This window comes from Cupriavidus sp. YAF13 (genome assembly GCF_052113425.1).
Lineage (GTDB): Bacteria > Pseudomonadota > Gammaproteobacteria > Burkholderiales > Burkholderiaceae > Cupriavidus.
Genome location: NZ_JBFRDD010000010.1, coordinates 111,493 through 167,418, shown reverse-complemented (window position 1 = coordinate 167,418; position 55,926 = coordinate 111,493). Strand labels below are relative to the sequence as shown.

Below are 55,926 nucleotides of genomic sequence, written 5' to 3'. Positions count from 1 at the left end.
CTCGATGAGGTCTAGGGGAATCTTGCGGCGGAAGTAGTAGACGCTGCCGCGCTTCTGGATGTTGGTAGCCATCGGGTTCTCTACAGGTACGGGTGTAACACCTGCGCGGCATAGTGTACCGCTGGAACCACCCCACAAAAAACAAAACCCCGGAAGACCGCAATCTTCCGGGGTTCCGCCGCCAATACGATGTAGTGGCGGAGACGGAGGGATTCGAACCCTCGATCCAGGTTTTGGCCCGGATGCTCCCTTAGCAGGGGAGTGCCTTCGACCTCTCGGCCACGTCTCCCAAATCTGCCGTTGTGTGAGGGAGGCCACACAACGAAGCGCGTATTCTATCGGGCCAATTTCAATTGGTCAACGGTGATTCGATGACTAATTTAAAAAACTTGCACAGCCCGTTAGAAGCGCAGGCCGCAAGCGGCCTGCCTTGCATGGATCACGCCTGATCCAGCTCGAACACCTTATGCAGCGCGCGCACGGCGAGCTCCATGTACTTCTCGTCGATCAGCACCGAGATCTTGATTTCCGAGGTGGAGATCATCTGGATGTTGATGCCTTCTTCGGACAGCGTGCGGAACATCTTGCTGGCGATGCCGACGTGCGAGCGCATGCCCACGCCGACTACCGAGACCTTCGATACCTTCGGGTCGCCCGACACGCTGGCGGCGCCGATATGTGCCTTCACGCCATCGTTGAGGATGGCAAGCGCGCGCTGGTATTCGCCGCGCGGCACGGTGAAGGTGAAGTCGGTCTTGCCGTCGACGGACTGGTTCTGGATGATCATGTCGACGTCGATGTTGGCGTCGGCTACCGGGCCCAGGATCTGGTATGCGATGCCGGGCTTGTCGGGCACGCCCAGGACGGTGATCTTCGCCTCGTCACGGGCAAAGGCGATGCCGGAGATGACGGCTGCTTCCATTTCAGAATTTTCCTCAAAAGTGATCAGCGTGCCCGAGTGCATTTCTTGCTCGAGGGGCATCAGGGGGTCGGTGAGCGACGACAGCACGCGGGTCTTCACGCGGTACTTGCCGGCGAATTCCACCGAACGGATCTGCAGCACCTTGGAGCCCAGGCTGGCCATTTCCAGCATTTCCTCGAAGGTGATCTGGTCCAGGCGGCGAGCGTCTTCGACCACGCGCGGATCGGTGGTGTAGACCCCGTCCACGTCGGTGTAGATCAGGCATTCCTCAGCCTCGATGGCGGCGGCGATCGCCACGGCCGAGGTGTCGGAACCACCGCGGCCTAGCGTGGTGATGTTGCCGTTGTCGTCGATGCCCTGGAAGCCCGTGACCACCACCACGCGCCCGGCGTCGAGATCAGCCAGGATGCGCTCGTCATCGATGGACTCGATGCGGGCCTTGGTGTGGGACGAGTCGGTCTTCACCGGCACTTGCCAGCCGGTGTAGCTGATCGCGTCGACGCCCTCGCTTTGCAGCGCAATCGCGAGCAACGCGGAACTGGCTTGCTCGCCGGTGGCGGCCAGCATATCCAGCTCGCGCGGGCTCGGCTGCGCCGAGATTTCCTTGGCAAGGCCAAGCAAGCGATTGGTTTCGCCTGACATGGCCGAAGGCACCACGACTACGCGGTGACCTGCACGATGCCATTTGGCAACGCGCTTGGCGACATTCTTGATGCGTTCCGGAGAACCCATCGAAGTGCCACCGTATTTGTGAACGATGAGAGCCATCTGTTTGTCGACACCAGCAATTGTGCAAACCCTTGAAAATACACGAAGGGGAGCACCAAGGCAAGGTGTGGGCAGCTCGGACGACGGCCACGGCAAGTGGCGCGCGAGGAATATTGCGGGCGGAAAGCTGCCTGCCGAGGCTTACTCGATGGCCGCGCCCTGCCGGGGCGAACCAACCGGCTCGACCCACTCGACCCATTCGACACGCCAGCGCGGCGCGGCCGGCGCATCCGGCCAGCGCCGGTGCATGCCCAGGCCCGCCGCGAACACAAGCTGATCGCCCGACCACAGCAGCGGCAGGCGCGCACGCCGCGCCATCGGCACGCCAGCCTCCTGGTAGCCCTGCTTGAGCGCGCGCGCGGGCCCGCCCGGGCGCAGCACGATGCGCTCGCCGCCTTGGCGCGCGGCGAGGCGCAGGGGCCGGCGCAGCGCTGCCTCCGGCAGGCCGAAAGTATCGTCGCGCGTAAAGCGCAGTTCGCCGTGCCACGCAGGCACGGCCAGGCGTGCCTCGCCCTGCCAGTGCAGCGCCAGGTCTTCAGAGTCAATGGCAGGCCCCGCGCGGCGGGCCAGCACGCGCCCCCTGAATCGATGCAGCATCAGGGTCTCGTGCTGGATGGCAGGTTCACCGCCTTCATGCTCGATCAGTTGCGCGCGCATGGCGGACAGCCGCGCGGTGGACGGGGCCTGCGTGCCAAGCTCGCGCAGCCACAGGCGCAGCACGGCGTCGGCCTCGGCCGGCGGCAGCGCGCGCAGCCCGGCAAGATCGAGTTCAGCCAGCGTGCTGGTATCGCGCGGCGTGCGCACCAGCCCCGCCATCCATTGCGTAGCCAGCGCATCGAGCAATTCGCTGGCCTGCGCCAGGTGCGCGGCGGCTTGCGCCACGTTGGCGCGCAACGCGGGAAACGCCGCGGCCAGCGCGGGCATATGCTGCCTCAGCGCGTTGCGGGCAAATCGGGAATCGTCATTGGAAGGATCGTCGATCCAGGGGAGCGCATTCACAGCGCAGTACGCATCGATCTCGTCGCGCCCGACCTCGAGCCACGGACGCAGCAAGACAATCTGCTGCCTTGCCCCGAGCCTGCGCAGGCGCGGCATGCCGCCAAGCCCGGCCAGCCCGGCGCCACGAAACAAGCGCAACAGCACGGTCTCGACCTGGTCGTCCAGGTGATGGGCAAACAGCAGCAACGCCGCCCCGGCCTCGTCGCACATGGATTCGAGCGCAGCGTAGCGCGCGCGGCGCGCCGCCGCCTCCAGCCCTTCGCCCTGCCCCTGGCTGACCGAGACACGCTGGCTGTAAAACGGCAGTTGCCAGTCGGCGCACAGCGTCGCGCAGAACACGTCCCACTGGTCCGCCTCGGCCTGCAGGCCATGATGCACATGCAGCGCCACCACGCGCAGTGGCAGCGACGACGCCACCACCGCCGCACGCAGCGCGTGCAGCAGCGCGACCGAATCGCGTCCGCCGGAGAGTGCCACCGCCACCGTGCCTGCCCGTGCGCCGTCGCCAGAAACAACAAAGGCCGCACCGGCCTGAAGCGCCTGTGCGACCTTGTCGGTCAAGCCGGCGGACGGGTCAGCCCGGTGCGCCGGTTTCCTTGAACTTGCCATAGGCCAGCAGACGCTCATGACGGCGCGCCTGCAGCTCCTTCACGCTCATGCCCTGGAACTGGCGCAGCGAATCCGCCAGCGAACGCTTGAGCATGGCAGCCATGCCCTTGATGTCGCGGTGCGCGCCACCCAGCGGTTCGCTGACGATCTTGTCGATCAGGCTGAGCGCCTTGAGGCGGTGCGCGGTCAGGCCGAGGGCTTCGGCAGCTTCCGGCGCTTTCTCGGCAGTCTTCCACAGGATCGACGCGCAGCCTTCCGGCGAGATCACGGCGTAGGTGGCGAACTGCAGCATCTGCACCACGTCGCCCACGGCAATCGCCAGTGCGCCGCCCGAGCCGCCCTCACCGATGATGGTGGCGATCAGGGGCACCTTGAGGCCGGCCATGACGTAAAGATTGTGGCCGATGGCTTCGGACTGGCCGCGCTCTTCGGCGTCGATGCCGGGGAATGCACCCGGGGTATCGACGAAGGTGAAGATCGGCAGGCCGAACTTGTCGGCAAGTTCCATCAGGCGCTTGGCCTTGCGATAGCCCTCGGGCTTGGACATGCCGAAGTTGCGCAGCGCGCGCTCCTTGGTGTCGCGGCCCTTCTGGTGGCCCATCACCATGCACGCCTGCCCGTTGAAGCGGGCCAGGCCGCCCACGATCGACAGATCGTCGGCAAAGGCGCGGTCGCCGTGCAGTTCGTGGAAATCGGTGAAGATCTCCCGCACATAGTCCAGCGTGTAAGGACGCTGCGGGTGCCGGGCGATCTGTGCCACCTGCCATGGGGTCAGGTTGGCGTAGATGTCCTTGGTAAGCTGCTGGCTCTTGCCGGCCAGCCGCGAAATCTCTTCGGAGATATCGACAGCCGAATCGTCCTGCACAAATCGCAGTTCTTCGATCTTTGCCTCGAGTTCGGCAATCGGCTGCTCAAAATCTAGGAAGGTGGTTTTCATGAGACTCGCGTACCTGTCTGTGAAGGAGCGCATTCTACCGGAATTCGCCCACTAAACCGCAAGTCTGCGGATGCAGTCTCGCGCACTTCCATGCAAATTTTGCTACCTTCCAGCCTAATACGTCACAGGCAGGGGATCAAGACTGCGCCACATATACCAGGTGGCGACGGTGCGCCAGGGCTCCCAGTTGGCCGCCACCTCGCGCGCCTCGCTGCGCGTGACGGGCTCGCCACTGAAGTAATTTGCCGAGATGGCATTGATCAGGCCGACGTCATCGAGCGGCAGCACATTGGGCCGCATCAGGTTGAACATCAGGAACATTTCGGCGGTCCAGCGGCCAATGCCGCGGATCTGCGTCAGTTCCGCGATGACGGCTTCGTCATCCATCTCGGTCCAGCTATTCACATGGACGCGCCCTGCCTTGAAATGCTCGGCAAGGTCGACGATGTATTCCGCCTTGCGGCGCGACAGGCCGCAGGCGGCCAGGTTGTCGTGCCCCGCCTTGAGCATCTGCGCCGGCGTGAGCTTGGGACAGACCGCCACCAGCCGCTCCCACACCGTCTGTGCGGCCTTGACCGAGATCTGTTGCCCGACCACGGAGCGGGCCAGCGTGATGAACGGGTCGCCGCGCGAGATCAGGTGCGCGGGGCCGTAGGTGGGGATCATCTTGCGCAGGATGCGGTCGCGCTTCATCAGGTCGGCGCAGGCCTCGTCCCAGTAAGCCGGACGCATGGCATCCACCACCGTTTCGACCGGCAGGGGCAGCGCCTCGGCTTCCGGCAGCACGGGCGCCTTGGCCGCGCGCGCGCCGATCTTGAGGGCGGGCTTGCCGTCCGCCTTGAGCACCGGGCCAGGTGACTTGCCGGCGGCCTTGGCGGCCGCTTTCACAGGCTTGGCGACTTTCGCCGCCGGGCTTGCCTTCAGCGGCTTTGCAGGCAGTTTCACGGGCGCCAGCGGCTTGGCCGCGGGCTTGGCCTTGGTGGTCGCAGCAGTCTTGGACGGCGCCGCGGGCGTCGCCGTCTTGCGCACGGCAGCGTTCAAGCGCGCCTCCACTCGGTAGCACCGCCGGGCTTGTCTTCGAGAACCACGCCGCCCGCCAGCAGTTCGGCACGGATGCGATCGGCTTCGGCAAAATTGCGATCGGCCTTGGCCTGCTTGCGCGCCGCGATCAGCCCCTCGATCTGCTCCGGCTCCAGCCCATCGGCCGGCTTGCCGGCTTGCAGGAACGCATGGGCGTCGCGCCCCAGCAGGCCCAGCGTGGCGGCCAAGCCCTTGAGCTGGCGCGCCATCGCGCTGGAGCCGGTGCGATTGACTTCGCCGGCCAGGTCGAACAGCACAGCCATGGCGATCGGCGTATTGAAGTCGTCGCCCATTGCATCGATAAAGCGCCGCGCATGCGCCTCCTCCCAGTCCAGCGGCAGGACATCGGGCTGCACGTCCTTTAGCGCCGTGTACAGGCGCGTCAGCGAGTGACGGGCGTCTTCCAGGTGGACATTGCTGTAGTGCAGCGGGCTGCGGTAGTGCGCGCGCAGGATGAAGAAGCGCACCACCTCGGCGTCGTACTCCTTGAGCACGTCGCGGATGGTGAAGAAGTTGCCGAGCGACTTCGACATCTTCTCGTCGTTGATGCGCACGAAACCGTTGTGCATCCACAGGTTAACGAATGTCTTGCCGCTCGCGCCCTCGGACTGCGCGATCTCGTTCTCGTGGTGCGGGAACTGCAGGTCGGCGCCACCGCCGTGGATGTCGAAATGCTCGCCCAGCAGGGCGCAGCTCATCGCCGAGCACTCGATATGCCAGCCCGGGCGGCCCGAGCCCCACTTGGAATCCCACTTGCTTTCGGCGGGCTCGCTTTCCTTGGCGGACTTCCACAGGACGAAGTCGAGCGGATCGTGCTTGGCTTCGTTGGTGGCCACGCGCTCGCCGGCGCGCAGGTCCTCCAGCGACTTGCCCGACAGGCGGCCGTAGTTGGGAAATTTGCGCACGGCATAGTTCACGTCGCCATCGCTGGCGTGGTAGGCCAGGCCGCGGGCTTCGAGCTTGCTGATGATGTCGAGCATCTGCGGCACGTAGTCGGTGGCGCGCGGCTCGTGGTCCGGGCGCTGGATGCCGAGCGCATCGGCGTCTTCGTGCATGTAGCGGATGAAGCGGTCGGTCAGCGCGCCGATGGTCTCGCCATTCTCCGCGGCGCGGCGAATGATCTTGTCATCGATGTCTGTGATGTTCTGTACATACGTCACGTCGTAGCCGGCGGTGCGCAGCCAGCGCTGCACCATGTCGAATACCACCATCACGCGCGCATGGCCGACGTGACAATAGTCGTACACCGTCATGCCGCAGACATACATGCGTACACGGCCGGGTTCGATTGGCACGAAAGGCTGCTTTTCACGCGCGAGCGTGTTGTAGATATTCAGAGGATGCATGAAACGAGGTGAATGGATGAGGGATTGGCGCCATTGTCGCGCCATTCGCGAGACCGGCAACTTGCGCCAACGCAAAGCCTGGCGCGACCCATATCTTACCGGAAGCGCCCGGGCGCGGCAGGTCGTCGCCCGCCTTGCACCGCACCACGGACAAGCCGGCGCGGGCCTGGCCTGCGCAGGCCGGCGCGCCGATACCCGGGCCGGCATGGCCGCGCTTTGCTAGAATGCCGCGGAGTATAACGGACCGCCCATACATGAGCCTGTTCCTGCCCACCATAGCAACCGTGTCATCCCAGCCCGCGCGCCAACGCATTGCGGCCGCCTCATTCGCCCTGGCGGCGATCTTGGCCGGCCTTCTTGCCGTAGCGGGGCCTGCGCGCGCGCAGAACGGTCCGCTATCGCTCGCGGTGCCGGCCACGACACCTGGCGGCGTGCGCTCGGCCGACCCTGGCATGGCCGACGCCGAGAAGGCGGCGGCGCGCAAGCAGTATGGCGAGGCCATCGACCGCTTCGACCGCGTGCTGGCCACCAACCCGCGCAACGCCCAGGCGCGCTTCGAGCGTGCATGGGCCCTGGCCCAGGCCGGGCGCGAGGACGAGGCCATCGCGGCACTGCAATCCATGGCCCAGGACTTCCCTGAGTTGCCCGAGCCGCACAACAACCTGGCGCTGCTGTACGCCAAGCGTGGGGACTTGAAGCGCGCCGAAGCGGAATTGCTGATCGCGATCGATGTCAAACCCGATTTCGCCTTGGGCTATGCCAACCTTGGCGACGTCTACCGCCGCCTGGCCGAGAATGCCTACCGCAACGCACTGCGGCGCAATCCCAAGGATGCGGGCACCGCTGCCAGCCTCAAGCAATTGCAGCCTGCCGCGGCCACCCAGCCGCCGGCCGGCGGCACCGGCAAGCCAGGCGCGGCCGCCAGCGCGCCGGCCGCAGCGCCCAGGCCTTAACTACCTTGCCCAACGGGCCGGGCCGCCACCCTGCCCGGCCCTATCGTTTCCCCGATCCACGGAGTCAAGCATGATCTTTTCGCGTCGCCTAGTCCTTGCCGGCATCGCCGCCGCCGCGATGGCGCTCTCGCCGCTGGCCGCTCAGGCACAGCAGACGAAAACCGAACGGGTGCAGTTCGTCACCAGCGCCGGCAAGTTCACGCTCGAGGTCTATCCGGACGCCGCGCCCAAGACTGTCGCGAACTTCATGGAGTACGTGAAGAGCGGCTTCTATAGCGGCACCATCTTCCACCGCGTGATCAACGGCTTCATGGTGCAAGGCGGTGGCTTCGACCGCGACATGAAGCAAAAGCCCACGCGCGCGGCGATCCCCCTGGAAGCCCAGAACGGGCTGAAGAACAAGGCCGGCACGGTCGCCATGGCGCGCACCAGCGATCCTAACTCCGCCACCGCCCAGTTCTTCATCAATGTGGTGGATAATTCCAGTCTCGACTATCCATCGCCGGACGGTAACGGCTATGCCGTGTTCGGCAAGGTGGTGGAAGGCATGGATACCGTCGACAAGATGAAGAACGCGCCCACCACCTCGTATGGCCCGATGCGCAATGTGCCGGCCACGCCGATCGTGATCGAGTCGGCTACTGTCGTCAAATAACCGCCGAACAAACACCGAACAAAGGAACGCAAATGTCCAAGGTAGAGCTCCACACCAACCAGGGTGTCATCACCATCGAACTCGACGCTGAAAAGGCACCGAAGTCGGTTGAAAACTTCCTGTCGTATGTGCGCAAGGGTCACTACGACAACACCATTTTTCACCGCGTGATCAAGAACTTCATGATCCAGGGCGGCGGCTTCGAACCCGGCATGAAGCAAAAGGGCACCGATGCCCCGATCGAGAACGAAGCCGGCAACGGCCTGAAGAACGATCGCTACACGGTTGCCATGGCGCGTACCAACGCACCGCACTCGGCCACCGCGCAGTTCTTCATCAACGCGGTCGACAATGACTTCCTGAACTTCACCTCGCCGACCCCGCAAGGCTTCGGCTACGCCGTGTTCGGCAAGGTGACCGACGGTACCGACGTGGTCGAGAAGATCAAGGGCGTGCGTACCGGCAGCGCTGGCTTCCACCAGGACGTGCCGCTCGAAGACGTGGTCATCGAAAAGGCCGTGGTGGTCGAATAAGCCACGGGCCATCACCGGGACACGTTCCACCGAGCCCCGCGGGGTCGCACCATGACGTCAGGCCAGCTTCTCTTTCCAACCGCATGACTGTGACCCCATCCACGCCGGCCGCCGGCGCCCTCGCGGTGCCAGCGCCGGCGTGGTTCATTTCCGACCTGCATCTCACCCCCGGCATGCCGCGCACGCTGGCCTCCTTCGAGCACGTGCTCGAACGCGCGGCGCAAGAGGCGCGCGCCCTGTTCATCCTGGGTGATTTTTTTGAATTCTGGGTTGGCGACGAAGAAACCGACAGCCCCTTCGCGGCGCAGGTGGCCGCCAGGCTGCGCCAGCTTGCCGAACGCGGCGTCCAGGTCTACCTGATGCACGGCAACCGCGACTTCCTGCTGGGGCAGCGCTTTGCGCGCGCCGCGGGCGCCACCTTGCTGCCCGACCCCACCGTGATCGACTGCGCCGGCCAGCGCGTGGTGCTCAGCCATGGTGACATGCTGTGCACCGACGATGAGCGCTATATGCGGTTTCGCCACTGGACCCGCAAGCGCTGGGTGCAGCGGGTATTCCTGTCGCTGCCGTTGGCGGTGCGGCTGCGCGTGGCGCGCCGCCTGCGCGCCGATAGCGAAGCGGGCCGCACGCAGGCTCGCCGCGACGCACCGCCAGACTACGGCGACACCACGCCGCAAGCCGTGGCCGCGCTATTGCGCGCCAGCCAGGCGCCGGCCCTGGTGCACGGCCATACGCACCGCCCCGCCCGGCACGAGAGCCCGGAAGGCGTGCGCTGGGTGCTGACCGACTGGGACCTCGACGGCAAGCGGCCGCGCGCCGCCGTGCTGCAACTCGACGCGGGCGGATTCAGCGTGCTGCCACAAGTCAGCTGACGCCGGATCCCCCTCTGCGCTTCATCGACCTACCTCACCAACCTACCTCACCAACCTACTTCATCAACTTGCGCAGCTCGCTCGCGTCGAAGCGGTCGTTCGGCGTGTTCTCGAGATGCTCGCCCAGGCGATCCAGCGCGGCCATCACGGTCTCCAGCCGCTCGTGCTGCTGTGCCGCGTTGTCGATCAGGCTCTTGAGCGCCAGCGAGACCGGGTCGTCCGCGTTCGGCGTGATGCCATAGGCCGAGAACTCCTGCTTGGCGCCCTGCTGCCCGCTGGGTGCGTCCGGCAGGATGATGCGCGCCGGGATGCCGACCGCGGTGGCGCCCGGCGGCACCGGCTTGAGCACCACGGCGTTGGAGCCGATGCGCGCGCCGTCGCCGATGGTGTAGCCGCCGAGCACCTTGGCCCCGGCGCTCACCACCACGTTCGCACCTAGCGTGGGATGGCGCTTTACCCCCTTGTAGAGCGAGGTCCCGCCCAGGGTCACGCCCTGGTAGATGGTGCAGTCGTCGCCGATCTCGGCGGTCTCGCCCACCACCACGCCCATGCCGTGGTCAATGAACACGCGCCGCCCCACCTTGGCGCCAGGGTGGATCTCGATACCGGTGAAAAAGCGGGCCCAGTGCGAGATCCAGCGGCCCAGCCAGTGAAACCCTGCATTCCAGCAGCCGTGCGCGAAGCGATGGAACACCACGGCGTGAAAGCCGGGATAGCAGGTCAGCACCTCCAGACGGCTGCGTGCGGCGGGGTCGCGCCGCATGATGGCGTCGATATCTTCCTTCAGGCGAGTGAACATCTTGGTCGTGTCGTGTTGCCACGCCGTGCGCCGCGCGCCCTGGGTCAGGGCTGGCGCGATCGCCGGCATGGTCATTGGCCGGTGAAAACGGGATCAGGGAGTGTAAGAGATTTGCTGCCCTGCTGCCGCCATGGACATTGGCTGCAATGACGCTGGCCGCCGCGCGGCACATGTTGGACATGTCGGATCCGCGGGACGGGCAGCGCCCGCCATCAACATCGCTCGGGCACGTGCACCAGGCCGGTCATCAGGCGGCGCGCGCTGGTGGGGCGCAAAGGCAATGACCTACTAGCCGGCGCAAGGTAGTCGAGCACGATCCCTGCCGCCGCGAGCGGCAGGCCGTCCTCGGCAACATCGCCATCCTCGAGCGGATGGCCATTGCGGCAAGGCACGCGGGCAACGACGGCCTGGTCCACGTTCGGCAGCCAGATGCGCACGGTGGTAACGCTGTCGCGCGCTGGCACGAAGCCGCGCCAGACCGCGAACGGCGCTGCCGCCGCCAGCAGCTCGCCGCCATTGCCGGCCCAGTCGATCCGCGGCTCGCCGATGGCCACTGCGCCGAACAGGCAGTCCACATCGCAACCGGGACGCTGCGAGGGGCGCACCAGCACGACATGGCTGGTGCTGGCGGTGGCGCCACCCATGCCATCGCTCTGCCGGCCGTGCGGATCGGGCGAGCCGATCACGCGCAGCAGCACGGCATCGCGGCCGCCCGGATCAGTGGGCAAGTCGTCAGCCAGGAAGAAGACCCCTTTGCTGGTGCCGCCACGCATGTAGTAGGCCGGAATCTCCACCTGCTCACTTCTCCTGTTTGGTTGGCACCCGGGCGCCTTGGCCTTGCGCGGCTGCCAGCATGTGCTTGGCAATGCCCCGCAGGATATTGACTTCCTCGCGCTCCAGCCCGCTGCGCGCGAGCAGCCGGCGCAAGCGCGGCATCAGCTTCTTCGGGCTGGCCGGATCCAGGAAGCCGATGGCTTCCAGCCCCGACTGCAGATGGCCGAACATGGCCTCGATCTGCTCGGCCGTGGCCGGTTCGCCAGCATAGCCGATCTCGGCGAGCGGCGTCGCCCTCACCTCCAGCAGCGCCAGGCGCATCTCGTAGGCCACCAGTTGCACGGCCTGGGCAAGATTGAGCGAGGTGTAGGCGGGATTGGCGGGAATGTGGGTGACCGCCGAGCAGCGGTCGACCACCTCGTTGGGCAGGCCGAAGCGCTCATTACCGAACACGAAAGCAATGTGGGCGCCGGCGGCTTGCGTGGCTTGCGGGGTGGCTTGCAGGGCGGCAATGCGGGCGCCGGCCTGCGCCACCGCGTCGCGCGGCAGCAAACGGGGCGGCCCGAACTCGCGCTGGCGCGCGGTGAGTGCCACTGCGTAGGCGGTACCGGCCAGCGCGGACTCGATGTTGTCGACGATCACCGCGCCTGCCAGTACGTCGTCGGCACCGCTGGCCATGGCGATGGCATCCGGATGCTCGCGCACCGCCGGCTCACGTGGCGAAACCAGCACCAGACTGCCCGGCACGGCGCCGAAGCCCATGGTCTTCATGGCCCGCGCGACGGCGCCGACATTGCCGGGATGGCTGGTCTCGACCAGCACGAAACGCACCGCGGCGAACGCAGCGGGGGCCATCAGGGCAGCATCGGCTGCAGCCTCCGGAGCGATAGCGGAAACCGCCTGGCAAGGCGCGCCAGATGGCGGATCAAGGTCCGGGCCGGTCTGGGTGGCGGGGGCTGCGGCTGGGGCGCCGTTGGCGTCGGCGCTCGTCTGGTTCTGCGGGTTCATATACAATTCAGGCTTCATCTTCGGTGCGCCGCCCGTTTTATGCGGTAGCGTCGCGCCCGTTCTTCTACAATCCGTTGTGTTGTCAGCCGCCCCAAAGGGCAGCGCGCCGGCCTTTTGCGCCAGGCCGCGCACCCTTGGCCGGCCTGGAGAGATTCATGCATCCGATGCTAAATATTGCCGTCAAGGCAGCCCGCAAGGCAGGTTCCGTCATCAACCGCGCGTCGATGGACGTCGACCGGGTTCAGGTCTCCCGCAAGCAGCACAACGATTTCGTCACCGAAGTCGACCGCGCCGCCGAGGCCGCAATCGTCGAGATCATCCGCACGGCCTACCCGGATCACGCCATTCTAGCGGAAGAGTCCGGCCAGTCCTGGGCCGAGGGCGAAGAACCCACCAGCGAATACGTCTGGGTCATCGACCCGCTCGACGGCACCACCAACTTCATCCACGGTTTTCCCCAGTATGCGGTCTCGATCGCCCAGCTGCACAAGGGCGTGCCGGCACAAGCCGTCGTCTACGACCCGTCGCGTGACGAACTCTTCACAGCCAGCAAGGGCGCCGGCGCGTTCCTGAACAACCGCCGCATCCGCGTGTCGCGCCGCGACAAGCTGGCCGACTGCCTGATCGGCACCGGCTTCCCCTACCGCGACATGGAAGGCCTGGACCAGTACATGGAACTGTTCGCGCTGATGACGCAAAGCTGCGCCGGCCTGCGCCGCCCGGGTGCCGCGGCGCTCGATCTGGCCTACGTGGCCTGCGGCCGCACCGATGGATTCTTCGAGCAAGGCCTGCACCCGTGGGACATGGCCGCCGGCATGCTGCTGGTGACCGAGGCCGGCGGCCTGGTGGGCAACTACGCCGGCGAAGCGCGCCAGCTCGAACAAGGCGAAGTGCTGGCCGGCAACCCCAAGGCGTTTGCGCAGATGGTGCGCCTGCTGTCGCCGTTCTCGGTGGACAACGCCAAGCCAGCCCGCTAAGGATCCCGGCAACAACGCAGCGCGGCCGCCTGGCCGCGCTCAGCATGACGGGCGCGGCGGCGCCCCGGCAGGATGCCATATGCCGAGCGCCACGCCGCCCACGATCATCGCCATCGCGCCCGGCACCGCCCATAGCGGCATGGCGTAGGCCAGCAGCGCGATGGCATCGCGACGTGAAAGCGCTGGGATAGCCATGGCGTGCTGCCAGTTCAAGCATCCACCGCGACCGCCCTGCCCGGCATCGTCTCGCCGGCCGCCTCTGCCATCGCCTCGGTACAGACACCCAGCCCCCAGCTTCGCACATAGTCCGGCACGCTGGGCTGCATGCCATCCGGCACCGGCCGCTGCCCCTGGAGGCGCAACGGCAGCACGCCCGCCCACACCGGCAGCGCCATATCGGCCTCGTCATCCTTGGGCCCGCCGCTGCGGATCTTGGTGGCGGCCTCCTCCAGCCCGATGCGCAGCACCATGGTCGCCGCCAGCTCATTGGCATCCCCTGGCCGTGCTTCGCCCGAACGCCCCGCCGCAATGCGCTCCAGGAAGGCATCCATTGCCGCTGCCTTCGCTGCGCCAGCCACCACTTCAAAACTGCCGTAGATCACCGCCGAGCGGTAGTTCATCGAGTGATGAAACGCGGAGCGCGCCATCACCAGGCCGTCGAGGTGCGTCACGGTTACGCAGACCTGGCTGCCTGTCGCGGCCAGCTTCAGCATGCGGCTGCCGTTGGAGCCATGGATGTAGAGGTGCTCGCCCTCGCGCCAGCACGCGGTGGGAATGCAGTGGGTGCCGTGATCGTCGGTGAAGGCCAGGTGGCACAGGTACGCATCGTCGAGGATCGCATGCAGCGTCGCGCGATCGTAGTGGCCGCGATCGGCAACGCGCCGCACGCGGGTACGTTCGCTCGGCGGCATGGGTTTCTGGCTCATGGTGGCTCCTTGTCTTGAGCGGTGTGGGGTTGTGGGTGCCGCGCGGCAATTTCGCTGCGTTACGGCGATGCAGCCAAGATAGGGATTTCGTGGCACCATGGCTAGACCCAGTCGTGGCACGATTTTTAGAACCACGGAAACCACAGAAACCACGGAAGCGACGACATGGACTACGGCCTGCTGGTCTCGACCTTCATGCGCCAGCTCGATGGCCGCAAACTCACCCAGCAGCGGCTCTTGTACGAGTGCCTGCGCGGCGCCATCCTCGACGGGCGAATCGCCCAGGGCAGCCAGCTGATCGCCACGCGCACGCTGGCGGCGGAGCTCGGCATGGCACGCAACTCGGTGATCTACGCCTACGAGAGCCTGGCGGCGGAAGGCTTCGTGGTGCCGACGCGGCACGGCACCACGGTGGCGCGCGTGGGCCTGGCGCAGGCTGGCCACAGCGCGGGGGCGGTCAAGCGCGTCGCCGCGTTGTCGCGCCGCGTGCGCGGGCTGCCGCACGATGTCAACGGTATGTACGACCTGTTGCCGTTCGTGCCCGGCGTGCCCGACCTGGACGGCTTTCCGCTGGCCGCGTGGCGGCGCTGCATCGAACGCGCCTGGCGCCAGCTCGGCCCCCGCCATCTTGGCTACGGCAAGGTCGAGGGGCAGCCCGCGCTGCGCCACGCCATCGCCGAGTACCTGAAGGTCTCGCGCGGGGTGCGCTGCGACATGGACCAGGTCTTCATCACCGACGGCACGCAGACCAGCCTGGACCTGTGCGCGCGCATCCTGGCCGATGCCGGCGACACGGCCTGGATCGAGAATCCCGGCTACGGCGGCGCGCGAGCCGCCTTCCAGTCGGCCGGCCTCGTGCTCGAGCCCGTGGCGGTGGATGCGGACGGCCTGGCACCCCGCCCCGAGCAGTGGCGCGACGCACCGCCCCGGCTGATCTACATCACGCCATCCCATCAGTATCCACTAGGCTCCATTCTCAGCCTGGAACGGCGCCTCAAGCTCATCGAAGATGCCCGCGCAGCCGGTGCCTGGATCGTCGAGGACGACTACGACAGCGAGTTCCGCCGTGGCGGCGTGCCGCTCTCGGCCGTGCAGGGGCTGAGCGAGGATGCGCCGGTGATCTACCTGGGCACATTCAGCAAGACCATGTTCCCGGCGCTGCGCCTGGGCTTCATGGTGGTGCCGCGCTACCTGGCCGCGACCATCGCCGACACGCTTGGCGAAATCTCCCGGCGCGGCCACGTGGCCGAGCAGATCGCGCTGGCGGAATTTATCGACAGCGGCCAGTTCGCCCGCCACCTGCGCCGCATGCGCCAGCGCTACGGACAGCGCCGCGATGCCCTGGAGGCGGCGCTGGCGCGCCACCTGCGCGGCAGCGTGACGGTATCGGCCAGCGCTGGCGGCATGCACTTGTCCGCGCGCCTGGAACTGCCGCTTGCCGACACCGTGGTCACCCGTGCGGCCCGCGCGCAGGGACTGATCGTGCGGCCGCTCAGCACCTACCGCTTGCCCGGCACGCCGCTGGCGCAGTACAACGGCTTCGTGTTCGGCTACGCCGGCGTGCCGGCCGGCGCCATCGACGGGCTGATCGCGCGGCTGGCACAGGTGATCGACGCGCTGCTGCGCGAGCCGGTGCCGTAGCGCGGCATTGAGCCCGTTCTTGCGAATCGGCCTACTTGCCGCCTACATTACTTCCATGGGAGTGCCGAGCTCCCGGTGCTGGCGCGCAGGCAGCGGCGCCGCAAGCTGCAATTTCCGGCGCCGCGCTTTCGTGCGCTGCGCCGCGATCGCGTCCAGGGTGGCGAACATGGCGGCATTGTCGAAGTGGTGGAGGCACCTGGCCGGCAAACCGCTCGATCCGCTCGCCCCGGAAACCCGCCACGCGATCGCCGTGGTGCCGGTGTTAGCCTGGGTGGGATTGGGCGCCGACGGGCTTTCCTCTTCGTGCTATGGGCCAGAGGAGGCATTCCTGGCGCTTGGCACCCATACGCCGCTGGCGCTCTTCCTTGCCCTGGCCACCGCCAGCACGGTGTTCATCATCGCGGTCGGCTACAACCAGGTCATCGAGCTGTTCCCCACCGGCGGCGGCGGCTACCGCGTGGCCACGGCCTTGCTGGGGCCGCGTCCTGGACTGGTGTCGGGCGCGGCGTTGCTGGTCGATTACGTGCTGACCGTCGCGACGTCGCTGGCCAGTGGTGTTGACGCCTTCTTCAGCCTGCTGCCGGTAGGGGCCCAAGCCTTCAAGCTGGCCACCGAACTGGTGATCGTGATCATGATGACCGGGCTCAATTTCCGCGGCATGAAGGAATCGATCCTGGTGCTGATGCCCATCTTCCTGGCCTTCGTGGTATTGCATCTCGGGCTGATCGTCTATGGCGTTGCCGCGCACGGCGACCATCTCGGCGCGGTCGTGCCCAATGCCATTGGCGAGGCCTCCGGCATGTCGCAGGCGATGGGGCCGGTTGTGGTGGCGGCGCTGCTGATGCGCGCGTTCTCGCTGGGTGGTGGCACCTACACCGGGCTGGAGGCGGTCTCGAACAACGTGAACATGCTGGCCGAGCCGCGGGTGCCGAACGGCAAGTGGACGATGTTCTACATGGCGACCTCGCTGGCCTTCACGGCGGGCGGCATCATCCTGCTGTATATGCTGTGGAACGCAGTGCCGGTGGAAGGCAAGACGCTGAACGCCGTGGTCTTCGACCGCGTCATCGACCATCTTGGCTTCGGCTCGGCATGGTCCCGCCATGCGCTGCTCGCAGCGCTGCTGGCCTCCGAGGCCGGGCTGCTGCTGGTGGGCGCGCAGACCGGCTTCCTGGACGGCCCGGCGGTGCTGTCAAACATGGCGGCGGACTACTGGGTGCCGCGGCATTTCCGCGATCTCTCCGCCCGGCTGGTGCGGCAGAACGGCGTCATCGTCATGGGCCTGGCCAGCTTGCTGATCCTGTTGTGGACGCACGGCCAGGTCGCGGTGCTGGTGGTGCTGTACAGCATCAATGTCTTCCTGACCTTCAGCCTCTCCTTGCTTGGCCTGTGCATCTACTGGTGGCGCCATCGCGGCGAGCCTCGCTGGATCGTGCGCTTCGGCCTGTCCCTGCTGGGCTTGTCGGTCACCGCCACGGTCCTGGTGATCACGCTGGTGGAGAAATTCACCGCCGGCGGCTGGCTGACCGTGCTGGTAACGGGCCTGGTGGTTGCGCTGTGCGTCTTCATCAAGCGGCACTACGCGACAACCCGCGCCGAGCTGGCCCGGGCGGATGCCCTCTTCGCCGGCAGCCCGCCGCTGGTCGATGCGAGCCGCGTTCGGCCGCTCGACCCCAGCCTGCCCACGGCGATCGTCCTGGTGGGCAAACACCGCGGCGCCAGCATGCATGCCCTGCTGTGGGTCGAGCGCCTGTTTCCCGGACATTTCAAGAACATGATCTTCCTGGCCGTGGGAGAGGTCGATGCGCAAAGCTACGAGGGCCAGGAAACGCTGCACCGCCTTCAACAGACGATTGGCGAGTCACTGCGTTATTACGTCGCCAATTGCCAGCGCCACGGCCTGGCAGCCGATTCGCGCGCGGCATTCGGCACGAACCCGGTGCGCGAGTTCACGACGCTGGTCGATGCGGTGACGGCCGAGTATCCGAACAGCGTCTGCTTTGCCAGCAAGCTGATCTTCCAGCACGTCAATTTCCTCACGGCCTGGCTGCATAACCAGACACCCGGCGARCTGCAGGAGCAGCTACACCTGCAAGGCAAGCAGATGGTGCTGCTGCCAATGAAAGTGGCGTGATGGCGCGGCCTACTTGACCAGCGTCACCGGCACGCGCGACATGCGTATCAGCTTGTTGGTCAGCCTGCCCGCCAGCAGCGCGCCAACAGCCGTGCGCCCGGCCGTGCCCATCACGATGGCATCGCAGTCGTTCGCGGCCGCCGCCTGCGCAATGGTCTGCGCCACGTCGCCCACCTTGATCTGCGCCACATAGCTGGCCCCGGCGTCGTCCAGGATGCAGCGTGCATCGCGCAGCGCGGCCTCGCCGCTCGCCTCCTCCAGCTTGCGCAACGCGGCCAGCGAGTGGAAGGCCGAGGCGCGGCCGGATTCCAGCGGCGGCTGGACATTGAGCAGGACCACCTCGGACACACAGCGGTCCCGGAACATGAAGGCAGCATGACGCACCGCATCCAGCGCGTGCGCGGAGCCGTTGACGGGTACCAGAACTCTCAGCATGTCGAACCCCTTCCCTTGTCTCGATCCTCGATCGTTTCGCTACCGGCGTGTATCGCGTATCGCGTATCGCGCTGGCTATCTCGATTCCATATAAGTTCGGATCCCGCAAAGATGCTGTAAAGAGACGGATGGCCGCGTATTTTTTTTGTAAACGTCCGTCACGCTCGAACGGGCTGCGGCGCGGCGCTTGGCGGCTATGTCGACACCGGAGCACAGCACAGCCCGCAGCGGGGCAAAAGCCGAAAAGCCGCCTTGGCGGCCTGCCCGGTCCTTCCCGCGCCATTCTCCCATCCTGCCCCCTTCTGACCCCTTCTCGCCCCCTTCGGGGCCCGGCTCGCAGTAAAATGCCGGTTTTATCCGCGCCCGCCCATCCACGGCACCTGCCGCGCATGCCGCGCCAGGCCCACGGGCCGCCGGAGTACCCGAAAACAGGCGGCTTCGCCAAAGCCGCCCGAGAGGATTGCATGTCCGTAGAACCCCGACAGTCCGCCAAGACCGAGCCCAAGGCCGGCAACGCGGAAAAGCACACGCCCATGATGGCGCAGTACCTCGGCCTGAAAGCCGACCATCCGGACACCTTGCTGTTCTACCGGATGGGCGACTTCTACGAGCTCTTCCACGACGATGCCGAAAAGGCTTCGCGCCTGCTCGACATCACCTTGACGTCGCGCGGCAGCTCCAACGGCGTGCCAATCCGCATGGCCGGGATCCCCTTCCATTCAGTGGACCAATACCTCGCCCGGCTGGTCAAGCTGGGGGAATCGGTGGCGATCTGCGAGCAGATCGGCGACCCCGCCACCAGCAAGGGGCCGGTGGAGCGCAAGGTGGTGCGCATCGTCACGCCGGGCACGCTGACCGACGCGGCACTGCTGCCGGACAAAGTCGATACCTACCTGATGGCGGTGCACCAGCAAACCACGCGCCGCGGCGTGAGCAAGACCGGGCTGGCCTGGCTCAACCTGGCTAGTGGCGAGCTGCGCCTGATGGAGTGCGAGGTGGCGCAACTCGGCCGCGAACTGGAGCGGATCCGCCCGGCGGAGCTGCTGTATGCCGATGGCATCGAGCTGCCTGCGCTGGAGTGCGCGCGCACCCGGCTGCCGGAGTGGCATTTCGACCAGGAAGCCGGCACCCGCCGCCTGCGCGAGCAGCTCGGCGTGGCCAGCCTGGATCCGTTTGGCTGTGCCGGGCTGGGCGCGGCGCTCGGCGCCGCCGGCGCGCTGCTGAACTACGCGGCCTCCACCCAGGGGCAATCGCTGCGCCACGTGAAGGGTGTGACGGTCGAGCGCGAATCCGAATTCGTCGGCCTGGACACCGCCACGCGGCGCAACCTGGAACTGACCGAGACCCTGCGCGGCGGCGAGTCGCCGACCCTGTTCTCGCTGCTGGACACCTGCGCGACTGCCATGGGCAGCCGCCTGCTGCGCCACTGGCTGCACCATCCGCTGCGCGACAGCGCCATCCCGCAGGCGCGCCAGCAGGCCATCGGCGCGCTGATCGGCCAGGGCACCGATGCGCTGCGCGCGGCGCTGCGCCGGCTGTCCGACGTGGAACGCATTACCGCGCGCCTGGCCCTGATGAATGCGCGTCCGCGCGACCTGTCCTCGCTGCGCGACACGCTGACCGCCCTGCCCGACGTGCAGGCCTGCCTGCGCGCTGACGATGCCGCGCCGTTGCTCAACCAGACGCTGACGGAGCTGGCGGTGCCCTGGGAATGCCATGCCCTGCTGGCCAGCGCGGTGGCGCCGGAGCCGGCCACCGTGATCCGCGACGGCGGCGTGATCGCCCGTGGCTACGACGCCACGCTCGATGAGCTGCGCGATATCTCGGAGAACTGCGGCCAGTTCCTGGTCGACCTGGAAGCCCGCGAGCGCACCCGCACCGGCATCGCCAACCTGCGCGTGGAATACAACCGCGTGCATGGCTTCTACATCGAGGTGACCAACGGCCAGGCCGACAAGGTCCCCGACGATTACCGCCGCCGCCAGACGCTGAAGAACGCCGAGCGCTACATCACGCCCGAGCTCAAGGTCTTCGAGGACAAGGCCCTGTCCGCGCAAGACCGCGCGCTGGTGCGCGAGAAGCAGCTGTACGACGCGTTGCTCCAGCAGTTGCTGCCGCATATCGGCGAGTTGCAGCGGGTTGCCGGCGCGCTGGCCCGCCTGGACGTCCTCGCGGCGCTGGCCGAGCGCGCGCAGACGCTGGACTGGACGCAGCCCGAGCGCGTCGCGGAGAACGTGATCGACCTGACCCAGGGCCGCCATCCGGTCGTGGAAGGCCAGCTCGCCGCGGAATCCGTGCCGTTCATCGCCAATGATTGCCAGTTGACGGAAGCGCGCAAGCTGCTGCTGATCACCGGCCCGAACATGGGCGGTAAATCGACCTTCATGCGCCAGACCGCGCTGATCGTGCTGCTGGCTTGCGTGGGCGCCTATGTACCGGCCCGGCGCGCGGTGATCGGCCCGATCGACCGCATCTTCACCCGCATCGGCGCCGCCGACGACCTCGCGGGCGGGCGCTCCACCTTCATGGTGGAAATGACCGAGGCCGCCAGCATCCTGCACAACGCCACGCCGGCCAGCCTGGTGCTGATGGACGAGATCGGCCGCGGCACGTCGACCTTCGACGGCCTCGCGCTGGCGTGGGCGATCGCGCGTCACCTGCTGGCGCACAACCGCAGCCATACACTGTTTGCCACCCATTATTTCGAGCTGACGCAACTGCCGCAGGAGTTCACGCAGGCGGCCAATGTCCACCTGTCCGCGGTCGAGCATGGCGATGGCATCGTCTTCCTGCATGCCGTGCAGGATGGGCCTGCCAGCCAGAGCTACGGCCTGCAGGTGGCGCAGCTGGCGGGCGTGCCGCAGCCGGTGATCCGCGCCGCGCGCAAGCACCTGGCCTGGCTGGAGCAACAGTCGGCGGACGCCACGCCCACGCCGCAGCTGGACCTGTTCGCCGCGCCACCCTCGCCCCCGGACGATGACGACGACTACCTGGAGCAAAGCGAAGGCGAAGACAGGACCGTTGGCAATGACCAGCCGGTCAACGCAATCTCCTTGCAGCAGGCCGCCTTGCTGGACGCGGTGGCCGAGCTCGACCCGGACAGCCTGACGCCGCGCGACGCGCTCGACGCGCTCTATCGGCTGCGCGCGCTCGCCAAGGATGCCGTAGCCATCGCATGAGGCCAACCGGGATCGTGCGTCAGCGCTGGCTGCTCCTGGCCGGAATGGCCATGCTTGGCGTGTTGCTGGCGCTGCCGGGCCAGGCCGCGAACCGTGCGCGGGCTTCGGCTCCGGTTCCGGCCGCCGAAACGATACGCGTGGCCCTGATCGCCGACCAGCCGCAGTGGCCGGCCGCCGAAGCCGGCACCGCCCGCCTGCTCGACTTCCTGGCCGCGCGCCGGCTGGAGTTTGTCGTCCATCTGGGCGGCATCAAGGGCGATACCGAATCCTGCGGCGACACCCTGCTTTCCGCTCGCCAGCGGCTACTCGACCAGTCGCCGCTGCCGCTCGTCTACCTGCCCGGCGAAACCGACTGGGCGGAATGCGCTCGCGCCGCCAACGGGCGCTTTGATGCGGTGGAGCGGCTGAACCGCCTGCGCGAGCTGTTCTATCCGGCTGATACCACGCTGGGCCAGCGGGTGCTGCCGCTGATGCGGCAGTCCGAACAGGCTACCTTTCGCAGCTATCGGGAAAACGTGCGCTGGCACGCCGGGCGCGTCATGCTGGTGGGGTTGAACCTGCCGGGCGACAACAATCACTATCGCTCGGAAGGCGGGCGCAACGGCGAGTTCGAGGATCGCCGCGAGGCCAACCGCCAATGGCTGGCGCGCGCGTTCTCGCTGGCGCAGCAACAGAACCTGCCCGGCATCGTGCTGCTCATGCATGCCGACCCGCAGTTCGGCAACGGCTGGGAGCAGCGTGGCAAGCCCTCCCTGTTCGATGGCTTCCTGCGCCGGCGCACGCGCGATGGCTTCCTGGAGTTCAAGCGCCAGTTGCGCGAGCTGGCCGGGCACTACCGGGGCCAGGTCCTGCTGGTGCATACCGGCCTGGGCGGCTTCGGCATCGACACGCCACTGAAAGATGCCAGCGGCAAGACGCTGCGCAACGTCTCCCGCGTGGTGTTGCCAGGCGGCACGCCCGGCCAGTACACCGAACTGGTGATCACGCCGGGGTCGCCGTCGCTGTTCGAGGTCACGCTCAAGGATGGCCCCGAGGCGGAATGAATGGCGTCAGCCCGACGCCGCAAGCACAAAGAAAAAGCCGGCGATGCCGGCTTTATTCGTGGGACCTTCCGCGAGGGCGCGCGCGCGTGGCGCACTCAGTGCAGCGTGCGGCTGCCGTCGCCTTCGTCGTCCTCATCTTCGTCCACGACTTCGATGCCCGAGGCGCCATGCGCGTGGCCGTGCTGTACTTCATCGCCCGTGGCCTCGCGGACTTCCGCTACCTGCAGCCAGAAACGCAGCGCCATGCCGGCCAGCGGGTGGTTGCCATCCAGCACCACCTTGTCTTCGGCCACGTCGGTCACGGTGTAGATGATCGAGTCTTCGTCGTCGCCGTCTTCAGGCACGCCTTCGAACTGCATGCCCACTTCCAGCGGCTCGGGGAAACGGTCGCGCGGCTCTACCTTGACCATATCGGCGTCGTAATCGCCGAAGGCTTCCTCGGGCTCGAGCTGCAACTGGGTTTCAAAGCCGGCTTCATGGCCTTCCAGCGCTTCCTCGATCTTGGGGAACGTGCCATCATATCCGCCGTGCAAGTAAACCATCGGCTCATCCGACTCTTCGATCAGATTGCCCTGCGCATCCGACAGCTTGTACACCACGGATACCACCGTGTTCTTAGCGATTTTCAATTCTTGACTCCATGAACGATTCCGCATTATACGCGCAGGCCTTGCCCCCCGGCCCCGTCGATCCTGACGCGCCGATTACCCTCCTGGGTGGCATGACGCCAGCTGCTTTCATGCGCGATATCTGGCACCGCAAACCCCTGTTGATTCGACAAGCCGTACCGGGAATCGTGCCGCCGGTATCGCGCGAGTCGCTTTTCCAACTGGCCGACCGCGACGACGTCGAGTCACGCCTGGTGTCGCACTTTCGCAACCGCTGGAAGCTCGAACAAGGCCCCTTCGCCGCCGACAACCTGCCCTCCCTGAAAGCCCGTCAATGGTCGCTGCTGGTGCAGGGCGTTAACCTCCACGATAGTGCAGCCGCGGACTTGCTGGGACAATTCCGTTTCGTCCCGGATGCGCGCCTGGACGACCTGATGGTCAGCTACGCCACCGACGGCGGTGGCGTGGGCCCGCACTTCGATTCCTACGACGTTTTTCTGTTGCAAGTATCGGGCCGGCGCCGCTGGCGCATCTCGTCCCAGACCAAGCTCGACCTGGTCCCGGACCTGCCGCTCAAGATCCTGGCGGACTTCACGGCCGAAGAAGAATGGGTGCTGGAGCCAGGCGACATGCTGTACCTGCCACCTCAGTACGCCCACGACGGCGTGGCCGACGGCGAGTGCATGACGTATTCGATCGGTTTTCGCGCACCGGCCTACCGCGAGCTGGCGGGGCACTTCCTGGCCTGGCTCTCGGAAACGGTTGAGGACAACGAGGATCTAAGCGGACGCTACGCGGATGCCGGTGAGCCGGCAACATCACATCCGGCCCAGCTGCCTGCCCAGATGGTGCGAGCGGTGACCGAGAAACTGAGCGCCCTCCGTTGGTCGGGTAGCATGGTCTCGGAGTTTCTGGGCGCGCATCTCTCCGAGCCCAAGCCAAGCGTGGAGTTTGCGGAAATATCCGAAATCACGCTGAAGAAATACAACAAACTCGCCCTGTCTCACGGCGTCGTGCTTGCGCCGGGATCGATTGCGTTGTATGACCGCACCCATTTCTTTATCAATGGCGAAGCGTACGAACCGCCCTCGGCGCTGGCGCGCTGGCTGCGCCTGCTGGCGGACCGGCGCTGCCTGAGCGCCGCGGAAGTGGCTGCCTGCGAGGATCTGCCGGATCTGATGGAAACTTTCCATCATTGGGCGCTGGAGGGCTGGCTGCAATTCGGACCCGCTTCGCTGTAATAATCCGTAACAACCAAAAACAGGAAAAGACAGCGCTACACAAGCCGGGAAAACGCGGATATAATCACCGGCTGGCTAGTACTGTGTACCACTGCATTTGTCGGCACCCGGGAGAGCCTCTATTTTGCAGTTCAAGAGCGATAATTACCGGTAATTATTCATCGCCTGTTTTTCTGTTATTAAAGTTAAAGGACGAACAATGAAGAAGTCTCTCCTGATCGCATCGCTGCTCGCCGCCGTTGCTCTCGCCGCTTGCGGCAAGAAAGAAGAAGCCGCTGCTCCGGCACCGGAAGCTTCGGCTCCGGCTGCTGCTGCTCCGGCTGCTGCCGAAGCATCGGCTGCTGCTGCTGAAGCAACGGCTGCTGCATCGAGCGCAGCGACCTCGGCTGCTGAAGCTTCCGGCGCGGCTGCTGACGCATCGGCTGCTGCTGCTAAGCAGTAATCGGTCTCGACCGATAAAAAAGCCGACCTTCGGGTCGGCTTTTTTACGTCTGTCGCTTTTGCGCCTGCAGGCTTCGCCGGCATATTGCCCGCCCCGCCTCAGGCCTTGACCGGCTGCCAGCCCAGTCCTTCGTGCTGGTCCGCCACCAGGATTTCGTCAGACGACACGCCCAGCACCGTGGCCAGCGCCTGGGTGGCCAGCTCCCGGGTATTGTTCTGCTGGCTCAGGTGCGCTGCCACCACGCGCTGCAGCCCCGCATGCGCTACTCGCTCAAGGATGCCGGCCGCCACTTCATTGGCAAGGTGGCCAAAATCGCCGCCAATGCGCCGCTTCAGCGAATATGGGTAGGCGGAATTGCGCAGCATCTCCCGATCGTGGTTACATTCCAGCACCAAGGCATGCACCCCTGCCAGCCGCGCGGTGACGTAAGGCGTCTCCATGCCGGCATCGGTCAGCACGCCCAAGCGGGCGTCACCGTCACTTAGCACGAACTGCAACGGCTCACGCGCATCGTGCGGCACGGTGTAGGGGAGGATGTGGAGGTTGCCGATCACCAGCGGATGGTCGGCACCACACACACGCACGTCGGCCTTGTCCGCCCCGCGCATGTGCGAGGTGGCAAGCCAGGTGCCGTGGCTGGTATGTACCGGCAGGTCGTGACGGGAAGCAAAGGCGTAGGCCGAGCCGACATGATCGCCGTGCTCGTGGGTAACCAGCACGGCATCGAGCTGATCCGGCGTGATGCCGAGCCGCTCCAGCCGCCGTGCGGTTTCGCGAATGCCAAAGCCGCAATCGAGCAGCACCCTGGTCGTGGTGGTGCCCTCTTGCGACTCGATCACCAGGGAATTGCCCTCGCTGCCGCTGCCGAGGAAGGCGAAGCGCATCATGCGCTTGCCTCCCCCGGCAGCCCGGCGAGCCACCTCGCGGCCGGGCGCCGCGGGGTGGTTTGCGTGACCCGCATCCCGGTCAGCGCAGTTGCTCGTCGAGCAGCGTGAGAATGCGTTTGCCGACTTCGGTGCCTTCCGGCTGGCCCGCATCGTTTTGCACCGTCACGGTCGTGCCGGTGCCATCACCCTTCAGTGCCACGCGATACTTCTTCGCCTTCTTGCTGTCCTCGGTGCCGGTCTTGGTGAACAGCTTGGAGAAGAAACCGCGATTGTCCACGGTGTCGCGCGGGTCGACATAGCGCACGTAGTACAGGCCTTGCGCGCGGTCCCGGTCTTCCACCGTGAAGTTCACGCGGTCCAGCGCCAGGCCGACCGAGCGCCAGGCGCGGTCGAACGGCTCGGACAACTGCAGTGCCTGGCTGCCATTGACCTGGGTCAGGTTGGCATTGGCGCTAGGCGCTGCACCCTTTGCGGCAGTGGCACCCGCAGCGGCGGCAGCCGGCGAAGCGGGGTTCTTGGCCATGCGGTCGGCCTGCTCCTTCTGCACGCCCAGGCGCTGCGCGAAGCGCGAAAGGAATTCGGCCTCCAGCTCAGGATCGGAGGGGCGCGGCGTCCAGGTCGTGGTCGACTTGTCGATGCCCGTCAGTTGCTCCTGCGCACCACGGTGGCTGATGAAGACCTCCAGGTTGCCGTTCTGCGAGCGCTCCACGCGCGTGCGGAACTTGTCGCGCTCGGACGTCGAGTACAGCCCGTCGAAGACCTTGCCGATCGTGTTGCGGATGAAATCCTGCGGGATCTTGGCGCGGTTCTCGGCCCAGTCGGTTTCCATGATGCCGGTCTCGGGCGAGTCCTGCACCAGCAGGAAACCGCTCTCCTGCCAGAATTCACGCATCGACTGCCACAGCTTGTCCGCCGGCATGCCGTTGCTGATCACCAGCCAGCGCTGGTTGCCGTCGCGCTCCATGCGGATGCCTTGCGTGGAGGGCAGCACGTTCTCGGCGCCCGCCTGCTGCTGCACAACCTTGTTCGACTGGTTGTAGGTCGACAAGGTGGACGTGCCGTTCTGATCCGGCACGGAGTAGCGGCGATCGCCTTCGATCTTGGTCAGGTCCGGCGGCACGTCCAGCGTGGAGGTGCGCTTGGCAGCGGACTTGTAGTCGATCTTGTCGGGCGCCATCGCGTCGTTGATGCTGCTGCAACCGGACATCGCGCTTGCCACTAGCACGGGCAAGACCAGGGCGGCACGGCCAACTTGCGTTGCACCGTGGCGGTTAAGCTTGAGTTTCATTGACACGCAATCCTAGTTGAGGGATGACGGCAAAACACAGTGCGATCAGCCGAGCAGGCCGGCCGCCGACAGCGCCTTGCGCACCACATCGTGGTATTCCGGTGACAGCGGAGTAAGCGGGAGGCGGATGCCACCCTGCATTTTGCCCATTTGCTGGAGCGCCCACTTGACGGGAATCGGGTTGGCCTCGACGAACATCGCCTTGTTCAGCGCAACCAGTTCCATATGGATGCGACGCGCGGTAATCGCGTCGCCCTTCAGGGCAGCCACGCACAATTCGTGCATCTTGCGCGGCGCCACGTTGGCCGTGACGGAGATATTGCCATGGCCGCCCAGCAGCATCAGGGCAATCGCCGTGGGATCGTCGCCACTGTAGATGGAGAAGCCCTGCGGCGCATCCTTGATCAGTTGCGCGGCACGGTCGATATTGCCGGTCGCTTCCTTGACGCCGATGATGCCCGGCACCTGCGCCAGGCGCAGGATGGTTTCGTGCTGCATGTCGGCCACGGTACGGCCCGGCACGTTGTACAGCACGACAGGCAGTTCCACCGCTTCCGCGATCGTGCGGAAATGGCGATACATGCCCTCCTGGGTGGGCTTGTTGTAGTAGGGCACCACCTGCAGCGAGGCATCGGCGCCGACCTGCTTGGCAAACGCGGTCAGCTCGATCGCTTCCTTGGTCGAGTTGCCGCCGGTGCCGGCGATGATCGGGATGCGCTTGTCGGCCTGCTCCACGGCGACGCGGATCAGCTCGCAATGCTCATCCACGTTCACCGTGGGCGACTCGCCGGTGGTGCCGACGATCACGATGCCATCAGTGCCCTCGGCCACGTGCCAGTCGACCAGGGCGCGCAGCGCGGGGAAATCCAGGCTGCCATCTTCCTGCATCGGCGTCACGATAGCGACGATGCTGCCGTTAATCTGTGTCATAACGTTTGAGAATTCGAGAAACGAATACCGCGATTGTACCGGATACCCAAGGCCTTCCGACCGCACCTTCGACCGGGGAAAACCCAAGGCAGTTCAACGCGTGAAGTCCAGGTCTCGCCAACCGGGCCCGCAAATAGCCAGGGCCGCACTTCAGCCCGGCAAAGGATACCGCGGCGGCGCTCCGCCGCTCGTTTTGCCTATCTCTTCGCGAATCGCGCAAATACGCTGCACAAAGGCAGCTTTAGGCACTTCCAGCACACCATCTTCGTAGGCAATCACCCGCAAGATGCCGTGCACGGCATCCAGCAACTCGCCCGGCTGCAGCAGGAAATCCGGGTTCGAAGGTTTGCCCACGGTCTCGTTGCCAGCCGCGAAAGTTTCGTAAAGAAGCACGCCGCCCGGCGCCAGCGCAGCGAACAAATGCGCCCAAAGCGGCCTGTGCAGGTAATTGGTGACCACGATCGCGTCGAAGCCCGGTTCGTCCGCCAGCGGCCACGTGCCCTGCTCCAGGTCGGCCGGGCGCGTGTCAACGCCTTCGAGCAAAGCCGCCAGCGCGGCCAATGCCGCCGCATCGCGATCGACGCCCAGCACCGCATGGCCGCGGCGCGCGAACCAGGTGGCGTGGCGGCCGTTGCCGCAGGCCAGGTCGAGCACGCGGCCGCCCGGGCGCACCAGGTGCGCCCAGCGCACCACCCACGGCGACGGTGCGCCGAGCGGCGCGTGGGGGATGCCCGCCGCCATGCTCATCGGTACCCCAGGCCGATGACGGCGCGCACGTCACGCATCGTCTCGCGCGCCACCTGGCTGGCCTGGTCGCAGCCGTGGTCGACAATGGCGCGCAGCAGCGCGGGATCGTCCATGTATTTTTGCGCCCGCTCCAGCATGGGCTGCTGCTCGCGCAGGATGCCCTCGATCACTGGCTGTTTGCATTCGATGCAGCCGATGCCAGCACTGCGGCAGCCCTTCTCGACCCACTCGCGGGTGGGCGCGTCCGTGTAGACCTGGTGCAGTTGCCACACCGGGCATCGCGCCGGGTCGCCGGCATCGGTGCGGCGCACGCGGGCCGGATCTGTCGGCATGGTACGCACCTTCTTTTCCACCGACGCCTTGTCCTCGCGCATGCGGATGGTGTTGCCATAGGACTTCGACATCTTCTGGCCGTCCAGCCCGGGCATGCGCGATGCCGCGGTCAGCAGCGCCTGCGGCTCGACCAGGATGGTCTTGCGCGAGCCGCCCAGGTAGCCCAGCAGCAATTCACGGTCTTCGGCGGCCAGGCTCTGCGACTGCGCCACCAGCGCGCCGCCCTCCTCGAACGCCTCTGCCTTGCCCTGCTCCTGATAGGCGCGGCGCAGTTCCAGATAAGCCTTGGTGCGCTTGCCGCCCAGCTTTTTGGCGGCTTCCTGCGCCTGCGCCTCGAAGTCCGGCTGGCGCCCGTACAGATAGTTGAAGCGGCGCGCGATCTCGCGCGTGACCTCCACGTGCGGCACCTGGTCCTCGCCCACCGGCACGCGGCCGGCACGGTAGATCAGGATGTCGGCGGCCTGCAGCAGCGGATAGCCGAGAAAACCGTAGGTGGAAAGATCCTTGTCCTTGAGCTTCTCGATCTGGTCCTTGTAGGTCGGCACCCGCTCGAGCCAGGCCAGCGGCGTACCCATCGACAGCAGTAGGAACAGTTCGGCATGCTCAGGCACGCGGCTCTGGATAAACAGCGTGGCGCGCTCGGGATCGACGCCGGCGGCAAGCCAGTCGATCAGCATCTCCCACACGGATTCGCCGATCACCTCCGGCGATGCATAGTGCGTGGTGAGCGCGTGCCAGTCCGCCACGAAGAAGAAACAGGGATATTCGGCCTGGAGCTGGACCCAGTTCCTGAGTACGCCGTGATAGTGGCCCAGGTGCAGCGCGCCGGTAGGCCGCATGCCGGAAAGAACGCGATCGGGAAACATGTCTATCTGTATTTGTGGGAATTGGTGCAGGTACGGGTACGCGTATTCGAGGTCGGCGCCGGCGTGGGCGCCAGGGCCGCGGCGCGGCTTACTGCACCAGCGCCAGGATGGGTTGCAGCATCAGCAACACCAGGCTCCTGAGCGCCCCCATTACCGGCTGCATCCACACTTTGGTGATCACGCCAGCCGCCACCAGCGCCAGCACCACGAAGATGCCGTAGGGCTCGATGCGCGACACCGCATGCGCGATGCGCTGCGGCAATAGCGCTGTCAGCACGCGGCCGCCGTCGAGCGGCGGCACGGGGAACAGGTTGAACGCAGCCATCACCAGGTTGACCAGCACGCCGGCCTGCGCCATCTGGGTAAAGAAAGGCTCCTGCACCCTGGCCACCACCAGGCCGACCGCCACCAGCGCCCACAGGAAGGCCTGCAGCACATTGCTGCCCGGGCCCGCCAGCGCCACCCACATGCCATGCCAGCGCGGATTGCGCAGGTGGTCGAAGGCAACCGGCACCGGCTTGGCGTAGCCGAAGACAAACTGGCCGCTGGTCATGAAATAGAGCAGCAGCGGCACCGCGATGGTGCCGATGGGATCGATATGGCGCGCCGGGTTAAGGCTGACGCGGCCCATCGAATAGGCGGTGTTGTCGCCAAACAGCTTGGCCACATAGCCGTGCGCGGCTTCATGCAGCGTGATAGCGAACAGGACCGGCAGGGCGTAGACCGCTAGGGTCTGAATCAGAGAAGAATCCATGGGTCGCTATTGTACCGGGGCCGCGGCAAAGCGACTGTTCGGTGGCAATCACAGTCCAAAACGCTCGATATCGCCGCGTCCCTGCCGCACCAGCTCGGGCTCGCCCGCGGTCAGGTCGATCACCGTGGTCGGCTGCGCGGGCGCAGCGCCGCCGCAGATCACCAGTTCCAGCAGTTTTTCCAGCCGGGCGCGGATCACCTCCGGCTCGTTGAGCGGGGCTTCGTCACCCGGCAACTGCAGGGTGGCCGAAATCAGCGGCTCGCCCACTTCGGCCAGCAGCGCCAGCGGAATGGGATGGTCGGGCACCCGCACGCCGATGGTCTTGCGGGCGGGATGCGAGAGCCGGCGCGGCACTTCCTTGGTGGCCTCGAGGATGAAGACGTAGGGCCCGGGTGTCGCGCCCTTGAGCCAGCGGTACTGCCGGTTGTCCACCCGCGCGAAGTTGCCAAGCTCCGACAAATCGCTGCACAGCAGGGTCAGATGGTGCTTGTCGTCGATCCCGCGCAAGCGGCGCAGCCGCTCTACCGCGGCCTTGTCGTCGAGCCGGCAGGCCAGTGCGTAGCTGGAGTCGGTGGGCAAGGCAATCAGCCCGCCCTGCCCGATGATCTGCGCGGCCTGCTTGATCAGGCGGGACTGCGGGTTGAGCGGATGGATCTCGAAGTATTGGGACATGTGCGGGCCTGGGGCGACCGGCCGCGGGATGGGCGCAAACGCCGCGCGCATTCCGGGCCAGTTCTGCGATGGGGAAAAGCGAAGGGAGCGCATGGCGGGTTCGGGCGGGCTGGGCGCCGGGCGGCCGTTGGCCGGCGCGGCTTACCAGTCATGCCAGACCGGGGTGACCGACGACGGCAGCGGCGGCAGCGAGCCCAGCTCGATCCGTCCCTCGCCCGGCCCATGGAAGTCCGAGCCGCGCGAGCCCAGCAGGCCATAGTGATGCGCGACATTGGCATACTGCCGGTACTGCTCCGGCGTATGGCTGCCAGTGACCACCTCGACCGCGGCCCCGCCGAGCTGCTTGAACTCGTCGAACAGCGCATCGTGCTGGAGTTGCGTGTAGTTGTAGCGGCCCGGGTGCGCCATCACCGGAATGCCGCCGGCGGCCTGGATCCAGCCCACCGCATCGGCCAGTTTGGCCCAGCGGTGCCCGACATAGCCCGGGCAGCCATCGCCGAGGTAGTCGTCGAACACCTCGCTGATGGTCTTGCACCGCCCTTCTTCGACCAGCCAGCGCGCGAAATGGGTGCGAGAGATCAGGTCGGGATTGCCGACATGGCGCAGCGCGCCCTCATAGGCGCCCTCGATGCCGATCGCGGCCAGCGCTTCGCCGATGTCCTGCGCCCTGGCGGCCCGCCCGGAGCGCGTGGCTGCCAGGCCATTGACCAGCACCTGGCTGTCCGGGTCGATCTGCAAGCCAACGATATGCACAGTCTGCCCGGCCCACGTCACCGAGATCTCCACCCCGGGCACGTAGCGCATGCCCAGCGCCTCGGCCGCGGCCCGCGCCCTGGCCTGGCCCTTGACCTCGTCATGGTCCGTCAGCGCCCAGAACGCCACGCCGCCGGCGTGCGCGCGCGCGGCCACGTCCTCGGGGGACAACATGCCGTCGGACACCGTGGAATGGCAATGCAGATCTGCGTTGATTGCGTGTGAATTTTGCATACGTCTATTCTACTCTCGCGATAATTCCGCGTTAATCCCACCTCAATCCAACCTCAACCCGACTTTAATCCCGCGCCGATGCGCGCCGCGTGGGCTGGCCCACACATCCGCGCCGATAGCCCTGACGCCAACGCTGGCGTAGGCGGCAGGGCCGGCCCCGCGCGGTATAGTTGGGGCCTGACGACCCTCCTGCCGGGCGCCGCCACGCGCGCCGCCCGCCATGCCATGCCGACCCAAACCCCTGCTTGCGCCACGCCCGATTCCCGCTCCCCGACCGTCCCGGCCGACGTGATCCGCACCGATGTGCTGATCGTCGGCGCCGGCCCGGTCGGCCTGTTTGCCGCCTTCCAGGCGGGCGTGCTGGGGCTGAAGTGCGAGCTCGTCGACGTGCTGGACCGCGCCGGCGGACAGTGCACCGAGCTCTACCCGGAAAAGCCGATCTACGACATCCCCGCGGTGCCGGGCTGCCTGGCGCAGGACCTGGTCGACCGCCTGCTCGAGCAATGCGCGCCGTTCGCCTTTCCCATGCATTTCAACGAGCGGGCCAACGGCCTGGCCGAGATCCCGCCGGAACCGCACGCTACAGCCGGCCATGAGCACCCGCACCGCCTGCTGGTCACAACCGACACCGGCAAGCGCTTCGACGTGGCTGCGGTGCTGATCTGCGCCGGCGCCGGCGCGTTCGCCCCGCAACGCGTGGCGCTGCCCGAAGCCGCCGCGCTGGAAGACCGCCACCTGCATTACGCAGTGCGCGACACCGCGCGCTTCGCTGGCAAGCGGGTGGTGGTGGCCGGCGGCGGAGATTCCGCCCTGGACTGGGCGCTGGCGCTGCGCAAGACCGCCGCGCGCGTTACGCTGCTGCACCGCCGGGAAGGCTTTCGCGCGGCCGACGGTGCGGTGGCCGAAATGCGCGCGGCCGTGGCCGCCGGCGAGATGGATTTCGTGGTGGGCATGCTGGGCGCGCTCAAGACCGAGGGCGGCTCGCTGGCCGGGGTCGACATTCGTACCCGGGAAGACACGATCAGCCTGCCTGCCGACGAACTCGTAGCGCTGTACGGCCTCGTCTCCGAGCCCGGCCCGATCGCCCAGTGGGACCTCGACATGCGCGCAGGGCGCATCACGGTGGATACCACCACCTACGAAACATCCCGCCGCGGCATCTTCGCCGCGGGCGACATCGCGTTCTACCCCAACAAGCAAAAGCTCATCCTGTCTGGCTTCCACGAGGCTGCGCTGGCCCTGCGGCGCGCCTATCACTATGCCTTCCCGGAAAAGGCGCTGGTCCATGTGCACACCAGCAACAACGCCACGCTCAAGGAAAAGCTCACGCACGCCTGAACGCGGCAGCCTGCACGGCCCCCAGCGTCAGGCGCAGAAAGACTCGATCAACCCGGCAACCACCCGCGGCTGGTCGTGATGCAGCATATGGCCTGCGTCATCGACAATGGCTTCGCGGAAATCGCGAAACGCCTGGAAGCGCTGCTTGAACTCCGCCAGCGGCTGGCCCTTGGCGATGTGGCTGAGGGTCTGCGAATTGCGCGCCTCCACGTGCAACACCGGCGCGGTGGCCTGCGCCCAGATCGCCATCACCTCGTCGAGCCGGTACAGCACCGGATTGACCATCTTGTGCGCGGCATCGCCAAGGATCTCCCAGCGGCCTTGCGCATTGCGCGCTGACCAGTGCTCGGCCAGGAAGGCGGCGCGGTCATCGGGCAGGCGCGGATTGGTCTTCTGCAGCCGTGCCGCCACCGCCTCCACGCTGTCATAGGCGCGCAATGGCTGGCGCTCGCGCAACTCGTCGAGCCAGCGCGCATAGCGCCCGGGCGCTTGCTCGGCGCGCGTGCCTGTCATGCCAAACCCCTCCAGGTCGACCACGCGGCGCACTCGCTCGGGGCGGATGCCGGCATAGAAGCAGGCCACGTTGGCGCCCATGCTGTGCCCCACCAGGTTCACCGGCACGTCCGGCTGGAAGTGGTCGAGCACCGCCTCGAGATCGGCGACGTAGTCGGGAAACCAGTAGGACTCCGTGCCGGGATAGCGCGTGGGCCAGTCGGTCTGGCCAAAGCCGCGCCAGTCCGGGGCGATCACATGCCAATCGCGTTCCAGCGCGTCCACCATGAACTGGAACGAGGCGGCCACGTCCATCCAGCCATGCAGCAGGAACAGGGTGGGCGCGCCGGGCTCGCCCCAGTGGCGCACGTGCATGTTGAGGCCGCGCAACGTGATAAATTCCGAGCGCGAGGTTTCTCTTATTGCCATGGTGTCTCCCCGGGTGCCTTTTCCCTGATCGTGGCGGACGCTTTCACCCGCGGCAACGGGGAAGCCTAAAAATAGAACGATCGTTCGTTTGCGGATTATAGCGGCAAGCCGGCCCGGCCCTCATCCCGAACGCAACCCAGGAGACCCAGCATGGCCGCACCCGCCCTGCCAGCAAGCCGGCGCGACGACTATCCCGCGCTGTACACGCAATTCCACTGGCATGTGCCCGAGTTTTTCAACCTGGCCGACGCGTGCTGCGGGCGCTGGGCGCGCGACCCCGCCACGATGGATCGCATCGCGGTCCACACCGAGCACGAGGACGGGCGCCGCGCCAGCTATAGCTACGCCTTCATCCAGGCCGAGGCCGATCGCCTCTCCCGGGCGCTGCGCACGCTGGGTGTGGCGCGGGGCGACCGCGTGGGCATCGTCATGCCACAGCGCATCGAGACGGTGATTGCGCATATGGCGATCTACCAGCTCGGCGCCATCGCCATGCCGTTATCGATGCTGTTCGGCCCGGAAGCCCTGGCGTACCGCCTCCAGCACAGCGAGGCGTGCGTGGCGATTGCCGACGAATCCTCCATCGACAACGTGCTGGCCGCGCGCGCGGAGTGCCCGGCGCTGGCCACGGTGATCGGCGCCGGTGCCGCCGTGGGCCGCGCGGAGCACGATTGGGATGCGCTGCTGGCCGCCGAGCTGCCGGCGTTCACCGCGGTCGAGACCAAGGCCGACGAGGCGGCGGTGCTGATCTACACCAGCGGCACCACCGGCCCGCCCAAGGGCGCCCTGATCCCGCACCGCGCGCTGATAGGCAACCTCACCGGCTTCGTCTGTTCGCAAAACTGGTTTCCCCAGCCAGGTGACGTGTTCTGGAGCCCGGCGGACTGGGCCTGGACCGGCGGGCTGTGGGATGCATTGATGCCTACGCTGTATTTCGGCAAGACCATCGTGGGCTATCAGGGCAGGTTCTCCGCCCAAACCGCCTTCGAGCTGATGGCGCGCTATCGTGTCACCAATACCTTCCTGTTTCCCACCGCGCTCAAGCAGATGATGAAAACCTGCCCCGCGCCGCGCGCGCATTACCAGCTGCACCTGCGCGCGCTGATGAGCGCGGGCGAAGCCGTGGGGGAAACCGTGTTCGCCTGGTGCCGCGACGCGCTCGGCGTGGTCGTCAACGAGATGTTCGGCCAGACCGAGATCAACTACATCGTGGGTAACTGCACCGCGCAGAACAACGATGGCCAGCTAGGGTGGCCAGCGCGCCCGGGTTCGATGGGCAGGCCCTACCCCGGCCATCGCATCGCCGTGGTCGACGACGAAGGCAGGCCCTGCGCGGCGGGCGAGGACGGCGAGGTGGCCGTGTGCAGCACCGACGTCCATGGCCATCCCGACCCCGTGTTCTTCCTGGGCTACTGGCGCAACGAGGACGCCACCGCCGGCAAGTACCTGGAGCGCGACGGCCTGCGCTGGTGCCGCACGGGCGACCTGGCGCGCATCGACGAAGACGGCTACTTGTGGTACCAGGGGCGCGCCGACGATGTCTTCAAATCCTCCGGCTACCGCATTGGCCCGAGCGAGATCGAGAACTGCCTGCTCAAGCATCCCGCCGTGTCGAACTGCGCGGTGGTGCCCTCGCCGGACCCGGAGCGCGGCGCGGTGGTCAAGGCGTTCGTCGTGCTGGTGCCATCGATCGTGCGTTCGGCGCAGGCCGACGCCGCGCTGGTCGCCGAGCTGCAGCAGTATGTGCGCGGCCAGCTTGCGCCGTACGAATATCCCAAGATCATCGAATTCATCGCGCAGTTGCCGATGACCACCACCGGCAAGATCCAGYGGCGCGTGCTGCGCGAGATCGAAGCCCGGCGCGCCACGCCAGCGCACCCGTAGCACTGGCAGGCGGGTGCGGCCGCAAGGCTCGCACCCGCCCCTGTCCCTGGCGCTCAAACCCGCCCTCCAAAGCCCCGCCTCACAGCGTCCGGCCGGCACAACCTGCCGCGCCACGGACAACCGATCGCGCGCATCGATATGCGTCGCCCTCCCTGCAGTCAAGTTTTCGCCGAATCTGACGTTAGCAAGGACATGCGGAGCGCATCGCTATGGCGCATCCCATTCGGCAGATCAGACCACACGTTCCAGTCGCAGGAGGGGGCATCCATGCCAGCTCATTTTTTTCCGAGAAATTTATAAGATTATTCGTATAAATGCCAATCGGAACCATTCCATTTTCGCCCTTTTAATAAGGGTAATTCCTATACCCCTCAGCGGCATCAACACGCTGGATAGCGGCGCATTCCGCAACCTGACCTAACAGAGTAGTGCAAAAAAAAGGATTGGGGAAACTCGGATTATCTTGATTGTTTTTCCCAATCTTGGGAAATAAAGTTCCCAAAGAGCACGCAGAAATTTCCCAATGTGCTTCAAGTTAATGACGAACAGGAGATCACGATGAGCACGTTTGCAAGCACCGGCCGCGCCGCCTCCCACCGCTTCGCGCTCCGGCTGCCGTTGGCCCTGGCGAGTGCTTTGCTTTCGGTATCCGCGTGGGCCGCGGATGGCGTGATCTACTTCCGGGGGGCCATCGTCGCGCCCCCCTGCAATACGCAAATCAGCACGAGCGGGACCGCCTCGGTCAGTTGCCCGGCAAACGGCACCCATTCCGCGGAGTCTGCCTCCCTGCCGCTGCTGCCTGGCCGGGCCGTCCAGCTGGCGACCGCGCGCGCCTTTGTCGTGCCCGTGCAATTCTCGGCAGGCCCTGGTGGCGGCAACAAGCAGGGCTATGTCGTGGTGACGGAATACAACTGAGCGGCCTGTCCCTCGAGCCACGCCAGCTCATCCTCGTCGAAACCCGCCGCGCGGCGCGCCGCCAGGTTGAAGGGCGGCCGCAGGCGCGGCGCCTGGTACCGCGCGGCCAGCTCGGCGTAGGTGGCGACGGGGTCCAGGCCACGGGAGGCGCATAGCCAGCGGTACCAGCGGTTGCCGATGGCTACGTGACCCACCTCGTCGCGCAGGATGATGTCGATGATGGCGGCGGCCTCATGATCGCCCGCGGCCGCGAGCTTGGCGCGCACCGGTGGCGAGGCATCCAGCCCGCGCGCCTCCAGCGTGCGCGGCACCAGCGCCATGCGCGCCAGCACATCGCCGGCAGTCTTGTCCGCCATCTCCCACAGGCTGTTGTGCGCCGGAAAATCGCCGTAGCGCGCATCCAGCGTGGCCAGGTGCTGCGCGAGCAGGCTGAAATGCAGCGCCTCCTCGTCGGCCACGCGCAGCCAGTCCAGGTAGAAGGCTACCGGCATCGCGTCGAATCGCCAGATGGCATCCAGCGCCAGGTTGATCGCGTTGAACTCGATATGTGCGAGCGCATGGATCAGCGCCGCGCGGCCGGCGGGCGTATGGATGGACCGCCGCCGCTCCACCCGCTGCGGCGCCACCAGTTCGGGCCGTGGCGGCCGGCCGGGCAGCGGCAGTTCGGCCGCGATCGCCTCGCCGATGCCCAGGGCCTCCGGCGCCATGGCCTCGGCCGCCAGCCGCATCCGGCGCGTGGCCGCGGCCTTCTCGTGCGCGTCGCTCAGGCACAGGATGGCAAGCGCCTGGCGGCGCAAGGACGGCGCCGCCAGGCCGGATAAAGCGCCAGGCGCGGCACCGCGAGCGGGGTCAGGGGCGCATGGAGTGACGGCATCGGGTAGGTTTGCTGGCATAAGCGTAAAATCCGGTTTGCCGCCATTGTAGGGCCCGGCAGGTGGCACCCTGTGCCAGCGAGCCCGCCCGCGACCCTTTAAAGCCCGGCGGCAAACCCCATATACCCATACGAACTTGTGCAGGAGACCCCATGGCGCTTTACCAGCTCGGCGACGTTGCCCCCACCATCGATCCGGATGCCTACGTGGCGCCGGAGGCCACCATCATCGGCAACGTGACGCTCAAGGCACATGCCAGCGTATGGCCAGGCGTGGTGATCCGAGGCGACAACGAGCCGATCGTGGTTGGCGAGTCCAGCAATGTGCAGGAAGGCACCGTGCTCCACACCGACCCCGGCTGCCCGCTGACCATCGGCGACAAGGTCTCGATCGGCCACCAGGCCATGCTGCACGGCTGCACCGTGGGCGAAGGCTCGCTGATCGGCATCCAGGCGGTGATCCTGAACCGTGCCGTGATCGGCAAGGAGTGCCTTGTCGGCGCCGGCGCCGTGGTCACTGAAGGCAAGGTGTTCCCGGACCGCTCGCTGATCCTCGGCGCGCCGGCCAAGGTGGTGCGCGAGCTCACCGAGCAGGACGTGGCCAACCTGTATCGCAACGCCGAGACCTACGCCACTCGCCAGGCCATGTACAAGACACAACTCAAGCGCATCGACTAAGCGACCAAGGCGCCGCGCCAGCGGCTCCGATTTACCGACGGATCATCGTGACTGACACCACCACCCCTGACACCCTGCAGAAATTCCTGTTCGACGCGGCCCCCGTGCGCGGCGAGCTGGTACGCATGCAGGCCACCTGGCAAGAAGTGCTGCGCCGCAACCATTACCCCATGCCGGTGCGCCGGCTGCTGGGTGAAATGATGTCGGCCGCCGCCCTGCTTTCGGCCAACCTGAAGTTCAACGGCGCGCTGGTGATGCAAGTGCACGGCGATGGCCCGGTGCGCATGCTGGTGGTGGAGTGCTTGTCCGACCTGTCGATGCGAGCCACGGCCAAGCTGGCCGAAGGCGTGACGCTGGCCGACGACGCCACGTTGGCGGATCTCGTCAACGTCAGCGGCCACGGCCGCTTCGCCATCACGCTGGACCCGCAGGACAAGCTGCCCGGGCAGCAGCCGTACCAAAGCATCGTGCCGCTGGCCGATAAGCATGGCCCGATGACATCCATGACCGCCGTGCTCGAGCACTATATGCAGACGTCCGAGCAGCTCGACACGCGGCTATGGCTGGCCGCCGACGACAAGGTCGCCGCAGGCATGCTGCTGCAAAAGCTGCCCTCCTACGGTGGCACGCTGGAAGGCCACGCCGAGCGTGAGCCCGCGCAAGTCGGCGAAACCGGCGCGCCGCTGGCGGACACCGCCCGCGCGCAGGACCTCGACACCTGGGACCGTGCCTGCCAGCTCGGCGCCACGCTGAAGGACGCCGAACTGCTGGCCGAAACGCCGGACACCCTGCTGCGCCGCCTGTTCTGGGAAGACCTGGAAGCCACCGGCCTGCGTGTGTTCGAGCCGCTGACCCCGCACTTCCAGTGCTCGTGCTCGCGCGCCAAGGTGGCGGGCATGCTGCAGAACCTGGGCCGCGTGGAGATTGAAGACATCCTGGTGGAACGCGGCGAGGTGGAAATCCAATGCGATTTCTGCGGCCAGCAATACTACTTCGACCCGGTCGATTGCGCGCAGCTGTTCACGCCGGTCCCCGTGGCTACCGGCGCCGGCGAAGGTGCGGACCAGCAACACTGAGCGGCAGCGCGCGGGACGCCGATGCGAGCCATGATGCGACGCGCGACGGCAGGAACCTTTCTGCCCCGCGCCCGGGTCCAAGCGTCAGCGCCCCACCAGAGTCAGGGAGTCATCATGTCCGCCTTGTCCGCTTTGTCCTCTCACCCGCCCGCCACGATCAGCGCGATGCTGCTTGGCGCCGTGCTGGCCTGTGGTGGCTGCGCCCAGTTGCCGCGCGACCTCAACGGCTCGCCGCCGACTGCCCGCCTGGCGCCCAACGGCGTGCCGCCGCCTCCCGTCACCGCGGAAGACATCCAGAAGATCGGCGAACTGAACCGCCAGGTACTGCGCGAACAGGATGCCGCGATTGCCCGCCAGCAACAGGCGGAAGCCATGGCGCGGGCGGCAACCTACTATGCCTATCCCTCGCCTAGCTGGAACCTGTATTACGGCGGCTGGGGCGGCGGGCACTGGGGTGGCGGAGTCGGCTTCGGCAGCCCGGGATACCGGGGCTGGGGCTACGGTGGCTACCCGTACTGGTGGTAAGCCGCCGGCGAGGCTGGCGCAGCAAACGACCAAGGACGCGAGCGTGCCGCATCCATGCCGTTGCAGGGCGACGGCGCCAGACGCGACGAGACAGAAATCGGGAAAGACGCCAGCCAGTGGCGCTTAGTGGGCGCTAGCGGGCGCTTAGTGTGGGCGCTTAGTGTGGGCGCTTAGTGGCGATTGAATGCCGGGGAGTTCGCCGGAGGCGGCAGCGGAGGCGTGGCGCTGACCTTGGGGGCCGGTGCCACGAACTGCACGAACACCTCGCCATCCCTGACCATGCCCAGCTCATAGCGGGCACGCTCTTCAATGGCGCCGGTGCCATCCTGCAGGTCCTTCACTTCCCCTTCCAGCTTGGCATTGCGCAGCTTGAGCGCCTGGTTGTGCGCGCTCTGCTCCTGCACCTGCTTGTCCATCTCCCACACACGCAGCCAGCCGCCCTTGCCCAGCCATAGCGGATACTGGATGGCGAGCAACAGCACGAACAACAGCAACGAGATCAGGCGCATGGATTCTGGCGCTTAAGCGAAAAAAGGGAGTTGCGTCATGCGTCATGCGCCGGCCGCGGCATTGTGCGCGGCCGGCGCATGGCACGCGCTTAGCGCAGATTGTAGAACGCGCTCTTGCCGGGGTAGCTGGCGATATCACCGAGATCTTCCTCGATGCGCAGCAGCTGGTTGTACTTCGAGATACGGTCCGAACGCGACAGCGAGCCGGTCTTGATCTGGCCGGCGTTGGTGCCCACCGCGATATCGGCGATGGTGCTGTCCTCGGTCTCGCCCGAACGGTGCGAGATCACGGCCGTGTAGCCGGCGCGCTTGGCCATTTCGATGGCGGCGAAGGTTTCGGTCAGGGTGCCGATCTGGTTGATCTTGATCAGGATCGAGTTGCCGATGCCCTTTTCAATGCCTTCCTTCAGGATCTTGGTGTTGGTGACGAACAGGTCGTCGCCCACCAGCTGCACGCGCTTGCCCAGCTTGTCGGTCAGCACCTTCCAGCCGTCCCAGTCGCCTTCGCCCATGCCGTCCTCGATCGACACGATCGGGAACTTGTCGCACAGGTTGGCCAGGTAGTCGGCGAACTGGGTCGAGGTCAGCTTCAGGCCTTCGCCATCCAGGTGGTACTGGCCTTCGGCTTCGTGATAGAACTCGGTCGCCGCGCAGTCCAGCGCCAGCAGCACGTCTTCGCCGGCACGGTAGCCAGCCTTCTCGATGGCCAGCAGGATGGTGTTCAGGCACTCTTCGTTGGAAGCGAAGTTGGGGGCAAAGCCGCCCTCGTCACCAACCGCCGTGGACATACCCTTGTCGGACAGGATCTTCTTCAGTGCGTGGAACACTTCAGCGCCGCAACGCAGGGCTTCACGGAAGCTCGTTTGCGACACCGGCATGATCATGAATTCCTGGATGTCCAGGCTGTTGTTGGCGTGCGCGCCACCGTTGACGATGTTCATCATCGGCACCGGCATCTGCATCGCGCCCGAGCCRCCGAAGTAGCGGTACAGCGGCAGGCCGGCTTCYTCGGCAGCGGCTCKGGCCACGGCCATCGACACGGCCAGCRTGGCGTTGGCGCCAAGGCGGGCCTTGTTGTCGGTGCCGTCGAGGTCGATCAGGGTGCGGTCCAGGAAGGCTTGCTCGGAAGCGTCCAGGCCCATGATGGCTTCGGAGATTTCGGTATTGATATGCTCGACCGCCTTCAGCACGCCCTTGCCGAGGTAGCGCGACTTGTCGCCGTCACGCAGCTCGATGGCTTCGCGCGAGCCGGTGGATGCGCCCGACGGCACTGCCGCGCGGCCCATCACGCCGGATTCGAGCAGGACGTCGCACTCGACCGTCGGGTTACCGCGCGAGTCGAGAACTTCGCGACCGATGATATCTACGATTGCACTCATGGATTCCTCTTGGACTGTTGATGCTTGATGACTTCTTACTACACGGGCGTCATGCCCTGGACTACCGCTGGCTACAGCTGACTGAGCTGGCTGACGCTCAAGCGCCTTCCACCACGATCATGTTCATGCGCGCGGCATGCTCGCGCGACTTGCGCGCGGCGCGGTATTCCGCGCTGTCGTGGAACGACTTTGCCGCGTCATAGCTGGGAAACTTCAGCACGACCACGCGCGTCGGGGCCCAGTCGCCCTCGAGCCTCTCGGTCTTGCCGCCGCGCACCAGTACCTCGGCACCATGCACCTTCATGGCATGGCTGGAGAGCACTTTGTACTCTTCATACTGCTGGGGATCGGTGACATCGACGTGGGCAATGATATAGCCGCTGGCCATGGCGTATCTCCGTGTGTTCTTATGATGTTGATTCTACTTGGCTGATCATGGCCGCCTGATGACGGCCATGACCGCGGTGGCACGGCAAGCTCAGGCGCAAGCCGCCGGCCAGCCGAAATTGTCTTCCAGGAATCCGGCGCGCTTGACCAGGGTGTCCAGGTCCTTGAGCACCGACAGCAGTTCCTTCATGCGCGACAGCGGCACGGCGTTGGGGCCGTCCGACATGGCCTTGCTTGGATCCGGATGGGTTTCCATGAACAGGCCCGCCACGCCTACGGCCACGGCGGCGCGGGCCAGCACCGGCACGAACTCGCGCTGGCCGCCCGAGCTGGTGCCCTGGCCGCCCGGCAGTTGCACCGAGTGGGTGGCGTCGAACACCACCGGCGCGCTGGTCTCGCGCATGATCGCCAGCGAGCGCATGTCCGAGACCAGGTTGTTGTAGCCGAAGGAGACGCCGCGTTCGCAGGCCATGAAGCTGTCTTCCGGCAGCCCGGCCTCGCGCGCGGCATCGCGCGCCTTGTCGATGACGTTCGTCATGTCGTGCGGCGCGAGGAACTGCCCCTTCTTGATATTGACGGGGCGGCCGCTCTGCGCGCAGGCACGGATGAAGTCGGTCTGCCGGCACAGGAAGGCCGGCGTCTGCAGCACGTCGACCACGGCCGCCACCGGCTTGACCTCGTCGATCTCGTGGATGTCGGTCAGCACCGGCACACCGATCTCGCGCTTGACGGTGGCGAGGATCTCGAGACCCTTCTCCATGCCCAGCCCGCGGAAGGTCCGGCCCGACGAGCGGTTGGCCTTGTCGAACGAGGACTTGTAGATAAAGGGGATGCCAAGTTCGCTGGTGATCGCCTTGAGCTCGCCGGCCGTATCCAGCGCCATCTGCTCGGACTCGATCACGCACGGGCCGGCGATCAGGAAGAAGGGGCGGTCCAGGCCGACGTCAAATCCACAGAGTTTCATCGCTAATCTCCTGCTTGCGGTGCCGGGGCTCAGCCCGCCTTCTTCTGCTGGCTGGCCAGCGCCGCTTCCACGTAGGCCTTGAACAGCGGATGGCCATCGCGCGGGGTGGAGGTGAATTCCGGGTGGAACTGCACGCCCACGAACCACGGGTGCAGGCTTTCCGGCAGCTCCATCATCTCGGGCAGGTCTTCGGTCGGCGTACGGGCCGAGATCACCATGCCCGCCTTTTCCAGCGTCGGCACGTAGTGATTGTTGACTTCGTAGCGGTGGCGATGGCGCTCGTTGACTTCCGGGCCATAGATCTGGCTGGCCTTGGTCCCGGCCTTGACCGGCACGCGTTGCGCGCCAAGGCGCATGGTGCCGCCCAGGTCGGACTCGGCGGAGCGCTGCTCGACCTTGCCTTCGCGATCCACCCACTCGGTGATCAGCGCGACCACCGGATGTTCGGTTTCCAGGTTGAACTCGGTCGAGTTGGCGTCGGCCATCGCCGCCACGTGGCGCGCGAACTCGATCACGGCCAGCTGCATGCCCAGGCAGATGCCCAGGTACGGCACCTTGTTCTCGCGAGCGTACTGGATCGCGCGGATCTTGCCTTCCGTGCCGCGCTTGCCGAAGCCGCCCGGGACCAGGATGGCGTCCAGCGGCTTGAGCACTTCGAGGTGGCCTGATTCGAGTTCTTCCGAATCGATGTACTCGATGTTCACGCGGGTGGCGGTGTGCATGCCGGCGTGGCGCAGCGCTTCGATCAGCGACTTGTAGGACTCGGTCAGGTCGACATACTTGCCCACCATGCCGATGGTGACCTCGTGCTGCGGGTTTTCCTGGGCATTGACCAGGCGCTGCCACATGGAGAGATCGGCCGGTTTCGGATCGATACGCAGCTCCTCGCAGATCAGGCGGTCAAGGCCTTGCTCGTTGAGCATCTGCGGGATCTTGTAGATGCTGTCCACGTCCCACACCGAGATCACGGCTTCTTGCGGGATATTGGAGAACAGCGAAATCTTGGCGCGCTCCTCGTCCGGAATCGGGCGGTCGGCGCGGCACAGCAGCGCGGTCGGCGAGATGCCGATTTCACGCAGCTTCTGCACCGAGTGCTGGGTCGGCTTGGTCTTGAGCTCGCCGGCGCTGGCAATGAACGGCACCAGCGTCAGGTGCACGAAGGCAGCGTGGTTGCGGCCCATGCGCAGGCTCATCTGGCGCGCGGCTTCCAGGAAGGGAAGCGACTCGATGTCACCCACCGTGCCGCCGATCTCCACCAGCGCAACGTCCGCCTTGCCACCGTGCGACGCAGCCGCGCCGCGCTCGATGAAGGCCTGGATTTCGTTGGTGATGTGCGGGATCACCTGCACCGTCTTGCCGAGGTACTCGCCCCGGCGTTCCTTGCGGATCACCGATTCGTAGATCTGGCCCGTGGTGAAGTTGTTCGACTTGCGCATCTTGGCCGAGACGAAGCGCTCATAGTGGCCAAGATCGAGGTCGGTTTCCGCACCGTCTTCCGTGACGAACACTTCGCCGTGCTGGAAGGGGCTCATCGTGCCGGGATCGACGTTGATGTAGGGATCTAGCTTGAGGAGGGTGACTTTGAGGCCGCGCGACTCGAGAATGGCCGCGAGCGAAGCAGCAGCGATGCCCTTGCCGAGAGAAGAGACGACACCACCGGTGACGAAGACGAATTTGGTCATAAACCGAGCTTGCCGGGGAAATCGGGATTATACATGAGAGGCCGCCTGCTGCAGCGCCGCATTTGCGACAAGTCGCCTTGCCCGGCAGCCACTGAGACGCATTCGCCGCTTCGCACTCGTGTCCACGCCGCCGCCCTATCCTGCCGGGGCTACGGACGCGCGCGGGGCGGCGGCGCCGTCCCGCATTTGCCTGACCAGATCGCGGATCAGCCCGGCCGTCTGCCCGGGGCGCTCCATCGGATACAGGTGCCCGCCCTCGATAAAGCGCAGGCGCTCGCCCACCAGCTTGCGCGTGGCGCCGAGCCCGCATTGCCGCACTTCGCGCGAACGCGTGCCGGCGACAAAGCTGACCGGCACCGGCGCGCCGTGCGCCACGCGCGCGCCCAGGCTGGTGGGCAGCGTGCGGTAGATCTGGTACTCGATCTCGCGCTCGAAGCGCAGGCGGCGCTCGGCGTCGTTGCCGGTCGGCTCCGTGCCATGCATCGCATAGTCGCGCAGCACTTCCTCGTCCCACGACGCGAATACCGGCTTGGAGCGGAAATGCGCCCACACCGCCTCGGCATCCGGCCAGTGCGTGCGCCGCCGCCGGGTCGCGGCAGCCGGGCTGGGCCGCTCATCCAGGCCGAAGCGCTGACCGGCCTTGAGCAAGGCGGCGCGCCACCCGGCAATCACGGGCGAATCCAGCATCACCACACCGCGCACCCACTGCGGGCGGCGCAGCGCGGCCATCAGCGACAGGAAACCACCCAGCGAATGCCCCACCAGCCACACCGGCTCGCGGTACTTCTGCTCGATCGAAGCCAGCAGCTCATCGACCAGATGCGGCCACTCGCGCGTGACCGGGAATTTCGGGTCGTGGCCATAACGGTCCACGGCGCGGATCTCGAAATCGTCTTCCAGCGTTCCGAACAGCTTGCGGTAGGTACTGACCGGAAAGCCGTTGGCGTGCGAAAAATGCAGAATGTCGCGCATCGGCGTATTCGCAGCGCGCCCTCAGTCCTGTGTGCCGGCACGTTCGCGCGTGGCGCGCACAGGCTGGCCCCAGCGGTCTCCCGTGCCCTGGCGCGCCAGCGGAAACTCGGCCGGCGCGTTGGCATCCCACTCGGGATCATTGATCTCGCCAAAGACCTGGCGCAAACGCTGCCCCCAGGTATCGCGAATCATGCGGAAGTAGGCGTTCTTCTCGTCAATGTTGACAAAGCGGGTCACACGCAGCGAATCGCTTTCGTAGACCAGCAGGTCCAGCGGCAGGCCCACCGAGATATTCGACTTCAACGTGGAGTCCATCGAAATCAGCGCACACTTGGCGGCCTCGCCCAGCGGCAGCGTCGGCTCGACCACGCGATCGATGATGGGCTTGCCGTACTTGGCCTCGCCGATCTGAAAATAGCAGTTCTCGGGTGTGGCCTCGACGAAATTCCCGGCAGCGTACACATGGAACAGGCGCACGCGTTCGCCGCGGATCTGGCCGCCGAAGATCAGGCTCACATTGAACTCGATGCCGGCCTCGCGCAGCGCATGGGCGTCGTGCTTGTGCACCTGGCGCACCGCGTCGCCGACGATGGCGGCCGCCTCGAACATATCGCGCGCCGTCCACAGCGAGCGTTTCTCGTCGCGGCCCTCCGCCAGTATCTGGCGCACCGCCTGGCTGATTGCCAGGTTGCCCGCGGTCAGCAAGACCATCACGCGGTCGCCCGGTTCCTCGAACACGGTCATCTTGCGGGCGGTCGAGATCGCATCGACACCGGCATTGGTGCGCGAATCGGAAAGGAACACCAGCCCGGCATCCAGCCGCATGGCTACACAGTACGTCATGATCTTGTCTTGTAATGGTGCACATTCACGCCTGGCGCATCGCCAGGCCTGCCGTCCGGGCCAAGGCCGCATTCTGGCGCCGCGGTGGTGCGCCCGGAAGCTTGCGGCGCGCCCGTTTCTGGTGCGCGGCGCACCACTTCAATCACTGCAACGGCGCAATGGCGATCTCGACCGCCAGCCGCTCGCCGCTGCCCCCTTCGCGAATCCCCCGTACCGGTGCGGCCATGCGATAGTCGCGCCCGACCGCCAGCCGGATATGGCGCGCGTCGCTCAGGCAGCCGTGGGTCACGTCGATGCTGCACCACAACTCCTTGCCGGCATCCACGCAGACATCAGCCCACGCGTGGCTGGCCAGTTCCGAGGCGGCCGGGTCATAGAAATAGCCGCTGACGTAGCGTGCCGGAACGCCCAGGGCCCGGCAGCATGCCACCATCACTTGCGCCTGATCCTGGCAAACCCCGCTGCCCAGTGCGAACGCGTCGCTGGCCGGGGTGTCCACATCGGTGCTAGCTGACTGGTAACGCACCCGCCCGGCGATGCCGCCGGCCAGCGCCAGCAACGCGGGCACCGTCGCCCCCGCCGCCAGGTAGGGCGCGGCAAAATGCACCATCTCCGGCTTGGCGGCGGTCAGCGGCGTGCCGCCAAGGTAATACAGCGGCGATACGCGCGCCTCGCCGGCTGGCGGCGCATCGCAGAAAAACGGCCCATCCGCATCCACTGGCGGCGTCACATCGACCACGCCGCTGGCCTCGATCACCAGCGTATGTGCGGGCCCGGCCACGGTGAAGCTGTGCACGATATTGCCGAAGCCGTCACGCGCCTCGGACAGGTTGCCGGGAACGGACAACTGCCATTCCTGCACGGCCTGCAGCGGACCCGAGCGCGGCGCGAGCCGCAGTTCGTGCACGCTGCGCCGGACCGGCTCGGCGTAACGGTAGACCGTCTTGTGGTGAATCTTGTATTTCATGATGTGGCGAGGCCGGCACAACCTCCCCACGTTTTATGGGTCAGGCAGCGAGCAGCGGCACGAGGAAATCCCGGCTGATGCCGTTGCCGAGGTCGCCGATGCGCTCCAGGAAACTGGTCAGGTAAGCATGCAGCCCGACGGCGAAGATGTCGTCGATGCGCGCATATTTCAGATCGGCGTGGAGTTTACCAGCCTGGCGCTCGGTCTCCGAAGAAAGGTGGTTGCCCACCAGCGCCAGGATCGACACCACCTCGTCCATGCTAGACACCAGCGAGCGCGGCATGTCGGGGCGCAGCACCAGCAGTTCGGCCACGCGCTCGGGCGTGATCACGGTGCGATACACCTTGCGGTACACCTCGAACCCTGACACCGAGCGCAGAACAGCCGCCCAGTGATAGAAATCGTTGGCGTCTCGATTGGGATCGCTGTCGTCGACCGTGCTGGCCTGGAACTTCACGTCCAGAATCCGCGCGGTATTGTCGGCGCGTTCCAGGAACGTGCCCAGCCGCATGAAGTGGAAGGCATCGTCCTTGAGCATGGTGCCAAACTGCACGCCGCGGGCCAGGTGGGAGCGGAACTTCACCCACTCGAAGAACTGCGAAGGATCCTCGCGCAGCACGCCGTCGGCGATCATGCGCTGCACGTCGAGCCAGGTGGTGTTGATGGTCTCCCAGACCTCGGTGGTCAGCGAGCCGCGCACCGCGCGGGCGTTCTCGCGGGCCGCGCGCAGGCAACTCATGATGGACGAGACATTGGTCATGTCGCGCACCATGAAGTCGATCACGTCGTCGCGCGTGAGCAGGCCGTACTTCTCATCGAACACCGTGGTCAGCTCGGAGATATCGAGCATGGCCCACCAGCCTTGCTCTGCCACTTCCGCGGATTGCGGCAGCAGCGAAGTCTGGTAGTTCACGTCCAGCATGCGCGCGGTGTTCTCCGCGCGTTCGGTATAGCGCGCCATCCAGAACAGATGGTCGGCGGTGCGGCTAAGCATGGTCAGTCCCCTCGTACAGCGCTGTTCGCCCGCGCGCCGCCGGCAACGCGGCGGCCAGCGCGGGAATCACAAACAATCCTTGCGGGCGCCGCGCGTCAGCGCTCCAGTACCCAGGTGTCCTTGGTGCCCCCGCCCTGCGAGGAGTTGACCACCAGCGAGCCTTCGCGCAGCGCAACGCGGGTCAGCCCGCCAGGCACCATGCGCACATCCTTGCCGGACAGCACGAACGGACGCAGGTCGATGTGGCGCGGCGCGATCCCCGACTCGACATAGGTCGGGCAGGTGGAAAGCGCCAGCGTGGGCTGCGCGATGTACTGCTCGGGACGCGCGCGCACGACCTCGCGGAACGTGTCGATCTCCGCGCGCGTGGCGGCAGGCCCCACCAGCATGCCGTAGCCGCCGGCCCCGTGGGTTTCCTTGACCACCAGCTCGCTCATGTGGTCCAGCACGTACTGCAGGTCGTCCGGGCGGCGGCACATGTACGTCGGCACGTTGTTGAGGATCGCTTCCTCGCCAAGGTAGAAGCGGATCATGTCGGGCACGTAGGGATAGATCGACTTGTCGTCGGCCACGCCCGTGCCGATGGCATTGCAGATGGTGACGTTGCCCGCGCGGTAGACCGAGAGCAGCCCCGCCGCGCCCAGCGTGGAATCCGAGCGGAACACCAGCGGATCGAGGAAGTCGTCGTCGACCCGGCGGTAGATCACGTCGATGCGCTGCGGGCCCTGGGTGGTGCGCATGTAGAGGTGGTCGTCCTGTACGAACAGGTCGCTGCCCTCGACCAGTTCCACACCCATTTGCTGCGCCAGGAAGGCATGCTCGAAGTAGGCGGAGTTGTACATGCCGGGCGTGAGCACCACCACCGTGGGATCGGCGATGTTCTGCGGCGAGACGCCGCGCAGCATGTCGAGCAGCAGGTCGGGATAGTGCGCCACCGGCGCCACGCGATTGCGCGCGAACAGGTCCGGGAACAACCGCATCATCATCTTGCGGTTCTCCAGCATGTAGGACACGCCGGAGGGCACGCGCAGGTTGTCTTCCAGCACGTAGAACTCGCCCTCGCCAGCACGTACTACGTCGATGCCCGCCACGTGGGCGTAGATATCACGGGGCACGTCGATGCCGAGCATCTCGGGGCGGTACTGCGCGTTGTTGTAGATCTGGTCTGGCGGGATCACACCGGCGCGGATGATGTCCTGCCCGTGATAGATATCGTGGATGAAGCGGTTCAGCGCCGACACCCGCTGGCGCAGGCCGCGCTCAAGCGTTGCCCACTCGCTGGCGGGGAAGATGCGGGGAATGACGTCGAATGGGATGGTCCGCTCGGTACCGCTGTTGGACTCGTCTTTTTCACCGTAAACGGCGAACGTGATGCCCACACGCCGGAAAATCAGGTCGGCCTCGGCGCGCTTGTTGTCCATGGTGCCTTCGGACTGGCGCGCCAACCAATCCGCGAACTGCTTGTAATGCCCCCGCACGGCACCTGCCGGCAGGGACTCGCCCGCGTGGATTGCTGCTGCCACGCCATCTTGCCAATCGAGCATCTCGTCGAAAAACCGCGCCGCCATGATGGCCGTTCCCCCATGATTTGGGTGCCGCCCAAACTGCCGGCTATCCCGTTTTGATTGGCTTGTTGTTCCCGGCACAGCACCTTGAGATCACCACCCGAGGCCCGGCGGCTTGGCCGCGGACCGTCTCGTCATGCTTCGAAGTGCTGTCCCTATAGGATACCTATGACCACGAAAGCCGCAAGCAGCAGGCATTCGCGCCATCAAACATGGATAAGCAAGATGTCTGCCAGCCTTCGCTTCGGGCCGGCGTTGGCATCGGTTCAGCGGGCGATCGCCGCGCCTTGCTGCGCCTGCACTCCGGCCAGGATGCGCTGCACCAGCGCCTCCGGCGTCTGGCGGATATCGAGCACCAGGGCGTCGCGCGGCTCCTCCAGGGTCTCGAACTGGCTCTGCAACAGGGCGGGATTGAAGAAGTGGTCGCTGCGCTCGGCCAGGCGGCCGCCAATGATCGCTGCATCGCCCTTCATGTAGATAAAGGTCACGCCGCCATCGGCGGGGGTCAGGCGGTCGCGGTAGATTTGCCGCAGCGCGGAACAGGTAAAGACGTGGGTGCGCCCCTCGGCGCGGGCTGCATCGATCGCCGCGCGCATCGCGGCCAGCCAGGGCCAGCGGTCGTCGTCGGTCAGCGCGATGCCGTTGTGCATCTTCGCCTTGTTGGCGGCGCTGTGGAATTCATCGGCGTCGTGGAAGCCRCATTGCAAGGTCTTGGCCAGCAACTGGCCGACCGTGGTCTTTCCGCAGCCGGAAACGCCCATCAGGATGTAGATCATGTCTGCTCCAACGATCATGTTCGGATGGTTTTCCCATCCTTGTCGGTAGACCCCGCGCCGGCCGCCGGCTGGCTCCGCAAGCGTTCAGCCATGAAGCCATGATAGGACCCGCATGGGCCGGCTCGGGGTCGTCTCCGCCAGCCATCGGCTGCCGGAGACACAAATGACACAAATTTAAGGGGCGCTGCCTATTGTGCGACGGCCGCGCCCGTTTGGACAGCGCCGGGCGCGTCAGCCTCGGAGAGGTCCAGCGCGCTGCCGCCCTCCTCCGCGATCCGCGCGTTGCGGCGGAACAGCCCAAACAGGCCCCGGCCAACGCTGAAATTCGTGAAGGCGTCGTCCGGCAATACGGCGGAAGCACGCGTGGCCAGGTCGCCGTCGCCATTGGCGGCGCCGAGCCATTCCAGCGTGCCCGCCACGGCGTCCACGCGGATCCGGTCGCCGTCACGCACGCGCGCCAGCGGGCCGCCGGCAAGTGCCTCAGGACCCACATGAATGACCGCCGGCACCTTGCCCGAGGCGCCCGACATGCGGCCATCGGTCACCAGCGCAACCTTGTGGCCGGCGTCCTGCAGCGAGCCCAGCACCGGGGTGAGGCGGTGCAGTTCGGGCATGCCGTTGGCGTTGGGCCCCTGGAAACGCACGACCGCGATCATGTCGCCCGTGAACTCGCCAGCTTCGAACGCAGCTTGCAATTGCTCTTGCGAGTCAAAGACGCGGGCCGGTGCTTCGACCACCCGATGCGCGTCCGCCACCGCCGACACCTTGATCATGCCGCGGCCAAGATTGCCTTGCAGCAGGCGCAAGCCGCCCTCGGGGGAGAACGGCTCGGCCGCGGTGGCCAGCACCGTGGCGTCGCCGCTGACTGCGGCACCGTCGCGCCACTGCAGCACGCCGTCGAGCATCACGGGCTCTTGCGTGTAACGGGCCAGGCCACGCCCGGCCACGGTCTCCACGTCCTCGTGCAGCAACCCGGCGCTGAGCAGCTGGCGAATCACGTAGGCCACACCGCCCGCGGCGTGGAAGTGGTTCACGTCGGCCGAGCCGTTGGGGTAGACCCGCGCCAGCAGCGGCGTGATGCGCGAGAGACGGTCGAAATCGTCCCAGTCGATCAGGATGCCCGCCGCGCGCGCCATCGCCACCAGGTGGATGGTGTGGTTGGTCGAGCCGCCCGTGGCCAGCAGGCCGACCACGGCATTGATCACCGCGCGCTCGTCCACGATGCGCGCCAGCGGCAGGTAGTCGCCGCCCCGCGCCGTCAGGGCCAGCGCGCGCTGGGCCGCGGCGGCGGTGAGCGCGTCGCGCAGGCCGCTGTCCGGATGCACGAAGGCCGCGCCCGGCATATGCAGGCCCATGATTTCCATCAGGAACTGGTTGCTGTTGGCGGTGCCGTAGAAGGTGCACGTGCCGGCGCCGTGATAGGCCTCGCATTCGGCCTCCAGCAAGGCTTCGCGGCCCACCTGGCCGGTTGCGTAAAGCTGGCGCACGCGCGCCTTTTCCTTGTTGGACAAGCCCGTCGACATCGGCCCCGCCGGCACGAACACCACCGGCAGGTGGCCGAACTGCAGCGCCCCCATCAGCAGGCCCGGCACGATCTTGTCGCACACGCCCAGCATGACCGCGGCATCGAAGGTGTTGTGCGACAGCGAGACCGCAGTGGCCATCGCAATGGCATCGCGCGAAAACAGCGACAGCTCCATGCCGGCATTGCCCTGCGTGATGCCATCGCACATCGCCGGCACGCCGCCCGCCACCTGCGCCACTGCGCCAACGGCACGCGCGGCCTCCCGGATCACGCCGGGATAGCGCTCGTACGGCTGGTGGGCCGACAGCATGTCGTTGTACGCGGTGACGATGCCGAGGTTGGCAGCATGCTCGACCCGCAGCTTGAGCTTGTCATGCGCGGGCAGCGCGGCCAGGCCGTGGGCGAGGTTGGCGCAGGACAGCCCGCGCAAGGGGCCCAGCTCCTGCTGGGCGCGTTCGCAGCGCGCGAGATAGGCGGCGCGGCTGCGCTGGCTGCGCGCGATCACGCGCTCGGTGACGGCGTGGACTTCGGCGTGGAGGGCTTTTGACATTGGGGGAGTTCCTGGTCGTGATGCCTGATCGTATCCGGGAGGACTGGTGGGACTAGCGAGCGCCGGTTGGCGCTATTGTTTGTAGATTTTCTACATTATATCGAAAGCCAAATTGAAAGCACTATGCACGAACACCACAAAGCGCTTTATTCATGGCATATTTGGCGCACATAGGTGAAATCCCTACTCGGGTGCGACGTTGAAGCCGCCATGATCCCGCCTCTGATTATGTAGAATATCTACATGCCGCTCGATCCGTCGAGCCACGGACTCCGGGGCCAAAGCCAGAACAATTCCCCGGCACAGACAGCCCATCCCTGCCCTACCATGCGCGACCGAATTCTTGCCGTCTATGACACGCTCCGCCCCTCCGAACGCCGCCTTGCCGACTATGTCGCCCGCCACGGCGCCAGCGTGATCCGCTTGTCGATGCCCGAGCTGGCCGAGCGCGCGGGCGTGTCCCAGCCCACCATTGCGCGCTTTTGCGCGGCGCTGGGCTACGACGGCTTTCGCGAGTTCAAGCTCCAGTTCGCCCAGAACGTGGGTGGCGGCACGCCCTTCGTGCACCAGGACGTCAAGGCCGAGGACCGCCCCGCCGATATCGCCGGCAAGGTGTTCGACCGCACCATCGCCACCCTGATGACCGTGCGCAATGCACTGTCGGCGGACCAGATCGAACATGGCATCCAGCTGCTCGCCGCGGCCAGGCGCATCGAGTTCTATGGCTGCGGCAACTCGGGCATCGTCGCCCTGGATATCCAGCACAAGTTCTTCCGCCTTGGCATGCCCACGGTGGCCTATTCGGACTCGCACGTCTTCAGCATGTCAGCGGCGCTGCTCGGGCCCGGCGACGTGGCCGTGCTGGTCTCGAACAGCGGGCGCACCTGGGACATGCTGGCCGCCGCCACGCTCGCCCGCGCCAGCGGCGCCAGCGTGCTGGCGCTGACCCACAGCGGCTCGCCGCTGGCCGCGCTGGCGGACGTCTGCGTGTTCTCGGACGTGGAGGAAGACAGCGAGGTCTACACGCCGATGACCTCCCGCATCTGCCACCTCGTGCTGGGCGACGTGCTGGCAGCAGGCGTCGCCCTGGAGCGCGCCGATACCGTCTCCGCCGGCCTGCAACGCGCCAAGGCGCACCTGCGCGAGCGCCGCATCGCCCAGGCCGAGCCCGCGCATCTCAGCGAGGCGCAGGCGGCGCCGCGCGCCAGTAGCGCCGCGCGTGCTGGCGGTAAGCCTGCAGCGCGTAAGACTCGCCGCGCGTCGTGAGCTGGACCGCGCCGGTCTCGTCGCTGCGATAGCGGGCGATCTCGTGCGAACCGTAGCGGTCCCAGATCTCGGGCCGAGGATGCCGGTGGCGGTTGCGGTAGCCCACCTGGAACAGCGCGACCTCCGGCGCCACCACGGCCAGGAACGCGCCGCTCGATGAGGTGTTGCTGCCGTGATGCGGCACTTGCAGGAAGTCCGCGCGCAAGTCTTGCGTCGACAGGCGCGCCAACAGCGCCGCCTCGTCACGCCGGCCGATATCGCCGGTCAGCAGCAGGCTGCGCGCGCTGCCCGCCACCTTGAGCACGCAACTGCGCGCATTGCTGTCGATGGCGGCATTCTGCGCGGCGCCCGGCAAGGGATGCAGCATGGCAAAACGCACGCCATCCCACTCCCACTGCTGCCCCGCCTCGCAAGGCTGCGCCTCCAGGTGCGCAGCGCTCGCCGGCGGCACCAGCAGCCGATGCCCCGGCGGCGCGCCCGATAGCAGGCTGTCCACCGGCAGCGCCGCCATGATGTCGCGCGCACCGCCCGCATGGTCCGCGTCTTCATGGCTGATCACCAGCGTATCCAGCCTGCGCACCCCAGCGCCGCGCAGGAACGGCACGATGTCCCGCGCGCCGGCGCTGTTGCCCAATTCGCCACGCGCGGCGCCCCAGCCGTAAGCCGGCCCGGCATCGTAGAGCAGCACGCGCGAGCGCGTTTCCACTAGTACCGCCGTGCCCTGCCCGATATCGATCGCAGTGGCGCGAAACTCCCCGTGCGCCACTGGCTGCCGCCCCGCCAGCACCATCGGCAACAGCAGTACCACGCCATGCAGGCGCGCGCGCACGCCACAGGGCACGGGCGCCAGCAACAGCAGCGCGCCGAGCACCGCCAGCGCCAGCGCCGCCGGCCCGGCGTGCGCGGCCTGCCACACCGCCCAAGGCGGCGCCGACAGCCACTCCAGGCCCAGCACCAGCCAGTGCAGCAGCAGGTGCGCGGGGCTGAGCAGCCA

55 protein-coding genes and 1 tRNA gene (2 of these 56 cut by a window edge) are annotated in these 55,926 nt (G+C 66.5%); 18 read left to right on the top strand and 38 right to left on the bottom strand.

All coding sequences use genetic code 11. The features are described 5' to 3' along the window. From AB4061_RS11435 to cysS, 7 genes are all read right to left on the bottom strand, one after another. Positions 1-72: the beginning of a DUF6538 domain-containing protein gene (locus tag AB4061_RS11435; protein WP_441633748.1), read on the bottom strand. 1,383 nt of this gene lie to the left of the window's left edge; the window shows 72 of its 1,455 coding nt (coding positions 1-72); its start codon is at positions 70-72; its stop codon lies off the left edge, out of view. 123 nt (positions 73-195) lie between these two features. Beyond that, positions 196-289, bottom strand: a tRNA-Ser gene (locus tag AB4061_RS11430). Positions 290-439: 150 nt separating this feature from the next. Continuing rightward, the gene (locus AB4061_RS11425) at positions 440-1,690 is read right to left on the bottom strand and encodes an aspartate kinase (RefSeq protein WP_174422792.1); all 1,251 of its coding nucleotides are present in this window, start codon (positions 1,688-1,690) and stop codon (positions 440-442) included. Between the two features lie 141 nt (positions 1,691-1,831). Continuing rightward, positions 1,832-3,298, bottom strand: a complete 1,467-nt coding sequence (tilS, locus tag AB4061_RS11420) for a tRNA lysidine(34) synthetase TilS (RefSeq protein WP_441633745.1) — start codon at positions 3,296-3,298, stop codon at positions 1,832-1,834. Next, a complete protein-coding gene (locus tag AB4061_RS11415; RefSeq protein WP_441633743.1) occupies positions 3,264-4,235 on the bottom strand; it encodes an acetyl-CoA carboxylase carboxyltransferase subunit alpha in 972 nt (323 codons plus the stop codon). Before AB4061_RS11415 ends, tilS begins: the two co-directional genes overlap by 35 nt. Before the next feature lie 114 nt (positions 4,236-4,349). After that, positions 4,350-5,288 carry a DNA-3-methyladenine glycosylase family protein gene (locus AB4061_RS11410; protein ID WP_441633741.1) on the bottom strand — a complete coding sequence of 313 codons (939 nt, stop codon included), beginning with the start codon at positions 5,286-5,288 and terminating at the stop codon, positions 4,350-4,352. Then, positions 5,273-6,661, bottom strand: coding sequence for a cysteine--tRNA ligase (gene cysS / locus AB4061_RS11405; protein WP_441633739.1), 1,389 nt, complete (start codon positions 6,659-6,661; stop codon positions 5,273-5,275). The genes AB4061_RS11410 and cysS overlap by 16 nt, the downstream gene beginning before the upstream one ends. A gap of 254 nt (positions 6,662-6,915) precedes the next feature. Between cysS and AB4061_RS11400 the strand changes: the two genes are divergently transcribed. From AB4061_RS11400 to AB4061_RS11385, 4 genes are all read left to right on the top strand, one after another. Next, on the top strand, positions 6,916-7,614 hold the full coding sequence (locus AB4061_RS11400) for a tetratricopeptide repeat protein (RefSeq protein WP_441633737.1): 699 nt from the start codon (positions 6,916-6,918) through the stop codon (positions 7,612-7,614). A 70-nt stretch (positions 7,615-7,684) separates the two neighbouring features. Then, positions 7,685-8,269 carry a peptidylprolyl isomerase gene (locus tag AB4061_RS11395; protein WP_006163145.1) on the top strand — a complete coding sequence of 195 codons (585 nt, stop codon included), beginning with the start codon at positions 7,685-7,687 and terminating at the stop codon, positions 8,267-8,269. Positions 8,270-8,301: 32 nt separating this feature from the next. Beyond that, complete coding sequence (locus AB4061_RS11390; RefSeq protein ID WP_150983882.1) at positions 8,302-8,802, top strand: peptidylprolyl isomerase; 501 nt, start codon at positions 8,302-8,304, stop codon at positions 8,800-8,802. Positions 8,803-8,885: 83 nt separating this feature from the next. Next, positions 8,886-9,674, top strand: coding sequence for a UDP-2,3-diacylglucosamine diphosphatase (locus AB4061_RS11385; RefSeq protein ID WP_441633735.1), 789 nt, complete (start codon positions 8,886-8,888; stop codon positions 9,672-9,674). Positions 9,675-9,729: 55 nt separating this feature from the next. Here AB4061_RS11385 and cysE read toward each other — a convergent pair whose 3' ends face one another. The 3 genes from cysE to AB4061_RS11370 all read right to left on the bottom strand — a co-directional run bounded on the left by cysE (position 9,730) and on the right by AB4061_RS11370 (position 12,102). Then, positions 9,730-10,473, bottom strand: a complete 744-nt coding sequence (gene cysE, locus AB4061_RS11380; protein ID WP_441633768.1) for a serine O-acetyltransferase — start codon at positions 10,471-10,473, stop codon at positions 9,730-9,732. Between the two features lie 212 nt (positions 10,474-10,685). Further along, positions 10,686-11,267 carry a PrpF domain-containing protein gene (locus tag AB4061_RS11375; protein WP_441633733.1) on the bottom strand — a complete coding sequence of 194 codons (582 nt, stop codon included), beginning with the start codon at positions 11,265-11,267 and terminating at the stop codon, positions 10,686-10,688. A gap of 4 nt (positions 11,268-11,271) precedes the next feature. After that, positions 11,272-12,102: an RNA methyltransferase gene (locus tag AB4061_RS11370; protein WP_441633766.1), complete on the bottom strand. Its 831-nt coding sequence runs from the start codon at positions 12,100-12,102 to the stop codon at positions 11,272-11,274. Positions 12,103-12,410: 308 nt separating this feature from the next. Between AB4061_RS11370 and AB4061_RS11365 the strand changes: the two genes are divergently transcribed. Continuing rightward, the gene (locus tag AB4061_RS11365; protein WP_441633731.1) at positions 12,411-13,232 is read left to right on the top strand and encodes an inositol monophosphatase family protein; all 822 of its coding nucleotides are present in this window, start codon (positions 12,411-12,413) and stop codon (positions 13,230-13,232) included. 39 nt (positions 13,233-13,271) lie between these two features. Here the strand turns inward: AB4061_RS11365 and AB4061_RS11360 are convergent, their stop codons facing one another. Both AB4061_RS11360 and AB4061_RS11355 read right to left on the bottom strand, forming a co-directional pair. Then, positions 13,272-13,427: a hypothetical protein gene (locus tag AB4061_RS11360; RefSeq protein ID WP_441633729.1), complete on the bottom strand. Its 156-nt coding sequence runs from the start codon at positions 13,425-13,427 to the stop codon at positions 13,272-13,274. Between the two features lie 14 nt (positions 13,428-13,441). Further along, positions 13,442-14,158, bottom strand: coding sequence for a pyridoxamine 5'-phosphate oxidase family protein (locus AB4061_RS11355; protein WP_441633727.1), 717 nt, complete (start codon positions 14,156-14,158; stop codon positions 13,442-13,444). A 165-nt stretch (positions 14,159-14,323) separates the two neighbouring features. On the opposite strand from AB4061_RS11355, the gene pdxR reads away from it, so the two are divergent. Beyond that, positions 14,324-15,799, top strand: coding sequence for a MocR-like pyridoxine biosynthesis transcription factor PdxR (pdxR, locus tag AB4061_RS11350; RefSeq protein WP_441633725.1), 1,476 nt, complete (start codon positions 14,324-14,326; stop codon positions 15,797-15,799). A 42-nt stretch (positions 15,800-15,841) separates the two neighbouring features. On the opposite strand, the gene AB4061_RS11345 is transcribed toward pdxR, so the two are convergent. Further along, complete coding sequence (locus tag AB4061_RS11345; protein WP_441633723.1) at positions 15,842-15,967, bottom strand: hypothetical protein; 126 nt, start codon at positions 15,965-15,967, stop codon at positions 15,842-15,844. Here AB4061_RS11345 and AB4061_RS11340 point away from each other — a divergent pair. Further along, complete coding sequence (locus tag AB4061_RS11340; protein WP_441633721.1) at positions 15,966-17,933, top strand: APC family permease; 1,968 nt, start codon at positions 15,966-15,968, stop codon at positions 17,931-17,933. The two genes, AB4061_RS11345 and AB4061_RS11340, sit on opposite strands and share 2 nt — an antisense overlap. Before the next feature lie 9 nt (positions 17,934-17,942). Here the strand turns inward: AB4061_RS11340 and AB4061_RS11335 are convergent, their stop codons facing one another. Then, on the bottom strand, positions 17,943-18,368 hold the full coding sequence (locus AB4061_RS11335; RefSeq protein ID WP_441633719.1) for a universal stress protein: 426 nt from the start codon (positions 18,366-18,368) through the stop codon (positions 17,943-17,945). 533 nt (positions 18,369-18,901) lie between these two features. On the opposite strand from AB4061_RS11335, the gene mutS reads away from it, so the two are divergent. Further along, entirely contained in the window at positions 18,902-21,547 is a 2,646-nt protein-coding gene (mutS, locus tag AB4061_RS11330) for a DNA mismatch repair protein MutS (protein ID WP_441633764.1), read from the top strand. Continuing rightward, entirely contained in the window at positions 21,544-22,590 is a 1,047-nt protein-coding gene (locus tag AB4061_RS11325) for a hypothetical protein (RefSeq protein WP_441633717.1), read from the top strand. Before mutS ends, AB4061_RS11325 begins: the two co-directional genes overlap by 4 nt. A gap of 95 nt (positions 22,591-22,685) precedes the next feature. Here the strand turns inward: AB4061_RS11325 and AB4061_RS11320 are convergent, their stop codons facing one another. Next, positions 22,686-23,219, bottom strand: a complete 534-nt coding sequence (locus tag AB4061_RS11320; protein WP_441633715.1) for an FKBP-type peptidyl-prolyl cis-trans isomerase — start codon at positions 23,217-23,219, stop codon at positions 22,686-22,688. An 11-nt stretch (positions 23,220-23,230) separates the two neighbouring features. Between AB4061_RS11320 and AB4061_RS11315 the strand changes: the two genes are divergently transcribed. Together AB4061_RS11315 and AB4061_RS11310 are read left to right on the top strand one after the other, a co-directional pair. After that, the gene (locus AB4061_RS11315) at positions 23,231-24,439 is read left to right on the top strand and encodes a JmjC domain-containing protein (protein WP_441633713.1); all 1,209 of its coding nucleotides are present in this window, start codon (positions 23,231-23,233) and stop codon (positions 24,437-24,439) included. Between the two features lie 199 nt (positions 24,440-24,638). Further along, positions 24,639-24,881: a hypothetical protein gene (locus AB4061_RS11310; RefSeq protein ID WP_416048102.1), complete on the top strand. Its 243-nt coding sequence runs from the start codon at positions 24,639-24,641 to the stop codon at positions 24,879-24,881. A 98-nt stretch (positions 24,882-24,979) separates the two neighbouring features. Here the strand turns inward: AB4061_RS11310 and AB4061_RS11305 are convergent, their stop codons facing one another. The 8 genes from AB4061_RS11305 to AB4061_RS11270 form a co-directional block, all read right to left on the bottom strand. Then, entirely contained in the window at positions 24,980-25,768 is a 789-nt protein-coding gene (locus tag AB4061_RS11305; RefSeq protein WP_441633711.1) for an MBL fold metallo-hydrolase, read from the bottom strand. Positions 25,769-25,847: 79 nt separating this feature from the next. Further along, positions 25,848-27,056, bottom strand: coding sequence for an outer membrane protein assembly factor BamC (gene bamC, locus AB4061_RS11300; RefSeq protein WP_441633709.1), 1,209 nt, complete (start codon positions 27,054-27,056; stop codon positions 25,848-25,850). Between the two features lie 45 nt (positions 27,057-27,101). Further along, positions 27,102-27,986, bottom strand: coding sequence for a 4-hydroxy-tetrahydrodipicolinate synthase (gene dapA, locus AB4061_RS11295; RefSeq protein ID WP_441633707.1), 885 nt, complete (start codon positions 27,984-27,986; stop codon positions 27,102-27,104). 150 nt (positions 27,987-28,136) lie between these two features. Beyond that, positions 28,137-28,733: a class I SAM-dependent methyltransferase gene (locus AB4061_RS11290; RefSeq protein ID WP_441633705.1), complete on the bottom strand. Its 597-nt coding sequence runs from the start codon at positions 28,731-28,733 to the stop codon at positions 28,137-28,139. Beyond that, a complete protein-coding gene (locus AB4061_RS11285) occupies positions 28,730-29,932 on the bottom strand; it encodes a tryptophan--tRNA ligase (RefSeq protein ID WP_441633703.1) in 1,203 nt (400 codons plus the stop codon). The genes AB4061_RS11290 and AB4061_RS11285 overlap by 4 nt, the downstream gene beginning before the upstream one ends. A gap of 88 nt (positions 29,933-30,020) precedes the next feature. After that, a complete protein-coding gene (locus AB4061_RS11280) occupies positions 30,021-30,686 on the bottom strand; it encodes a site-2 protease family protein (RefSeq protein ID WP_174422809.1) in 666 nt (221 codons plus the stop codon). Positions 30,687-30,734: 48 nt separating this feature from the next. Further along, complete coding sequence (locus AB4061_RS11275; protein WP_441633700.1) at positions 30,735-31,358, bottom strand: L-threonylcarbamoyladenylate synthase; 624 nt, start codon at positions 31,356-31,358, stop codon at positions 30,735-30,737. A 141-nt stretch (positions 31,359-31,499) separates the two neighbouring features. After that, positions 31,500-32,345 carry a 3',5'-nucleoside bisphosphate phosphatase gene (locus AB4061_RS11270; protein WP_441633698.1) on the bottom strand — a complete coding sequence of 282 codons (846 nt, stop codon included), beginning with the start codon at positions 32,343-32,345 and terminating at the stop codon, positions 31,500-31,502. A gap of 225 nt (positions 32,346-32,570) precedes the next feature. Here AB4061_RS11270 and AB4061_RS11265 point away from each other — a divergent pair, with 225 nt between their 5' ends. Further along, complete coding sequence (locus AB4061_RS11265; protein WP_441633696.1) at positions 32,571-33,683, top strand: FAD-dependent oxidoreductase; 1,113 nt, start codon at positions 32,571-32,573, stop codon at positions 33,681-33,683. Between the two features lie 27 nt (positions 33,684-33,710). Here the strand turns inward: AB4061_RS11265 and AB4061_RS11260 are convergent, their stop codons facing one another. Next, entirely contained in the window at positions 33,711-34,604 is an 894-nt protein-coding gene (locus AB4061_RS11260) for an alpha/beta fold hydrolase (RefSeq protein ID WP_441633694.1), read from the bottom strand. A 150-nt stretch (positions 34,605-34,754) separates the two neighbouring features. Here AB4061_RS11260 and AB4061_RS11255 point away from each other — a divergent pair, with 150 nt between their 5' ends. Beyond that, the gene (locus AB4061_RS11255) at positions 34,755-36,488 is read left to right on the top strand and encodes an acyl-CoA synthetase (protein ID WP_441633692.1); all 1,734 of its coding nucleotides are present in this window, start codon (positions 34,755-34,757) and stop codon (positions 36,486-36,488) included. A 558-nt stretch (positions 36,489-37,046) separates the two neighbouring features. Further along, on the top strand, positions 37,047-37,403 hold the full coding sequence (locus AB4061_RS11250; RefSeq protein WP_174422814.1) for a hypothetical protein: 357 nt from the start codon (positions 37,047-37,049) through the stop codon (positions 37,401-37,403). Here the strand turns inward: AB4061_RS11250 and AB4061_RS11245 are convergent. Further along, the gene (locus tag AB4061_RS11245) at positions 37,376-38,296 is read right to left on the bottom strand and encodes a ferritin-like domain-containing protein (RefSeq protein WP_441633689.1); all 921 of its coding nucleotides are present in this window, start codon (positions 38,294-38,296) and stop codon (positions 37,376-37,378) included. The two genes, AB4061_RS11250 and AB4061_RS11245, sit on opposite strands and share 28 nt — an antisense overlap. 131 nt (positions 38,297-38,427) lie before the next feature. On the opposite strand from AB4061_RS11245, the gene AB4061_RS11240 reads away from it, so the two are divergent. From AB4061_RS11240 to AB4061_RS11230, 3 genes are all read left to right on the top strand, one after another. After that, the gene (locus tag AB4061_RS11240; RefSeq protein ID WP_441633687.1) at positions 38,428-38,952 is read left to right on the top strand and encodes a gamma carbonic anhydrase family protein; all 525 of its coding nucleotides are present in this window, start codon (positions 38,428-38,430) and stop codon (positions 38,950-38,952) included. Between the two features lie 47 nt (positions 38,953-38,999). Next, a complete protein-coding gene (gene hslO, locus AB4061_RS11235; RefSeq protein WP_441633685.1) occupies positions 39,000-40,028 on the top strand; it encodes an Hsp33 family molecular chaperone HslO in 1,029 nt (342 codons plus the stop codon). A 114-nt stretch (positions 40,029-40,142) separates the two neighbouring features. Next, entirely contained in the window at positions 40,143-40,553 is a 411-nt protein-coding gene (locus tag AB4061_RS11230; RefSeq protein ID WP_441633683.1) for a hypothetical protein, read from the top strand. Between the two features lie 170 nt (positions 40,554-40,723). Here AB4061_RS11230 and ftsB read toward each other — a convergent pair whose 3' ends face one another. The 12 genes from ftsB to edd form a co-directional block, all read right to left on the bottom strand. Beyond that, positions 40,724-41,062 (bottom strand): cell division protein FtsB, encoded by a 339-nt coding sequence (gene ftsB, locus AB4061_RS11225; RefSeq protein WP_441633681.1) that lies wholly within the window; start codon positions 41,060-41,062, stop codon positions 40,724-40,726. Positions 41,063-41,151: 89 nt separating this feature from the next. Continuing rightward, positions 41,152-42,441 carry a phosphopyruvate hydratase gene (eno, locus tag AB4061_RS11220; RefSeq protein ID WP_441633679.1) on the bottom strand — a complete coding sequence of 430 codons (1,290 nt, stop codon included), beginning with the start codon at positions 42,439-42,441 and terminating at the stop codon, positions 41,152-41,154. 97 nt (positions 42,442-42,538) lie between these two features. Then, positions 42,539-42,829: a DUF1330 domain-containing protein gene (locus tag AB4061_RS11215; RefSeq protein WP_441633677.1), complete on the bottom strand. Its 291-nt coding sequence runs from the start codon at positions 42,827-42,829 to the stop codon at positions 42,539-42,541. A 90-nt stretch (positions 42,830-42,919) separates the two neighbouring features. Beyond that, positions 42,920-43,792: a 3-deoxy-8-phosphooctulonate synthase gene (kdsA, locus tag AB4061_RS11210; RefSeq protein ID WP_441633675.1), complete on the bottom strand. Its 873-nt coding sequence runs from the start codon at positions 43,790-43,792 to the stop codon at positions 42,920-42,922. Positions 43,793-43,821: 29 nt separating this feature from the next. Then, positions 43,822-45,474: a CTP synthase gene (locus AB4061_RS11205; protein WP_043344927.1), complete on the bottom strand. Its 1,653-nt coding sequence runs from the start codon at positions 45,472-45,474 to the stop codon at positions 43,822-43,824. A gap of 135 nt (positions 45,475-45,609) precedes the next feature. Next, positions 45,610-46,446 (bottom strand): alpha/beta fold hydrolase, encoded by an 837-nt coding sequence (locus AB4061_RS11200; RefSeq protein WP_441633673.1) that lies wholly within the window; start codon positions 46,444-46,446, stop codon positions 45,610-45,612. Positions 46,447-46,467: 21 nt separating this feature from the next. Then, entirely contained in the window at positions 46,468-47,289 is an 822-nt protein-coding gene (locus AB4061_RS11195; protein ID WP_441633671.1) for a peptidase, read from the bottom strand. Positions 47,290-47,431: 142 nt separating this feature from the next. Beyond that, positions 47,432-48,256: a transglutaminase family protein gene (locus AB4061_RS11190; protein ID WP_441633669.1), complete on the bottom strand. Its 825-nt coding sequence runs from the start codon at positions 48,254-48,256 to the stop codon at positions 47,432-47,434. Positions 48,257-48,296: 40 nt separating this feature from the next. Then, entirely contained in the window at positions 48,297-49,250 is a 954-nt protein-coding gene (locus tag AB4061_RS11185) for an alpha-E domain-containing protein (RefSeq protein WP_441633667.1), read from the bottom strand. 95 nt (positions 49,251-49,345) lie between these two features. After that, a complete protein-coding gene (locus AB4061_RS11180) occupies positions 49,346-50,818 on the bottom strand; it encodes a circularly permuted type 2 ATP-grasp protein (protein WP_267606113.1) in 1,473 nt (490 codons plus the stop codon). 263 nt (positions 50,819-51,081) lie between these two features. Continuing rightward, a complete protein-coding gene (locus AB4061_RS11175) occupies positions 51,082-51,591 on the bottom strand; it encodes a gluconokinase (protein WP_441633664.1) in 510 nt (169 codons plus the stop codon). 188 nt (positions 51,592-51,779) lie between these two features. Beyond that, positions 51,780-53,666: a phosphogluconate dehydratase gene (gene edd, locus AB4061_RS11170; RefSeq protein WP_441633662.1), complete on the bottom strand. Its 1,887-nt coding sequence runs from the start codon at positions 53,664-53,666 to the stop codon at positions 51,780-51,782. A 327-nt stretch (positions 53,667-53,993) separates the two neighbouring features. Between edd and AB4061_RS11165 the strand changes: the two genes are divergently transcribed. Beyond that, the gene (locus AB4061_RS11165) at positions 53,994-54,932 is read left to right on the top strand and encodes a MurR/RpiR family transcriptional regulator (RefSeq protein WP_150983851.1); all 939 of its coding nucleotides are present in this window, start codon (positions 53,994-53,996) and stop codon (positions 54,930-54,932) included. On the opposite strand, the gene AB4061_RS11160 is transcribed toward AB4061_RS11165, so the two are convergent. Then, positions 54,844-55,926: the 3' end of a DNA internalization-related competence protein ComEC/Rec2 gene (locus AB4061_RS11160; RefSeq protein WP_441633660.1), read on the bottom strand. It continues 1,356 nt past the right edge of the window; 1,083 of the gene's 2,439 nt are visible here — the last part of the coding sequence; the start codon falls outside the window, past its right edge; it ends in the stop codon at positions 54,844-54,846. The two genes, AB4061_RS11165 and AB4061_RS11160, sit on opposite strands and share 89 nt — an antisense overlap.

What these genes read in the sequence shown, in the direction of transcription:
- dapA (WP_441633707.1), bottom strand. Translation starts at nt 27,986, where the DNA reads ATGACACAGATTAACGGCAGCATCGTCGCTATCGTGACGCCGATGCAG.
- AB4061_RS11370 (WP_441633766.1), bottom strand. Translation starts at nt 12,102, where the DNA reads ATGGCCCCCGCTGCGTTCGCCGCGGTGCGTTTCGTGCTGGTCGAGACC.
- AB4061_RS11345 (WP_441633723.1), bottom strand. Translation starts at nt 15,967, where the DNA reads ATGTTCGCCACCCTGGACGCGATCGCGGCGCAGCGCACGAAAGCGCGG.
- AB4061_RS11395 (WP_006163145.1), top strand. Translation starts at nt 7,685, where the DNA reads ATGATCTTTTCGCGTCGCCTAGTCCTTGCCGGCATCGCCGCCGCCGCG.
- AB4061_RS11165 (WP_150983851.1), top strand. Translation starts at nt 53,994, where the DNA reads ATGCGCGACCGAATTCTTGCCGTCTATGACACGCTCCGCCCCTCCGAA.
- AB4061_RS11185 (WP_441633667.1), bottom strand. Translation starts at nt 49,250, where the DNA reads ATGCTTAGCCGCACCGCCGACCATCTGTTCTGGATGGCGCGCTATACC.
- AB4061_RS11335 (WP_441633719.1), bottom strand. Translation starts at nt 18,368, where the DNA reads ATGCTGAGAGTTCTGGTACCCGTCAACGGCTCCGCGCACGCGCTGGAT.
- AB4061_RS11400 (WP_441633737.1), top strand. Translation starts at nt 6,916, where the DNA reads ATGAGCCTGTTCCTGCCCACCATAGCAACCGTGTCATCCCAGCCCGCG.
- AB4061_RS11265 (WP_441633696.1), top strand. Translation starts at nt 32,571, where the DNA reads ATGCCGACCCAAACCCCTGCTTGCGCCACGCCCGATTCCCGCTCCCCG.
- AB4061_RS11325 (WP_441633717.1), top strand. Translation starts at nt 21,544, where the DNA reads ATGAGGCCAACCGGGATCGTGCGTCAGCGCTGGCTGCTCCTGGCCGGA.
- AB4061_RS11215 (WP_441633677.1), bottom strand. Translation starts at nt 42,829, where the DNA reads ATGGCCAGCGGCTATATCATTGCCCACGTCGATGTCACCGATCCCCAG.
- AB4061_RS11415 (WP_441633743.1), bottom strand. Translation starts at nt 4,235, where the DNA reads ATGAAAACCACCTTCCTAGATTTTGAGCAGCCGATTGCCGAACTCGAG.
- mutS (WP_441633764.1), top strand. Translation starts at nt 18,902, where the DNA reads ATGATGGCGCAGTACCTCGGCCTGAAAGCCGACCATCCGGACACCTTG.
- AB4061_RS11200 (WP_441633673.1), bottom strand. Translation starts at nt 46,446, where the DNA reads ATGCGCGACATTCTGCATTTTTCGCACGCCAACGGCTTTCCGGTCAGT.
- AB4061_RS11290 (WP_441633705.1), bottom strand. Translation starts at nt 28,733, where the DNA reads ATGAGCATGGCGGCGGGCATCCCCCACGCGCCGCTCGGCGCACCGTCG.
- AB4061_RS11365 (WP_441633731.1), top strand. Translation starts at nt 12,411, where the DNA reads ATGCATCCGATGCTAAATATTGCCGTCAAGGCAGCCCGCAAGGCAGGT.
- AB4061_RS11240 (WP_441633687.1), top strand. Translation starts at nt 38,428, where the DNA reads ATGGCGCTTTACCAGCTCGGCGACGTTGCCCCCACCATCGATCCGGAT.
- AB4061_RS11205 (WP_043344927.1), bottom strand. Translation starts at nt 45,474, where the DNA reads ATGACCAAATTCGTCTTCGTCACCGGTGGTGTCGTCTCTTCTCTCGGC.
- AB4061_RS11390 (WP_150983882.1), top strand. Translation starts at nt 8,302, where the DNA reads ATGTCCAAGGTAGAGCTCCACACCAACCAGGGTGTCATCACCATCGAA.
- cysS (WP_441633739.1), bottom strand. Translation starts at nt 6,661, where the DNA reads ATGCATCCTCTGAATATCTACAACACGCTCGCGCGTGAAAAGCAGCCT.
- AB4061_RS11425 (WP_174422792.1), bottom strand. Translation starts at nt 1,690, where the DNA reads ATGGCTCTCATCGTTCACAAATACGGTGGCACTTCGATGGGTTCTCCG.
- AB4061_RS11310 (WP_416048102.1), top strand. Translation starts at nt 24,639, where the DNA reads ATGAAGAAGTCTCTCCTGATCGCATCGCTGCTCGCCGCCGTTGCTCTC.
- edd (WP_441633662.1), bottom strand. Translation starts at nt 53,666, where the DNA reads ATGTCAAAAGCCCTCCACGCCGAAGTCCACGCCGTCACCGAGCGCGTG.
- AB4061_RS11305 (WP_441633711.1), bottom strand. Translation starts at nt 25,768, where the DNA reads ATGATGCGCTTCGCCTTCCTCGGCAGCGGCAGCGAGGGCAATTCCCTG.
- AB4061_RS11355 (WP_441633727.1), bottom strand. Translation starts at nt 14,158, where the DNA reads ATGAGCCAGAAACCCATGCCGCCGAGCGAACGTACCCGCGTGCGGCGC.
- AB4061_RS11230 (WP_441633683.1), top strand. Translation starts at nt 40,143, where the DNA reads ATGTCCGCCTTGTCCGCTTTGTCCTCTCACCCGCCCGCCACGATCAGC.
- AB4061_RS11260 (WP_441633694.1), bottom strand. Translation starts at nt 34,604, where the DNA reads ATGGCAATAAGAGAAACCTCGCGCTCGGAATTTATCACGTTGCGCGGC.
- AB4061_RS11280 (WP_174422809.1), bottom strand. Translation starts at nt 30,686, where the DNA reads ATGGATTCTTCTCTGATTCAGACCCTAGCGGTCTACGCCCTGCCGGTC.
- ftsB (WP_441633681.1), bottom strand. Translation starts at nt 41,062, where the DNA reads ATGCGCCTGATCTCGTTGCTGTTGTTCGTGCTGTTGCTCGCCATCCAG.
- AB4061_RS11315 (WP_441633713.1), top strand. Translation starts at nt 23,231, where the DNA reads ATGAACGATTCCGCATTATACGCGCAGGCCTTGCCCCCCGGCCCCGTC.
- bamC (WP_441633709.1), bottom strand. Translation starts at nt 27,056, where the DNA reads ATGAAACTCAAGCTTAACCGCCACGGTGCAACGCAAGTTGGCCGTGCC.
- AB4061_RS11245 (WP_441633689.1), bottom strand. Translation starts at nt 38,296, where the DNA reads ATGCCAGCAAACCTACCCGATGCCGTCACTCCATGCGCCCCTGACCCC.
- AB4061_RS11190 (WP_441633669.1), bottom strand. Translation starts at nt 48,256, where the DNA reads ATGAAATACAAGATTCACCACAAGACGGTCTACCGTTACGCCGAGCCG.
- AB4061_RS11385 (WP_441633735.1), top strand. Translation starts at nt 8,886, where the DNA reads ATGACTGTGACCCCATCCACGCCGGCCGCCGGCGCCCTCGCGGTGCCA.
- AB4061_RS11360 (WP_441633729.1), bottom strand. Translation starts at nt 13,427, where the DNA reads ATGGCTATCCCAGCGCTTTCACGTCGCGATGCCATCGCGCTGCTGGCC.
- AB4061_RS11250 (WP_174422814.1), top strand. Translation starts at nt 37,047, where the DNA reads ATGAGCACGTTTGCAAGCACCGGCCGCGCCGCCTCCCACCGCTTCGCG.
- cysE (WP_441633768.1), bottom strand. Translation starts at nt 10,473, where the DNA reads ATGTTCACTCGCCTGAAGGAAGATATCGACGCCATCATGCGGCGCGAC.
- AB4061_RS11180 (WP_267606113.1), bottom strand. Translation starts at nt 50,818, where the DNA reads ATGGCGGCGCGGTTTTTCGACGAGATGCTCGATTGGCAAGATGGCGTG.
- AB4061_RS11285 (WP_441633703.1), bottom strand. Translation starts at nt 29,932, where the DNA reads ATGTTTCCCGATCGCGTTCTTTCCGGCATGCGGCCTACCGGCGCGCTG.
- tilS (WP_441633745.1), bottom strand. Translation starts at nt 3,298, where the DNA reads ATGGCAAGTTCAAGGAAACCGGCGCACCGGGCTGACCCGTCCGCCGGC.
- AB4061_RS11270 (WP_441633698.1), bottom strand. Translation starts at nt 32,345, where the DNA reads ATGCAAAATTCACACGCAATCAACGCAGATCTGCATTGCCATTCCACG.
- AB4061_RS11275 (WP_441633700.1), bottom strand. Translation starts at nt 31,358, where the DNA reads ATGTCCCAATACTTCGAGATCCATCCGCTCAACCCGCAGTCCCGCCTG.
- AB4061_RS11195 (WP_441633671.1), bottom strand. Translation starts at nt 47,289, where the DNA reads ATGACGTACTGTGTAGCCATGCGGCTGGATGCCGGGCTGGTGTTCCTT.
- pdxR (WP_441633725.1), top strand. Translation starts at nt 14,324, where the DNA reads ATGGACTACGGCCTGCTGGTCTCGACCTTCATGCGCCAGCTCGATGGC.
- kdsA (WP_441633675.1), bottom strand. Translation starts at nt 43,792, where the DNA reads ATGAAACTCTGTGGATTTGACGTCGGCCTGGACCGCCCCTTCTTCCTG.